General features: G+C 68.2%; 51 protein-coding genes (2 of these 51 only partly in view). 28 read left to right on the forward strand and 23 right to left on the reverse strand.

Annotated features, from left to right (window positions below; translation table 11 throughout):
- The 5 genes from QGN17_RS15445 to QGN17_RS15465 all read left to right on the forward strand — a co-directional run.
- A protein-coding gene (locus QGN17_RS15445) for an acyl-CoA synthetase (RefSeq protein ID WP_281045489.1) crosses the window boundary here: on the forward strand, window positions 1-273 show its 3' portion. The gene continues 1269 nt to the left of window position 1, outside the view; 273 of the gene's 1542 nt are visible here — the last part of the coding sequence; the start codon falls outside the window, past its left edge; its stop codon occupies window positions 271-273.
- An 88-nt stretch (window positions 274-361) separates the two neighbouring features.
- Window positions 362-1297, forward strand: a complete 936-nt coding sequence (cysD, locus tag QGN17_RS15450) for a sulfate adenylyltransferase subunit CysD (RefSeq protein WP_281045490.1) — start codon at window positions 362-364, stop codon at window positions 1295-1297.
- A complete protein-coding gene (cysN, locus tag QGN17_RS15455; RefSeq protein WP_281045491.1) occupies window positions 1297-3213 on the forward strand; it encodes a sulfate adenylyltransferase subunit CysN in 1917 nt (638 codons plus the stop codon). The genes cysD and cysN overlap by 1 nt, the downstream gene beginning before the upstream one ends.
- Window positions 3210-3944 carry a 3'(2'),5'-bisphosphate nucleotidase CysQ gene (locus QGN17_RS15460; protein ID WP_281045492.1) on the forward strand — a complete coding sequence of 245 codons (735 nt, stop codon included), beginning with the start codon at window positions 3210-3212 and terminating at the stop codon, window positions 3942-3944. Before cysN ends, QGN17_RS15460 begins: the two co-directional genes overlap by 4 nt.
- Window positions 3945-4017: 73 nt before the next feature.
- On the forward strand, window positions 4018-4800 hold the full coding sequence (locus QGN17_RS15465; protein WP_281045493.1) for an enoyl-CoA hydratase-related protein: 783 nt from the start codon (window positions 4018-4020) through the stop codon (window positions 4798-4800).
- Window positions 4801-4809: 9 nt separating this feature from the next.
- Here the strand turns inward: QGN17_RS15465 and QGN17_RS15470 are convergent, their stop codons facing one another.
- From QGN17_RS15470 to QGN17_RS15490, 5 genes are all read right to left on the reverse strand, one after another.
- Entirely contained in the window at window positions 4810-6411 is a 1602-nt protein-coding gene (locus tag QGN17_RS15470; protein WP_281045494.1) for an acyl-CoA dehydrogenase family protein, read from the reverse strand.
- A complete protein-coding gene (locus QGN17_RS15475) occupies window positions 6408-7616 on the reverse strand; it encodes a CoA transferase (protein ID WP_281045496.1) in 1209 nt (402 codons plus the stop codon). Before QGN17_RS15475 ends, QGN17_RS15470 begins: the two co-directional genes overlap by 4 nt.
- Window positions 7616-8794 (reverse strand): acyl-CoA dehydrogenase family protein, encoded by a 1179-nt coding sequence (locus QGN17_RS15480; RefSeq protein ID WP_281045497.1) that lies wholly within the window; start codon window positions 8792-8794, stop codon window positions 7616-7618. Before QGN17_RS15480 ends, QGN17_RS15475 begins: the two co-directional genes overlap by 1 nt.
- Window positions 8787-9995: an acetyl-CoA acetyltransferase gene (locus QGN17_RS15485; RefSeq protein ID WP_281045498.1), complete on the reverse strand. Its 1209-nt coding sequence runs from the start codon at window positions 9993-9995 to the stop codon at window positions 8787-8789. Before QGN17_RS15485 ends, QGN17_RS15480 begins: the two co-directional genes overlap by 8 nt.
- A gap of 65 nt (window positions 9996-10060) precedes the next feature.
- Entirely contained in the window at window positions 10061-11509 is a 1449-nt protein-coding gene (locus QGN17_RS15490; protein WP_281045499.1) for an OB-fold domain-containing protein, read from the reverse strand.
- 136 nt (window positions 11510-11645) lie between these two features.
- On the opposite strand from QGN17_RS15490, the gene QGN17_RS15495 reads away from it, so the two are divergent.
- Together QGN17_RS15495 and QGN17_RS15500 are read left to right on the forward strand one after the other, a co-directional pair.
- Complete coding sequence (locus tag QGN17_RS15495) at window positions 11646-13712, forward strand: 3-hydroxyacyl-CoA dehydrogenase NAD-binding domain-containing protein (RefSeq protein ID WP_281045500.1); 2067 nt, start codon at window positions 11646-11648, stop codon at window positions 13710-13712.
- Window positions 13709-14449 (forward strand): NUDIX hydrolase, encoded by a 741-nt coding sequence (locus QGN17_RS15500; protein WP_281045501.1) that lies wholly within the window; start codon window positions 13709-13711, stop codon window positions 14447-14449. The genes QGN17_RS15495 and QGN17_RS15500 overlap by 4 nt, the downstream gene beginning before the upstream one ends.
- Before the next feature lie 2 nt (window positions 14450-14451).
- Here the strand turns inward: QGN17_RS15500 and QGN17_RS15505 are convergent, their stop codons facing one another.
- Window positions 14452-15972: a 4-hydroxyphenylacetate 3-hydroxylase family protein gene (locus QGN17_RS15505; protein WP_281045502.1), complete on the reverse strand. Its 1521-nt coding sequence runs from the start codon at window positions 15970-15972 to the stop codon at window positions 14452-14454.
- Window positions 15973-16124: 152 nt separating this feature from the next.
- Between QGN17_RS15505 and QGN17_RS15510 the strand changes: the two genes are divergently transcribed.
- Window positions 16125-16496 (forward strand): VOC family protein, encoded by a 372-nt coding sequence (locus QGN17_RS15510; protein WP_281045504.1) that lies wholly within the window; start codon window positions 16125-16127, stop codon window positions 16494-16496.
- Between the two features lie 4 nt (window positions 16497-16500).
- Here QGN17_RS15510 and QGN17_RS15515 read toward each other — a convergent pair whose 3' ends face one another.
- Window positions 16501-17544 (reverse strand): phosphotransferase family protein, encoded by a 1044-nt coding sequence (locus QGN17_RS15515; protein ID WP_281045505.1) that lies wholly within the window; start codon window positions 17542-17544, stop codon window positions 16501-16503.
- A 107-nt stretch (window positions 17545-17651) separates the two neighbouring features.
- Here QGN17_RS15515 and QGN17_RS15520 point away from each other — a divergent pair, with 107 nt between their 5' ends.
- Complete coding sequence (locus tag QGN17_RS15520; RefSeq protein ID WP_281045506.1) at window positions 17652-18434, forward strand: SDR family oxidoreductase; 783 nt, start codon at window positions 17652-17654, stop codon at window positions 18432-18434.
- Window positions 18435-18441: 7 nt separating this feature from the next.
- Here the strand turns inward: QGN17_RS15520 and QGN17_RS15525 are convergent, their stop codons facing one another.
- The 4 genes from QGN17_RS15525 to QGN17_RS15540 all read right to left on the reverse strand — a co-directional run bounded on the left by QGN17_RS15525 (window position 18442) and on the right by QGN17_RS15540 (window position 23546).
- Window positions 18442-20169: an N-acyl-D-amino-acid deacylase family protein gene (locus QGN17_RS15525; protein ID WP_281045507.1), complete on the reverse strand. Its 1728-nt coding sequence runs from the start codon at window positions 20167-20169 to the stop codon at window positions 18442-18444.
- A gap of 49 nt (window positions 20170-20218) precedes the next feature.
- Window positions 20219-21499 carry an MFS transporter gene (locus tag QGN17_RS15530; protein ID WP_281045508.1) on the reverse strand — a complete coding sequence of 427 codons (1281 nt, stop codon included), beginning with the start codon at window positions 21497-21499 and terminating at the stop codon, window positions 20219-20221.
- 71 nt (window positions 21500-21570) lie between these two features.
- Window positions 21571-22713: an acyl-CoA dehydrogenase family protein gene (locus tag QGN17_RS15535; RefSeq protein WP_281045509.1), complete on the reverse strand. Its 1143-nt coding sequence runs from the start codon at window positions 22711-22713 to the stop codon at window positions 21571-21573.
- A gap of 23 nt (window positions 22714-22736) precedes the next feature.
- Entirely contained in the window at window positions 22737-23546 is an 810-nt protein-coding gene (locus QGN17_RS15540; RefSeq protein ID WP_281045510.1) for an enoyl-CoA hydratase/isomerase family protein, read from the reverse strand.
- A 128-nt stretch (window positions 23547-23674) separates the two neighbouring features.
- Between QGN17_RS15540 and QGN17_RS15545 the strand changes: the two genes are divergently transcribed.
- Window positions 23675-24556: an acyl-CoA thioesterase gene (locus QGN17_RS15545; RefSeq protein WP_281045511.1), complete on the forward strand. Its 882-nt coding sequence runs from the start codon at window positions 23675-23677 to the stop codon at window positions 24554-24556.
- Here QGN17_RS15545 and QGN17_RS15550 read toward each other — a convergent pair.
- Together QGN17_RS15550 and QGN17_RS15555 are read right to left on the reverse strand one after the other, a co-directional pair.
- The gene (locus tag QGN17_RS15550) at window positions 24553-26544 is read right to left on the reverse strand and encodes a response regulator (protein WP_281045512.1); all 1992 of its coding nucleotides are present in this window, start codon (window positions 26542-26544) and stop codon (window positions 24553-24555) included. The genes QGN17_RS15545 and QGN17_RS15550 overlap by 4 nt on opposite strands.
- Before the next feature lie 22 nt (window positions 26545-26566).
- Window positions 26567-27067: an outer membrane protein assembly factor BamE gene (locus tag QGN17_RS15555; RefSeq protein WP_390902703.1), complete on the reverse strand. Its 501-nt coding sequence runs from the start codon at window positions 27065-27067 to the stop codon at window positions 26567-26569.
- Window positions 27068-27193: 126 nt separating this feature from the next.
- Between QGN17_RS15555 and QGN17_RS15560 the strand changes: the two genes are divergently transcribed.
- Window positions 27194-27724 (forward strand): ubiquinol-cytochrome C chaperone family protein, encoded by a 531-nt coding sequence (locus QGN17_RS15560; RefSeq protein ID WP_281045514.1) that lies wholly within the window; start codon window positions 27194-27196, stop codon window positions 27722-27724.
- A complete protein-coding gene (locus tag QGN17_RS15565) occupies window positions 27721-28257 on the forward strand; it encodes a YceD family protein (RefSeq protein ID WP_281045515.1) in 537 nt (178 codons plus the stop codon). The genes QGN17_RS15560 and QGN17_RS15565 overlap by 4 nt, the downstream gene beginning before the upstream one ends.
- 10 nt (window positions 28258-28267) lie before the next feature.
- On the opposite strand, the gene QGN17_RS15570 is transcribed toward QGN17_RS15565, so the two are convergent.
- On the reverse strand, window positions 28268-28858 hold the full coding sequence (locus QGN17_RS15570) for a hypothetical protein (protein ID WP_281045516.1): 591 nt from the start codon (window positions 28856-28858) through the stop codon (window positions 28268-28270).
- A 169-nt stretch (window positions 28859-29027) separates the two neighbouring features.
- Between QGN17_RS15570 and QGN17_RS15575 the strand changes: the two genes are divergently transcribed.
- Genes QGN17_RS15575 through ssb form a run of 3 tightly spaced genes read left to right on the forward strand, consistent with a single transcriptional unit; the run spans window position 29028 to window position 31705 of the window.
- Window positions 29028-29282: a FeoA family protein gene (locus tag QGN17_RS15575; protein WP_281045517.1), complete on the forward strand. Its 255-nt coding sequence runs from the start codon at window positions 29028-29030 to the stop codon at window positions 29280-29282.
- Window positions 29279-31141, forward strand: coding sequence for a ferrous iron transporter B (gene feoB / locus QGN17_RS15580; protein WP_281045518.1), 1863 nt, complete (start codon window positions 29279-29281; stop codon window positions 31139-31141). The genes QGN17_RS15575 and feoB overlap by 4 nt, the downstream gene beginning before the upstream one ends.
- Before the next feature lie 18 nt (window positions 31142-31159).
- Window positions 31160-31705: a single-stranded DNA-binding protein gene (gene ssb, locus QGN17_RS15585; protein ID WP_281045519.1), complete on the forward strand. Its 546-nt coding sequence runs from the start codon at window positions 31160-31162 to the stop codon at window positions 31703-31705.
- Between the two features lie 13 nt (window positions 31706-31718).
- On the opposite strand, the gene QGN17_RS15590 is transcribed toward ssb, so the two are convergent.
- The 3 genes from QGN17_RS15590 to QGN17_RS15600 all read right to left on the reverse strand — a co-directional run bounded on the left by QGN17_RS15590 (window position 31719) and on the right by QGN17_RS15600 (window position 33568).
- Window positions 31719-31862 (reverse strand): hypothetical protein, encoded by a 144-nt coding sequence (locus QGN17_RS15590; RefSeq protein WP_281045520.1) that lies wholly within the window; start codon window positions 31860-31862, stop codon window positions 31719-31721.
- A gap of 98 nt (window positions 31863-31960) precedes the next feature.
- On the reverse strand, window positions 31961-32629 hold the full coding sequence (locus tag QGN17_RS15595) for a COQ9 family protein (protein ID WP_281045521.1): 669 nt from the start codon (window positions 32627-32629) through the stop codon (window positions 31961-31963).
- Window positions 32630-32638: 9 nt separating this feature from the next.
- Window positions 32639-33568 (reverse strand): DMT family transporter, encoded by a 930-nt coding sequence (locus tag QGN17_RS15600; RefSeq protein ID WP_281045522.1) that lies wholly within the window; start codon window positions 33566-33568, stop codon window positions 32639-32641.
- Between the two features lie 56 nt (window positions 33569-33624).
- On the opposite strand from QGN17_RS15600, the gene QGN17_RS15605 reads away from it, so the two are divergent.
- Window positions 33625-34713: an alkene reductase gene (locus QGN17_RS15605; protein WP_281045523.1), complete on the forward strand. Its 1089-nt coding sequence runs from the start codon at window positions 33625-33627 to the stop codon at window positions 34711-34713.
- A gap of 39 nt (window positions 34714-34752) precedes the next feature.
- Here QGN17_RS15605 and QGN17_RS15610 read toward each other — a convergent pair whose 3' ends face one another.
- Window positions 34753-37005 (reverse strand): NADP-dependent malic enzyme, encoded by a 2253-nt coding sequence (locus QGN17_RS15610; protein ID WP_281045524.1) that lies wholly within the window; start codon window positions 37003-37005, stop codon window positions 34753-34755.
- Window positions 37006-37128: 123 nt separating this feature from the next.
- Between QGN17_RS15610 and mutS the strand changes: the two genes are divergently transcribed.
- From mutS to QGN17_RS15630, 4 genes are read left to right on the forward strand one after another with little or no spacing between them, the layout of a single operon-like run.
- A complete protein-coding gene (gene mutS, locus QGN17_RS15615; RefSeq protein WP_281045769.1) occupies window positions 37129-39699 on the forward strand; it encodes a DNA mismatch repair protein MutS in 2571 nt (856 codons plus the stop codon).
- Window positions 39700-39723: 24 nt separating this feature from the next.
- Window positions 39724-42483 (forward strand): [protein-PII] uridylyltransferase, encoded by a 2760-nt coding sequence (locus tag QGN17_RS15620; protein ID WP_281045525.1) that lies wholly within the window; start codon window positions 39724-39726, stop codon window positions 42481-42483.
- Between the two features lie 28 nt (window positions 42484-42511).
- Window positions 42512-42865, forward strand: coding sequence for a VOC family protein (locus QGN17_RS15625; protein WP_281045526.1), 354 nt, complete (start codon window positions 42512-42514; stop codon window positions 42863-42865).
- On the forward strand, window positions 42862-43494 hold the full coding sequence (locus QGN17_RS15630) for a Pr6Pr family membrane protein (protein ID WP_281045527.1): 633 nt from the start codon (window positions 42862-42864) through the stop codon (window positions 43492-43494). The genes QGN17_RS15625 and QGN17_RS15630 overlap by 4 nt, the downstream gene beginning before the upstream one ends.
- A 4-nt stretch (window positions 43495-43498) precedes the next feature.
- Here the strand turns inward: QGN17_RS15630 and infC are convergent, their stop codons facing one another.
- From infC to QGN17_RS15645, 3 genes are all read right to left on the reverse strand, one after another.
- Window positions 43499-44008, reverse strand: coding sequence for a translation initiation factor IF-3 (infC, locus tag QGN17_RS15635; RefSeq protein ID WP_026095060.1), 510 nt, complete (start codon window positions 44006-44008; stop codon window positions 43499-43501).
- Window positions 44009-44158: 150 nt separating this feature from the next.
- A complete protein-coding gene (gene thrS, locus QGN17_RS15640; RefSeq protein WP_281045528.1) occupies window positions 44159-46168 on the reverse strand; it encodes a threonine--tRNA ligase in 2010 nt (669 codons plus the stop codon).
- 70 nt (window positions 46169-46238) lie between these two features.
- On the reverse strand, window positions 46239-47558 hold the full coding sequence (locus tag QGN17_RS15645) for a hypothetical protein (RefSeq protein WP_281045529.1): 1320 nt from the start codon (window positions 47556-47558) through the stop codon (window positions 46239-46241).
- A 130-nt stretch (window positions 47559-47688) separates the two neighbouring features.
- On the opposite strand from QGN17_RS15645, the gene QGN17_RS15650 reads away from it, so the two are divergent.
- Genes QGN17_RS15650 through QGN17_RS15680 form a run of 7 tightly spaced genes read left to right on the forward strand, consistent with a single transcriptional unit; the run spans window position 47689 to window position 52364 of the window.
- Window positions 47689-48933 (forward strand): dicarboxylate/amino acid:cation symporter, encoded by a 1245-nt coding sequence (locus QGN17_RS15650; protein WP_281045530.1) that lies wholly within the window; start codon window positions 47689-47691, stop codon window positions 48931-48933.
- A gap of 34 nt (window positions 48934-48967) precedes the next feature.
- Complete coding sequence (locus QGN17_RS15655) at window positions 48968-49222, forward strand: DUF6356 family protein (protein ID WP_281045531.1); 255 nt, start codon at window positions 48968-48970, stop codon at window positions 49220-49222.
- Window positions 49210-49962, forward strand: a complete 753-nt coding sequence (locus QGN17_RS15660) for an alpha/beta fold hydrolase (protein WP_281045532.1) — start codon at window positions 49210-49212, stop codon at window positions 49960-49962. The genes QGN17_RS15655 and QGN17_RS15660 overlap by 13 nt, the downstream gene beginning before the upstream one ends.
- On the forward strand, window positions 49959-50756 hold the full coding sequence (locus QGN17_RS15665) for a tetratricopeptide repeat protein (protein ID WP_281045533.1): 798 nt from the start codon (window positions 49959-49961) through the stop codon (window positions 50754-50756). Before QGN17_RS15660 ends, QGN17_RS15665 begins: the two co-directional genes overlap by 4 nt.
- Window positions 50757-50791: 35 nt before the next feature.
- Window positions 50792-51208, forward strand: coding sequence for a VOC family protein (locus QGN17_RS15670; protein WP_281045536.1), 417 nt, complete (start codon window positions 50792-50794; stop codon window positions 51206-51208).
- A 5-nt stretch (window positions 51209-51213) separates the two neighbouring features.
- Window positions 51214-51942, forward strand: a complete 729-nt coding sequence (gene gloB / locus QGN17_RS15675; RefSeq protein ID WP_281045537.1) for a hydroxyacylglutathione hydrolase — start codon at window positions 51214-51216, stop codon at window positions 51940-51942.
- 47 nt (window positions 51943-51989) lie between these two features.
- On the forward strand, window positions 51990-52364 hold the full coding sequence (locus QGN17_RS15680) for a hypothetical protein (RefSeq protein WP_281045538.1): 375 nt from the start codon (window positions 51990-51992) through the stop codon (window positions 52362-52364).
- Here the strand turns inward: QGN17_RS15680 and QGN17_RS15685 are convergent.
- A complete protein-coding gene (locus tag QGN17_RS15685) occupies window positions 52361-54127 on the reverse strand; it encodes an AMP-dependent synthetase/ligase (RefSeq protein ID WP_281045539.1) in 1767 nt (588 codons plus the stop codon). The genes QGN17_RS15680 and QGN17_RS15685 overlap by 4 nt on opposite strands.
- A 178-nt stretch (window positions 54128-54305) precedes the next feature.
- Here QGN17_RS15685 and QGN17_RS15690 point away from each other — a divergent pair, with 178 nt between their 5' ends.
- Window positions 54306-56060, forward strand: coding sequence for a gamma-glutamyltransferase family protein (locus QGN17_RS15690; RefSeq protein WP_281045540.1), 1755 nt, complete (start codon window positions 54306-54308; stop codon window positions 56058-56060).
- Here the strand turns inward: QGN17_RS15690 and QGN17_RS15695 are convergent.
- A protein-coding gene (locus QGN17_RS15695) for a quinone-dependent dihydroorotate dehydrogenase (protein ID WP_281045541.1) crosses the window boundary here: on the reverse strand, window positions 56057-56745 show its 3' portion. 334 nt of this gene lie beyond the right edge of the window; 689 of the gene's 1023 nt are visible here — the last part of the coding sequence; its start codon lies beyond the right edge, outside the window; it ends in the stop codon at window positions 56057-56059. The two genes, QGN17_RS15690 and QGN17_RS15695, sit on opposite strands and share 4 nt — an antisense overlap.

Genomic DNA, 56745 nt, shown 5'->3' on the forward strand with positions numbered 1-56745 from the left:
GTGGAGAATGTCGTCGCCACCCACCCTATCGTCGCGGCGGTGGCGGTGATCGCGCTGCCGGACGAACGCTGGGGCGAGCGCGTCCATGCCGTGATCGTGCCGCGCCCCGGATCGGCCGCCGACCCCGCCGCGATCGAGGCGCATTGCCGCGCGGGCCTCGCCGGATACAAGATCCCGCGATCGATCGAGTTCGTCGACGCGCTGCCGCTCTCCGGCGCCGGCAAGATCCTCAAGACCGAGCTGCGCCGCCAGCGCGTCCCGCCCGCCGCCTGATCCCCGCCCAAGAATTTCTTGTCCCGCCGCGACGGGGACAGGCCGGGGTCGCGTCGCTATATCCTCGCCGGTCATCGGACAGGATGAAGTGACGACAGTGTTGGACAAGACAGGCATCGACGTGCGCAGCCTCACCCATCTCGAACGTCTGGAGGCGGAGTCGATCCACATCCTGCGCGAGGTGGTGGCCGAATGCGAGCGCCCCGTGATGCTCTATTCGGTGGGCAAGGATTCGGCGGTGCTGCTGCACCTGGCGCGCAAGGCCTTCTACCCCTCGCCCCCGCCGTTCCCGCTGATGCATGTCGATACGACCTGGAAGTTTCGCGCCATGTACGAGCTGCGCGACCGGGCCGCGCGCGAGGCCGGCATGGAGCTGATCGTCCACCAGAATCCGGACGCCAAGGCGCGCGGCATCAACCCGTTCGATCACGGCGCGCTCCACACCGACATGTGGAAGACGGAAGGGCTGAAGCAGGCGCTCGACCTCCACGGCTTCGACGCGGCCTTCGGCGGCGCGCGGCGCGACGAGGAGAAGAGCCGCGCGAAGGAGCGCATCTTCTCCTTCCGATCCGCCTCGCACCGCTGGGATCCGAAGAACCAGCGGCCGGAGCTGTGGAACCTCTACAACGCCAAGAAAGCGAAGGGTGAGAGTATCCGCGTCTTCCCGATCTCCAACTGGACCGAGCTCGACATCTGGCAATATATCCAGCGCGAGAAGATCGAGATCGTGCCGCTCTATTTCGCGGCGCCGCGCCCCACCGTCGAGCGCGACGGGCTGCTGCTGATGGTCGACGACGAGCGCTTCCGGCTGGCACCGGGCGAGGTGCCGGTCGAACGATCGATCCGTTTCCGCACGCTCGGCTGCTACCCGCTGACCGGCGCGGTGGAGAGCGAGGCGGCGACGCTGAACGACGTGATCCAGGAAATGCTGCTGACCACCACGTCGGAACGGCAGGGCCGCATCATCGACAAGGACGGCGGCGACGCCAGCATGGAGAAGAAGAAGCAGGAGGGCTATTTCTGATGACCGAAGCCGCCCCCTCCTACCGCGCCGACGCGCTGATCGCCGAGGATATCGAGGCCTATCTCGCGCAGCATCAGCGCAAGAGCCTGCTGCGCTTCATCACCTGCGGATCGGTGGACGACGGCAAGTCCACGCTGATCGGCCGGCTTCTCTACGATTCGAAGATGATCTTCGAGGACCAACTCGCCGCACTGGAGGCGGATAGCAAGCGCGTCGGCACGCAGGGGCAGGCAATCGACTTCGCATTGCTGGTCGACGGCCTCGCCGCCGAGCGCGAGCAGGGCATCACGATCGACGTCGCCTATCGCTTCTTCGCGACCGAGAAGCGCAAGTTCATCGTCGCCGACACGCCCGGCCACGAACAATATACCCGCAACATGGTGACCGGCGCATCCACCGCCGATCTCGCCGTGATCCTGATCGATGCGCGCAAGGGCGTGCTCACCCAGACGCGGCGGCACAGCTACCTCGCCCACCTGATCGGCGTGCGCCATCTGGTGCTGGCGGTGAACAAGATGGACCTCGTCGGCTACGACCGCGCGACCTACGACGCGATCGTCGCCAACTATCGCGCCTTCGCCGACAGCATCGGCATCGCCGGCTTCACCGCCATCCCGATCTCGGGCCTTGCCGGCGACAACATCACCAGCCGCTCGGCCGAGACGCCCTGGTATGACGGCCCGACGCTGATCGAGCATCTGGAGACGGTCGAGGTCGATCAGGATGCCGCCACGGGCAAGCCCTTCCGGATGCCGGTGCAGTGGGTCAACCGCCCCAACCTCGATTTCCGGGGCTTCTCGGGCCTGATCGCCAGCGGCACGGTGAAGCCGGGCGACGCGGTGCGCGTGCTGCCGTCGGGCAAGACATCGACAGTATCGCGAGTCGTCACCTTCGGCGGCGATCTCGACGAAGCGGTCGCCGGCCAGTCGGTGACGCTGACGCTCGCCGACGAGATCGACTGCTCGCGCGGCGACGTGATCGCGCCCGCCGACAATCCGCCGCAGGCCGCCGACCAGTTCGAGGCGAGCATCGTGTGGATGGCCGAGGAGGCGATGCTGCCCGGCCGCCCTTATTGGCTGAAGCTCGGCACGCAGACCGTCACCGCGCAAGTGCAGTCGCCCAAATATCAGATCAACGTCAACACGATGGAACAGCTGGCAGCGCGCACGCTGGAGCTGAACGCGATCGGCGTGGCGAACCTCTCGACCGATCGGCCCCTGGTCTACGAGGCCTATGGCGAGAACCGCACGCTCGGCGGCTTCATCCTGATCGACAAGATCAGCAACGCCACGGTCGCCGCCGGCATGCTGCACTTCGCGCTGCGCCGCGCGGAGAATGTCCACTGGCAGGCGATCGACGTCAGCCGGGAACGGCGCGCGACGCTGAAGAACCAGAAGCCGGCGGTGGTGTGGCTCACCGGCCTGTCGGGCGCGGGCAAGTCGACCATCGCCAACCTGGTCGATCGCAAGCTCGCGCGGATGAACCGCCACAGCTTCCTGCTCGACGGCGATAACGTCCGCCACGGCCTCAACCGCGATCTCGGCTTCACCGATGCCGATCGCGTGGAGAATATCCGGCGCGTCGGCGAGGTGGCGAAGCTGATGACCGATGCGGGCCTGATCGTGCTCACCGCCTTCATCTCCCCCTTCCGCGCCGAGCGCGATATGGTGCGGCGGATGATGGCGGACGCGGAGTTCATCGAGGTGCATGTCGACACCCCGCTGGCCGAGGCCGAGCGGCGCGACGTGAAGGGCCTCTACAAGAAGGCGCGCAGCGGCCAGCTCAAGAACTTCACCGGCATCGACAGCCCCTACGAGCCGCCCGAGGCGCCCGAGATCCGCATCGACACGACCGCGATGTCGCCCGAGCAGGCGGCGGACCTGATTGTCGAGCGGCTGCTGGAGATGGAGCGATGAGCGGCGAGACCGACGCCGCCCTGGCGCGCCGCGTCGCCGAGACGGCGGGCGAGCTGCTGCTCGTTCTCCAGCTGTCCGGGCTGTTCGAGGGCAAGGCGCTGGGCAAGGCGGGCGATCGCACTGCCAACGCCTTCATCATGGAGGCGCTGCGTCACGCCCGGCCGGACGACGCGATCCTCTCCGAAGAGGAGAAGGACGGGGCCGAGCGGCTGGCCGCCAGCCGCGTCTGGATCGTCGATCCGCTCGACGGCACGCGCGAATATGGCGAGGGGCGCAGCGACTGGGCGGTGCATGTCGCGCTGGCGATCGACGGCGTGCCGGTGGCGGGCGCGGTCGCACTGCCCGGAGTCCCGATGACGCTCTGCACCGGCACCTGCCCGCAGGCACCTGAAGCGGCCGAGACATTGCGCATGCTGGTCAGCCGCACCCGCCCGGCCGCCGAGGCGGTATCGGTCGCCGATGCGCTCGGCGCCGAGCTGGTGCCGATGGGATCGGCCGGCGCCAAGGCGATGGCGGTGGTGCGCGGCGAGGCCGACATCTACCTCCACACCGGCGGACAATATGAGTGGGACAGCTGCGCCCCGGTCGCCGTCGCGGTCGCCGCCGGCCTCCATGTCAGCCGCGTCGACGGATCGCCGATGGCCTATAACGCCGCCGATCCCTATCTGCCCGACCTGCTGATCTGCCGCCCCGAACTCGCCGAACGGATATTGGGGCTGACACAGGTCTGACCGACGCTCTCCTTTTCACCGGCTTTCGCGTGAGGTCCACCGGGTCTAGCCAAGGGGCAAGGAGAGCGCCCGCATGACCTACACCAAGCTGCTGTACGAGCTGGCCGGCGACGTCGCGGTCATCCGGCTGAACGATCCCGCCGTACTCAACGCCATGTCGACGCCGCTCGGCCTCGAACTGCTCGATGCGCTGCGCCGCGCGGAGACCGAGGCGCGCGCGATCCTGATCGGGGCGGAGGGGCGCGCCTTCTGCTCGGGCGCCAATCTGGCCGAGGGCGGCTTCGACCTGACCGATCCCGATCGCGATGCGGGGGTACGGCTGGAGAGCATCTTCAACCCGATGATCCTCGGTATGCGCGCATCCCGCCTGCCGATCGTGACCGCCGTGAAGGGGGCTGCGGCCGGCGTCGGCTGCGGCATCGCGTGCGCCGGCGACATGATCGTGGCGGGCGAAAGCGCCTATTTCTACCAGGCCTTCCGCCATGTCGGGCTGACCCCGGACGGCGGATCGACCTACCTTCTCTCCAAGGCGATCGGGCGCGTGCGCGCGATGGAGATGATGCTGATGGGCACCAAGATCGGCGCGGCACAGGCGCTCGACTGGGGGCTGATCAACCGCGTGGTGCCCGACGATCAGCTCGACGAGGAGGCGCTGAAGATCGCCACCGAACTGGCGAAGGGGCCGCGCGCGCTGGGGCTCATCAAGGCATCGGCGTGGGCGGCGCTCGAATCCTCGCTGGAGGATCAGCTGGCCCGCGAGCGCAGCTTCCAGCGCGAGGCGGGGCAGACCGAGGATTTCGTCGAAGGCGTGGCGAGCTTCCGCGAGAAGCGGCCGGCGGCGTTCAAGGGGCGATAGCGGCGCCGGTCAGTTGCGTGCCGCCAGCAGGCCGCGCGCGATGACATGCGCCTGGATCTCGGCCGCGCCCTCGAAGATGTTGAGGATGCGCGCGTCGCACAGGATGCGGCTGATCTCGCTTTCCAGCGCATAGCCGTTGCCGCCGTGGATCTGCAGCGCATTGTCCGCATTGGTCCAGGCGACGCGCGCGGCGAGCAGCTTGGCCATCCCCGCCTCGACGTCGCAACGGCGTCCCTTGTCCTTCTCGCGCGCGGCGAAATAGGCGAGTTCGCGCGCGGCGACGGTCTCGACCAGCATCATAACCAGCTTGTCCGACACGCGGGGGAAATCGAACAGCGGCCTGCCGAACTGCCGGCGCTCCAGCGCGTAGGCGAGGCCCAGCTCGTAGGCGCGCCACGCGACGCCTACCGCACGCGCTGCCGTCTGGATGCGTGCGCCCTCGAAGGTGCGCATGAGCTGGCGGAAGCCCTGCCCCTCCTCGCCGCCGAGCAGTCCGTCGGCCGGCACCGCGAAGCCGTCGAACATCAGCTCATATTCGCGCATCCCACGATAGCCGAGTACGCCGATCTCGCCACCCGACATGCCGTCGGCGGGAAAGGGATCGGCCTCGCCGCCGCGCGGCTTGGGGGCGAGGAACATGGAAAGGCCGGCATTGCCCGACCCGCCAGTGCGCGCGAGCAGCGTCATCAGATCCGATCGCGCGGCGTGGGTGATCCAGGTCTTGGCGCCGGAGACGCGCCATTCCCCGTCCGCATCGCGCACCGCGCGGGTCTGGAGATGGGCGAGGTCGGAGCCGTTGGAGGGTTCGGTGAAGACGGCGGTGGGCAGAACCTCGCCGCTGGCGATGCGGGGCAGCCAGTGCGCCTTCTGCGCCTCGGTCCCGCCCGCCGAGATCAGCTCGCCCGCAATCTCCGAGCGGGTGCCGAGCGAACCCGTGCCGATCCAGCCGCGCGACAGCTCCTCGGTGACGACGCACATCTCCAGCTTGCCGAGGCCGAGGCCGCCATGTTCGGGCGCGATGCAGATGCCGAAGGTGCCGAGCGCGGCCAGTTCGGCGATCAGCGCGTCGGGGATCAGCGCGTCGGCGAGGTGCCAGCCATGCGCGTGGGGCGTGATCCGCTCGGCGGTGAAGCGGCGATACTGGTCGCGGATCGGATCAACGATGTCGTCGCCGAAATCCTCCGCGATGCTGCCGCCATCACGGATATGCGCGGCGAGCATGGCGCGGGTTTCCGCAGCGGTGCCCTCGGCGACGATCGTCGCCGTCTCGGCGATCAGGCGCGCCGGATCAAGGCCGAGTTGCTGCGGCCGGACCAGCTCGTTGGCGCTGATCGGCAGGCCGCTCGCCACTTGCGCGCAATATTCGCCGAACGCGATGAGCAGGAGCGTGTGTTCGGCCTCGCCCAGCCGGCCCCGCTTTTCCAGATCGCGCGCCCATGCCAGCAGCGCCTCCAGCGCCGCGACAATCGTCTCGATCCACGCGAGGCCATGCGCAACGCGCTGCTCGGCATCGAGCGAGGACATCTCGATCCGCGCCCGCACGCTTTCGCGCGCATCGCCGGCGAAGCAGCGGAGCGCTGCACAGGCTTCATCGAAACGATCCAGCGTCACGCCACCAGCCCCTGATCGTGCAACCTGCCGATCGCGCCGGACGACAGGCCGAGCACATCCGCCAGCACGGCGTCGCTATGCTCGCCCAGCCGTGGCGCGCGGACGGGCGCCTGCCGCGCCTGCTGCGGGATCGTCGCCATCGCGCCGGGCACCGGATAGGTCAGGCCGCTCGCCTGCTCGATCGTGCCGAACAGCGGGTTCTCTCCGACGAGCACGGGGTCGCGCGCCGCCTCGCCCATCGTGCGGTACGGCCCCCAGCAGCAGCCGAGCGAATCGAACAGGTCGGCCAGTTCGGCGGCGGGCCGGCGTGCGATGGCCGCCTCCACCAGCGGCACCAGCGCGTCGCGATGCTCGAAGCGCAGCCCTTCGTCCTTGGCGAACGAGACACCCCGCTCCGCCTCGATCGCCGCGACCGCCACGCCAATCTCCAGCGCCTTGACCAGCCCGGTCCACTGGCGCGGCGTGATCGCCATCACCATCAGCCGCTCGCCGTCCGCCGTCACATAGTCGCGGCCGAACGCGCCATAGACCTCGTTGCCGTAGCGCGGGCGATCGGCACCTGTGGTCATCACCTCGGCGAGCTGGCCGAGATTGGCGATCGTCGCGATGCCGACGTCGGAGAGCGGGATGCGCACCTCCTGCCCCTGGCCCTTCTCGCGCCGGTGCCGCTCGGCGGCGAGCAATGCGAAGGCGGCATAGGCGCCGGTCAGCAGATCCCACGCCGGCAGCACGTGATTGACCGGATCGGTGCGGTCCGCCGGACCGGTGATCTGCGGGATGCCGAGCGCGCAATTGACCGTGTAATCGAGCGCCGGCCCGCCATTGGCCTGCCCCATGATCCGGACCGTGATCAGGTCGGCCCGGCGCGCGGCGAGTCTGTCGTGCGCGAGGAAGCCGTCCACCGGATAGTTGGTGACGAACAGCCCGGCCGTCTCGCCCGGCGCGGTCGCCAGTTCGGCGAGCAATTCGCGCCCCTCCGGCCTGCCAAGATCGAGCGCGACCGATTTCTTGCCCTTGTTCAGCCCCTCCCAATAGAGGCTCGCGCCCGCATCGCTCTTCGGCCAGCGATTGAAATCGGGGCCGCCGCCGATCTGATCGACGCGGATCACCTCGGCGCCCATCTGCGCGAGATAGAGGCCGGCCGAAGGCGAGGCGACGAAGGACGAGGCCTCGACGATACGCAGCGGCTTCAGCAGATCGTACATCAGGCAGCGGCCGCGAAGTCGCGCAGCATCGCCTTGGCGATGACGAGTTGCTGGATCTGGGTGGTGCCTTCGTAGATGCGGTAGACGCGCACGTCGCGGTAGAAGCGCTCCACATCATATTCGGCCATGTAGCCTGCGCCGCCATGGATCTGCACCGCGCGATCGGCGATCCGCCCGCAGGCTTCGGTGGCGAACAGCTTCACGCAGCTCGCCTCGGTGGAGACGGGCAGCCCTTCCTCCGCGCGGCGCAGCGCGTCGGCCATCATGCTTTCGGCGGCGTAGAGCTCGACTTTCGAATCGGCCAGCATCGCTTGGATGAGCTGGAAGTTGGCGATCGTCTCGCCGAACGCCTTGCGCTCGGTCGCGTAGCGCAGCGCGCTGTCGAGGATGCGGCGGGCATAGCCGATCGCCGATCCGCCGACCGACAGCCGCCCCGCATCGAGCGCCATCATCGCGGTGCGGAAGCCGCGCCCCTCCTCGCCGCCGAGCAGGGCGGAAGTCGGCACGCGGACATCCTCCAGCACGATGTCGCCGGTCAGCGCGCCGGTCTGCCCCATCTTCCTGTCCTCCTTCGCGCGGGTAAGGCCCGGCGTGTCGGCGGGGACGAGGAAGGCCGAGACATGCGCGTTCTTCGGCAGATTCTCCGCCGAAGTGCGCGCCATCACCAGCACCAGATCGCTGATCGGGCCGTTGGTGATGTAGCGCTTGGTGCCGTTCAGCACGTAATCGTCGCCGTCACGCACCGCGCGGGTGCGCAGGCCCGCCGAATCCGATCCGCTGTCCGGCTCGGTGAGGCCGAAGGCGCCGATCGCGCCGGTCGCGAGCTTCGGAAACCATTCCGCCCGCTGCGCCTCGGTTCCGCCGACCTTGAGCGCGGTCGCGAGCATCCCGGTGTTAATCGACAGCACCGACCGGAAGGCGGGCGCCGCCCACGCCACCTCCATCATCGTCTCGATATATTCGCCGATCGAAAGGCCGAGGCCGCCATATTCGGCGGGGATGGTGAGGCCGAACAGGCCCATCCCGTTCATCTCGGCGCGGATGTCCGGCGTCACCTCGCCCGCCTCGAACACCCGCGGCTCCAGGCTGACCAGCCGCTCGCGCGCGAAGCGGCGGATCTGCGCGCGGAAGGCGGCGAAGGTCTCGGCATCCATCGACCGGGCGGCAGCCTCAGGCATCGGCCAGCCCCACGATCGCGACCGCCGAGACGTTCTGGCTCGGCATACCGCCCAGATTGTGGCTGAGCGCGAGGCTCGGTGGGGTCTGCCGCTGCCGCTCGCCTGCGCGGCCGAGCAATTGCAGGTAGTTCTCGTAGATCATGCGCAGGCCCGACGCGCCGATCGGGTGGCCGAAACATTTGAGGCCGCCGTCGATCTGGCACGGCACCTTGCCGTCGGCGTCGAAAATCCCGTCCAGCACGTCGCGCCAGCCCTCGCCCTCCTTCGAGAGGAACAGGTCTTCCATCGTGACGAGTTCGGTGATCGAGAAGCAGTCATGCACTTCGGTGAGGCTGATCTGCTCGCGCGGGTTGGTGACGCCCGCTTCCTCATAGGCCTTGGCGGCGGCGATGCGGGTCGTGTGAAAATAGCTGCCGTTCCAGCCGCCGCCCTGCTGCAGCTCCCAGCCGTTGGAGGTGGAGATCTGCAGCGCCTTCACCGTCACCAGATCGGTCTTGCCGAGTGCGCGCGCGATCTCCGGCGTGGTGACGATCGCGCAGGCCGCCCCGTCCGATACGCCGCAACAATCGAACAGGCCGAGCGGCTCGGCGATCATCGGCGCGTTCAGCACCGTGTCCATGTCGACCGCCTTGCGCAGATGCGCCTTGGGGTTCTTCGCACCATTCGCGTGGCTCTTGACCGAGACATGCGCCATCGCGCGCTTGAGATCGTCCCGGCCGACGCCGTGCGTCGCCCGATAGGCGGAAGCGAGCTGCGCGAAATTGCCCGGCGCCGATCCGGTGACGCCCACCATGTCGAAGGTGGTGCCGCGCGAGCGCACCGGCAGGCCGCCATAGCCGGTGTCCTTCAATTTCTCGACGCCGAGCGCCAGCGCGATGTCCGCCGCGCCCGAGGCCACCGCATAGACCGCGCCCCGAAAACTCTCGGTACCCGACGCGCAATAATTCTCGACCTTGGTGACGCCGACATTGGGGAGGCGCAGCGCCACCGACAGCGGGATGCCGGAAGGGCCGACATTCACCGCATCGAAGGCGACGCCCATCCACGCCGCGTCGATCTGCGAGGTGTCGATGCCGGCATCGGCCACCGCTTCCTCGAACGCCTCGACCATCAGCTGGTCGGCATCCCTGTCCCACCGCTCGCCGAACCTGGCGCATCCCATACCGAGGATCGCCACCTTGTCCTTGATGCCGCGTGCCATGTTCAGGCCTCCCTAAAGCGATTTCGAGGCAGGTGAACGCACCCGCCGGCTCGGAAATCGCGCAATCAAAGTTCGGCGACGGGTGCCGCCTTCCAGAAATATTTGGTGAAGTCGCGCTGCTCGTCGGTGCCCTTGATGCGGAACACCATCTCCATCGCGCGGCCGACCTCGACATCCTCGGGCGCGACGTCGGCGAACTCGGCCATCATCCGGCCGCCGCCCTCGAAGTCGATCATGCCGTAATAGGTCGGCGGCGACGGCGAATAAGTCAGCGCATCGGCGGTGTAGGTGACGACGCGCGCGCTTTTGTCCGCGAGCGGATAGTCCTCCTGCGTGTGGGCGGCATGATCGTTGGGGTTCACGCCAATGTCGCTCTTCGGGAACTGCACCGTGCCCGTCCGCGTGCAGCGCCCGCCGACGAGGCCGAGCACCGCCTTGCGGTTGCGCCACAGCGTCGTGCCGGGCTGCTTCTGGTCCATCTCGGCGCGCATCCCGCGCTCGAGATCGAGCAGGCCGCGATGGAACAGCCAGCGCAGATAGTTCTCGTCCTTGCGACCCCGCGCGATGTTGCCCTGCACGCCCCTGCGCGGGGCGAGCGTCGTCAGCGCCTCGGTCGTCTCCAGCAGGATCAGGTCGACGCCCTGGCCGAAGCCGATGAGCAGGATCGTCTCGCCCGGCTTCGCCGCCTCCAATGCCGCGACCAGCATCAGCAACGGGTGCGCCGCGCCGCTGTCTCCAACGGTCGCGGAAAGCGTATCGGCCACTGCCTCGGGCCGGATACCCGCCTTCTTCGCCAGCGCGTCCGGCACGCCGCGCACGGATATCGGCACGATGAAGCGGTCGATGGCATTTGCCTCGACGCCCAGCGCCTTCAGTCCGCTCTTGAGCGCCCCGCCGATCAGGCCGGTGAAGCCCTCGTCGCGGATCCAGCGGCTTTCCCAGCCATAATCGAAGTCCATGCCGGCGGAGCGGTAATGGTCGACGAAATCGATCGTTGTGCTGTGGCTCCCCCGGAAGACCGCGACCGGATCGGCGGTGCCGACCAGCAGCCCGGCCGCCGCATCACCCTGGACCATCTCGCCTTCGGACGCGGGCCGCGCCTTGCGCATCTCGGCGGCGAGGCAGAGCTGCGGCCGCTCGCCCGCCGCCTTGAGCGCCTGAATCAGCATCGAGGTCGCGGCGCGCTGGCTGCCGGTGACGTCCAACGCGCCAGTTTCGTCGGCCAGCGTCAGCGCCTCCTTGATCACGCCGCTATTCTGGCGATCGGCGAACGGCAGTGTGGTCGAGGCGAGCATCACGCCGCCCACCGTCGCGCGGTCCACGCCCGTCAGCGTGTCGCGCGCGGCCTCCACCGCCATGGTGATCGGATCCTCGTCCCAGTCGCCGATCGCACGCTCACCCCTGGCCAGCCCCTTGAGACCACCGGCGAACCACGCATTGGCGGCATGGATCGCGGCGCGCTGCAGGCGCTTCTTCGGAATGTACGCGCCGAAGGCGAGGATGCCGCTGCCCATCGATGATCCGCCCCGCTCTCTGTCTTTTCGGGGTTTCTATACCGCGTGTTCCCGCGCGACCGCGCTTGGCACTTGGGAGAGGTTTGCCCGGTGGCGCGATCGGCTACCGCAGCGCATGAACGGAGAGAGGCGGGATATGGGCAGCGTCGGCAGTTTCGCGATCGAGGACAGCATCGCGATCATCACCATCGATTCGCCGCCGGTGAACGCGCTGGGCTTCGCCGTCCGCCAGACTCTCGACGAGAGTTTCCGCCGCGCCGCGTCCGACGATGCGGTGAAGGCGATCGTGCTGATCTGCGCGGGCCGCACCTTCTTCGCCGGTGCCGACATCTCCGAATTCGGCAAGCCCAAGCAGGATCCGGATCTGCTCGCCGTGCTCGACACGATCGAGAGCGGCGCCAAGCCGGTGATCGCCGCGATCCACGGCACCGCGCTCGGCGGCGGATACGAACTGGCGCTGGTCTGCCATTACCGGATTGCGGTGCCGTCCGCGAAGGTCGGCCTGCCGGAAGTGCATCTCGGCCTGCTGCCGGGTGCCGGCGGGACGCAGCGCCTGCCCCGCATCGTCGGCGCGGCCGCCGCGCTCGACATCATGGTGAGTGGCACGCCGGTGCCAGCGAAGAAGGCGCTCGCGCTCGGCATGATCGACGCGCTCGCCGAGGAAGGGCGGCTGCGCGAGGACGCCATCGCCTTCGCGCGCAAGGTCCTCGCCGACGGCCAGCCGCTCAGCCGGGTGCGCGACCGGCAGGACAAGGTCGATCCGGACAAGGGCAATACCACCCTGTTCGACGATTTCCGCCGCAAGAATGCGCGCGTCATGCGCGGCTTCAGGGCGCCGGCGAGCATCGTCCAGGCGGTCGAGGCGGCGGTGGAGTTGCCGTTCCATCAGGGCATGGCGCGCGAGCGGGCGCTGTTCCACGAACTCCACGATTCGATCGAATCCGCCGCCCAGCGCAGCACTTTCTTCGCCGAGCGGCAGACCGTCCGCATCCCCGATGTGCCTGCCTCCACCGAAACCATCCCGATCCGCACGGTCGGCGTGATCGGCGCGGGTACGATGGGCGGCGGCATCGCGATGAACTTCCTCAACGCCGGCCTGCCGGTGACTCTGGTCGAGACGAGCCAGGAGGCGCTCGATCGCGGCATCGGCGTGATCCGGCGCAATTACGAGAATACCGCGAAGAAGGGCCGCATCACGCAGGAGCAGGTCGAGCAGCGGATGGCGCTGATCACGCCGGCGCTGGGGCTGGAGGCGCTGGCGCAGGTCGATCTCGTCATCGAGGCGGTGTTCGAGCAGATGGCGATCAAGAAGGAGGTGTTCGCCAAGCTCGATGGCATCGCCAAGCCCGGCGCGATCCTCGCGTCCAACACATCCTATCTCGATCTCGACCAGATCGCGGCGGCGACCAGCCGGCCCGAATGGGTGATCGGGATGCACTTCTTCTCGCCCGCCAACGTGATGCGGCTGCTGGAGGTGGTGCGGGGCCAAAAGACCTCGAACGAGGTGATCGCCACCGCGATGGGCCTCGCCAAAAAGATCGCCAAGGTGCCGGTGCTGAGCCGCGTCTGCCACGGCTTCATCGCCAACCGGGTGATGACGCGGCGGGGCGAACAGGCCAACGCGATCGTCCTCGAAGGGCCGACCCCGCAGGAGATCGACAAGGCGATCACCGATTACGGCTTCGCGATGGGACCGTTCCAGATGATGGACCTGGTCGGCCTCGACGTGATCGGGCGCGACGATACCGAGCGCAGCGTGCGCGGCGATCTGGTGAAGCTGGACCGGCTCGGCCAGAAGAAGAATGGCGGCTATTACGATTATGACGAGGCGCGAAAGGCCACGCCCTCGCCGGTCGCCGCCTCGATCATCGCCGATTTCGCGCAATCGAAGGGAATCGCCGATACCGGCCCGCAATCCGCCGAGGAGATCGTCGCGCGCCTGCTCTACCCGGTGGTGAACGAGGGCGCGAAGGTGCTGGAGGAAGGCATCGCGATCCGCGCGTCGGACATCGATGTCGCCTGCATCCTGGGCTATAACTGGCCGGTCTATACCGGCGGCCCGATGTTCTGGGCGGACACGGTGGGCCTGCCGAAGATCGTCGCCAAGCTGGAAGAGCTGGCGGCGCACCACGGCGAGGCCTTCCGCCCCGCGAAGCTGCTGAAGGAAAGGGCCGCTTCTGGCGGGAGCTTCACCCGCGCATGAGCGAGGGCGTCGCCCCGCCGCCGGTGCCGCGGCTCGCTGCCACCCTGCTGGTCGTGCGCGACGATCCGTTCGAGGTGCTGATGGTCCGTCGCAACGATCGCGGGCAGTTCGCCTCCGCCCTGGTCTTCCCCGGTGGCGTGGTCGAACCGCAGGATCGGGACGAGGCGTGGCTTGATCATGTCGATGGCGCTGAGGGACTGGACGCAGATGAGCGCGCGCTGCGCATCGCCGCGATCCGCGAGACGTTCGAGGAGACGGCGGTATTGGTCGCGGAGGATTGCCCCCCGCTCGGCGACGTTTCCGGCCTGCCCTTCATCGAGATCGTGCGCGCGCATGAGCTGCGCCTGAAACTCGACGGCATCGTGCCCTTCGCGCACTGGGTGACGCCCGAACGGGCGCCCAAGCGCTTCGATACCCATTTCTATGTAGCGCGCGCCGTGAGCGGCGGCGTGGCGGTCTGCGACGGGGCGGAGACGGTGGCGCTGGAATGGGCCGCGCCGGCCGCGATCATCGAGCGTGCGCAGGCCGGCGAACGATCGATCCTCTTCCCGACTCTCTCCAACCTGCGCCGGCTGGCGGAGAGCGACGACACCGCCGCCGCGCTGAAGGCCGCCCGCCGCCGCCCGCACTTCACCGTCCATCCGAAACCCGAGCCGGCCGAAGGCGGCACACTGATCCGCATCCCCGCCGAGGCGGGGTACGCCGAAACCGAGCATTTCTACCCGCGCGCGGGCTGATCTCAGCCGGCACGCTCCTCGTTGCGGCCGACGCCGGCAAGCTCCTCGGCATATCCCTTCTTCCGCTCCACCTCCATCTGACGGAGGATCTGGATACGCTGCGCCTGCGGGCTGCCCGCGCCGTGGAGGGATTCGGTGAGGTAGCCGACCGCGTTGCGCCCGAGCGTCATGTTCTCGATCAGCCGCAGCATCCGCTGGCGATGCTCGACCGGCACATTGGCGCGGCCCTGGAAATATTTGCGCAGGATCGGGCCTGCGACATCATGCTCGAAATCCGCCTCGCTCGGTAGCGTCACCATCAGGCCGCCGGCGAGATCCTGCGCCAGTCGGCTGATCTCGTAGGGGAAGCGGGTGACGTTGTGCTTGCACACGTTCGCCAGCATCCCGTCGTTCATGTAGATGCCCGATTCCAATGGCTTGGCCTCGTGCGCGGAGGCGATCGCCGAGGAGAAGATCGTCTCGTTGAGGTGCGTCATCTCGACGAGCTTGTCCTTCACATGGCTCGCCTGGTCCGCGCCATTATACTCCGCGATCGCCGCCGCCGCGCCGACCATCACGTCGCCAAGCCCGGTTTTGCAGACGTAGCTGGCACGGTGATAGCTGGTGAAGCGCGCCACCATCTCCTGTGCGAACGCGTACTCGCCATTCATCAGGACATGCTCCCAGGGGATGAACACGTCGTCGAACACGACGAGCGTCTCCTGCCCGCCGAAGCGCGCATTGCCCTTGTCGATCTCGCCTTTCTCCAGCGCGCGCGTGTCGCAGGACTGGCGGCCGTAAATGTAGGTCAGCCCCTCGGCATCGCCCGGCACCATGCCGACCACGGCATAGTCGCTGTCGGCGGGGCCGAGATTCATGGTCGGCATCACGCAGATCCAGTGCGAGTTCAGCCCGCCCGTCATGTGCGCCTTGGCGCCGCGCACATAGAGGCCCCTCTCGGTGCGCCTGCTGACATGCATGAACAGGTCGGGATCGGCCTGCTCGCTCGGCCGCTTCGAGCGGTCGCCCTTGGGATCGGTCATGCCGGCGCCGACGATGATGTTGTTGGCCTGCGCCTGCTTCATGAAGTCGAGGTAGCGCTGGTGGTAGGTCGTGCCGTGCTTCCGGTCGATATCGTAGGTGATCGAGTGAAGCACGCTGATCGTGTCCAGCCCGGCGCAGCGCTGGAAGCAGGTGCCGGTGCGCTGGCCCATGCGGCGCTGCATCCGGTTCTTCATCACCAGATCCTGCGGGCTGCCGACGATGTGGAGGAAGCGGTTGACCGGCGCGCCGATCAGTTCGGAGTGCGCGGTGGCCAGTTCCGGATCCTCGACCGCGAGATCGTAAGTATCGGCGAGCGCGTTGATCGACGGGCGGATGATCGGGTGATCGACCGGCTCCTCCACCTTCTCCCCGAACAGATAGACGGTGACGGCGCGCCCGCGCAGCGACTCGATATAGCTCTTGCCGTCAGTGATGGGCCGGAAGCGTGCCCAGCGTTCGGCGGCGAATTCCTCGCGACGATCCGGGGTGGTGGCGTTCACGCGGCTTCCCTCCAGCAGGCCATGGAGAGGGCAAAGCATATCCGGCCGCCGCCGCTCTACTATGGCTTGGGGGAGGTTCGGCGATCGCGGCTGGACAGGAGGGGCGCAGCGCTGGCAGCCTTTCTCACGACACACCAACGAGAGGACGCGCCATGGGAAAGCTCAGCTACAGCACGGTCGGATCGAACAAGCTGGAGGAAGCCAAGGCCTTCTACGATGCGCTGCTTGAACTGGTCGGCATGACGCCGCGCTACGAGCATCCGTCGGGCGGCCGCTTCTATGCCGGCAACAAGAGCTATTTCGCGGTGCTCGGCCCCTATGACAAGAAGGACGCCTGCATCGGCAACGGCACGATGGCAGGCTTCGGCTTCGACACGCGAGAGGAGGTCGATGCCTTCCATGCCAAGGCGCTGGAACTCGGCGGCACCGACGAGGGCGCACCGGGCGAGCGCGGGCCGGGCGCCTATTTCGCTTACTTCCGCGATCTCGACGGCAACAAATTGTGCGGCTTCAAATGGGGTTGAGCCTCTAGCCGCCCGGCTGCGCGTCGATCACCGCCAGCGCGCGGCCGAGATAGATGCGATCGAGCTTGCCCTTCTCCTCGGCATTGCCGGCATTGGCGCTGCCCGCCAGCGCGCGCTGGGCGATGCCGTGGAAGATGCCGGCGTTGCGGAACAGCGCCAGCACGAGGTGGAAGGGCGTGAGCCGTCGATCGTCGCCAACGTGCTCGTAATAGAAACCGAAGAACTCCTCAGCGGTCGGAATGCCCTCGGCGTCGAGGTCGATCCCCATGATCCCACCATATTCGTCGAGCGTCGTCATCCACAGGAAGGCCCAGACATGGGCGAGATCGACCAGCGGATCGCCGACCGTGCACAGCTCCCAATCGAACACGCCGGCCAGCGCCGGCCGATCGGCGGCGAAGATCACGTTGGTGAATTTGTAGTCGCCGTGGACGATGGTGCTGAGCTCGTCCTCCGGCAGATGCGCGCGCAGCCAGCCGACCACGCGCGCGACATCCGGGTCGCTCTCGGCAAGGTCGCCCCACTGCCGCGCCCACAGGTTGATCTGGCGGACGAGGAAGCGCTCGGGCCGGCGGAAGCCGCCGAGGCCGACGGCATCGACATCCACGGCATGGAGCGCCGCCAGCACCCGCGCCAGCTCGCGGTAGTAAGCCCGGCGCCCCTCCTTCGGCACCTCGGGCAGCGCTGCGTCCTGAAAGACATGCCCGTCGAGCCGGCCCATCAGGTAAAAGGGCGTGCCGACCACATCGGGCGCCTCGTGATAGAGGATCGGTTCGGGCACCGGCACCGGCGTCGGGTGCAGCGCCTCGATGATGCGATATTCGCGGCCGACATCGTGCGCGCCGCGCGGATGCTCGCCGGGCGGGCGCTTGCGCAGGACCATGCGCCGATCCCCCAGATCGACGAAATAGGTGGGGTTGGACTGGCCGCCGCCGATCCGCTCGATCGCCGGCTCTCCGCCGCCATCGGGCAGAGCGGAGGCGAGGAAGGTACGGAGCGTCGCGGGATCGAAGTCGATCTCGGCGCGGGCGGGGGCATTGGTCGTCATGATCCCATGCTCGGGCGAAGGCGGACAGGCATCAAGCTGTCCTTTTCGCCCGGCGCGTCGTGCCATCGCCAATCGCATAAGGAGGCAACGTAGGAGGGGATGGCCGAATGACTGGTTCGCACGGGCGTGTCGCCGGCAAGACGGCGCTGATCACCGGCGGCGCGCAGGGACTCGGCGCGGCGACGGCGCACATGCTGGCGCGGCACGGCGCGAAGGTGGCGATCGCCGACATCAATCGCGCCGGCGCCGAGGCGGTGGCGGCGGAGATCGATGCGGCCTGCGGCGCCGGCACCGCTTTCGCCTTCACGCTCGACGTCACCATGCCCGATCAGTGGCGCACGGTGGTCGCCGATGCGGCGCGGGCGATGGGTGGCCTCTCGGTGCTGGTCAACAATGCCGGCGTCGCGCCGATCGGCACGGTGGAGGATATCGACCTCGCGGTGTGGCAGCGCACGATGGCGATCAACGTCGACGGCACGCTCCACGGCACCCGCGCGGCGCTCGGGCTGATGCGCGAGAGCCAGCCCGGATCGATCGTCAACATCTCCTCGATCGCCGGGCTGATCGCGAGCCATGCCTTCTCCGCCTACAACACGTCCAAGGCGGCAGTGTGGATGCTCACCAAGTCGATCGCGCTCTACTGCGCGAAGCAGGGGTGGGACATTCGCTGCAACTCCGTCCATCCGACCTTCGCCGACACGCCACTGCTCGAAGGGCTGACCGGCGGCACCAAGGCGGAGCGCGACGCCAAGCTCACCCGACAGGTACCCCTCGGCCGAATCGCGACGCCCGACGACATCGCCTATGCCGTCCTCTACCTCGCGTCGGACGAGAGCCGGATGATGACCGGATCGGAACTCAAGCTGGACGGCGGCATCTCGGCGATGTGAGCGAGCCTCAGGCGGCGATGCCCCGCGCGCCACGCACGAGGCGGCCGGGCAGCGCGCCGGACGGTTCGCCGCCGCGATAGGTGACCGCACCCGATACGATCGTGACGTCGTATCCGTCCGCCCCCTGCCGCAGCCGCTTGCCGCCCGCCGGCAGATCGCGCGCCACGCTCGGGCGGTGGAGGTGCAGCCGGGCGAGATCGATCACGTTGAGATCGGCCTTGGCGCCGACGACGATGCGCCCGCGATCGCCCAGCCCCACGGCATCGGCCGGCTGGCTGGTCAGCGCCGCGATCGCATCGGGCAGCGCGATCCGCTGCGCCTCGTCGGCATCGCGCGCCCAGCGTTCGAGGAAGAAGGTCGGGAAGCTCGCGTCGCAGATGATGCCGTAATGCGCACCGCCGTCCGCCAGCCCGACGATCGTATCCGGATGGCCCAGCATGGTGCGCACCGCGTCGAGATTGCCGTCGCGATAATTGGCGCCCGGCTGGTAGAGGATCGCGCGGCCCTCATCCTCCAGCAGCAGATCGTAGGCGACATCCTCCGGCGTGCGGCCGAGCGCCCTGGCACGGTTGTCGATGCGGTCGGCGAGATCCGGCTCGTAATCGGGATCGCGCGCCATCGGATAGGCGAAGCGGAAGGCGGTGACCGTCTTCACCAGCACCGGATTGCTGTGCTCGGGCTGCTCCGACAGCAACGTCGCGCGCAGCGCCGGGTCGCGCATCGCCGCGACCTTTTCCGCCAGCGGCATGTCGGCAAGCGGCTGGAAGCTCGGGTGGAAGACGAAGGGATGGAAGCTCAGGTCCAGCCCGTAGAGCATCCCGACCGGACGCGGCGCGACCTGCGCGCGGATCGTCAGGCCCTCGGCATTGGCGGCAGTCAGCGAGTCCAGATAGCTGCGCCACTGGCCGGGATCGCCGGTCGGCATCTGGAGCAGCGAGTAGGACAGCGGCCGGCGCGATTCTTCCGCCACGCGGCGCATCAGCCGGAACTCCTCCCCGGCGGGCGCGGTGATGTGCGGGATGAGCTGGAACACGCCGGCACCGGCATCGCGCAGACCGTGCGCCAGCGCGACCAGTTCGTCCTCCTCCGAATGGAGGCTGGGCGCGAGATTGCCGGCACGCGTGCAGTGCATCAGGTTGCGCGAGGTGGTGACGCCGAGCGCGCCGGCGCGGATCGCCTCGGCGGTGAGCCGCCGCATCTCGGCGAGATCGGCGGCATCGGGCGGCTCATGCCCGGCGGCGCGCTCGCCCATCACGTAGACGCGCAGCGCCGAATGGGGGAGCTGTGCTGCGATGTCGACGTCGAGCGCGCGCTTGTCGAGCGCGTCGAGATAGTCGGGAAAGGTCTCCCAGTCCCAGGGCAACCCTTCCGTCATCACCAGTTCGGGCACGTCCTCGACGCCTTCCATCACCGCCACCAGCATCGCGCGTTCGGCGGGGCGGCAGGGCGCGAAGCCGACGCCGCAATTGCCCATCACCACCGTCGTCACGCCGTGGTTGGAGGACGGCGCGAGCCGGTTCTCCCAGGTCGCCTGCCCGTCATAATGGGTGTGCACGTCGACGAAGCCCGGCGTGACCAACCTGCCGGATGCGTCGATCTCCTCGTCGGCGCTGCCCTCGATCGCCCCGATCGCCGCGATGCGGCCATCCTTGATCGCGACGTCGGCGATCCGGCCGGGGCTGCCCAGCCCGTCATGAACCTCGCCGCCGCGCAGGATCAGATCATAGTCGGCCATGGCATCCTCCTGCTTTGGCATACCGCATTTATATCACGATGTGCAAAATCTATCGGAGCCGCAAACAGAAAGGGAAGATCAGGGCCATCGCCGCAGCGCTCACCAGATAGGGGAGCGGGTGCCACCAGTCGTACATCAGGATGCCCAGCGACGGGCCGAGCACGAAGGTGTAGCCGTTCACCGCCGTCACGTGCCCGGCGACGACGCCCTGTTCCGATTCGTCCACCGCAAGCGAGGCGCCGGCGGTGAAGCCCGGCCGCAGGAAGCCGAAGCCCAACGAGGCGATCGCGAAGGTGACCGTGATGGCGTGGAGATCGTGCGCCAATGCGACGCCCGCGCAGCCGATCGCCGCCAGCGCCGATCCCCACAACAGCATCGCGCGCGGCTGGAGATCGAGGCGCGGGATCACACCCCATTGCGCGAGCAGGGCGGCGAGCGCGCCCGCCATCAGGATCATGCCGATCAGCGGCTGGGCGAGCGCCGGCGGCTGGCCGAGTCGATCGATCACGAGGAAGGCCAGCGTCTGCCCCGCGATCGCCTGCGCATGGCCGGCGACAAGACCCGCGAGGATCCACGGCCAGATGCGCGGATCGGTGAAGCGGACCTGCCGGCCGGTCGATGGCGCGGAGGCGGCGATCGCGGCGGCGTCGCTCGGCTCGCCACCGATGGTCGGCTCGGCGGCGGGGACGGCGGGGACGGCCTCGTCGAGCGACACGTTGCGCAGCAAGACGACGATCGCCGCCGCCATCGCGACTCCCATCACCGCGAACACATAGGCCGGCCCGGCGAGGCCGACGACGGGAAGCACGAAGAAGGGCGCCAGCGCCGGCCCGATGATCGTCCCCAGCCCGAAGGCGGAGGCGAGCAGGCTCAGCGCCTTCACCCATTCCCCGCGCGGCAACACCGCCACCACCATCGCCTGTGCGGCGGGCGGCGAGGCGGCGCCGAACAGGCCGTAGACCGCACGGCCGAGGATGAACGCCACGAAGGCGACGGTCGCGGCAAGCGTGCCTGTGAGGCCGAGCGTCAGCGCGATCCCGCACAGGATCATCGAGGCGACGAAGCCCCAGATGCCGACTAGGACCATCCGCTTGCCGCCGCTCCGCCCCAGCCGCCGCGCCCAGACGGGTGCGGCCAGCGCATAGGCCAGAGCGGAGAGCGAAAAGCCGAGCGCGATCAGCGGATCGGGCAGCTTCAAGCTGCGCCCGATCGCCGGCACCACCGACTGCATGCCGGTGCTGCCGATCGCGGTCATCAGCATCACGAGGAAGAGGAGGAGCTGGTTGCGGTCCGCCTGCGGCAGGATGCGGCGCGTCCCCCTTCCGATCATCGCGCGCCGCCTCCCCGTCGGCCCCGTCTAGCGGCGGATGGCGGGGGGCTGGCCTAGCAGGATGGAGAGGCTCAGATCGATCGGCTGACGACTTCCTTCATGATCTCGTTGGTGCCGCCGAAGATGCGCGTCACGCGCGCGTCCCTCCACAGCCGCGCGACCATATATTCGTTCATGTAGCCCGCGCCGCCATGGAGCTGCAGCGCCATGTCGATCACGCGGCCCTGCATGTCGGTATGCCATTGCTTGGCGGCGGATGCCTCGGCGGTGGTCAGTTCGCCGCGGACATGGCGCGCGATCGCCCAGTCGAGATGCGCCCAGCCGACCTGCAACTGGCTCTTCATGTCGGCCAGCGTGAAGCGGGTGTTCTGGAACTCGAACACCGTCTTGCCGAACGCCTTGCGATCCTTGGTGAAGGCCACCGCCTCGTCGAACGCGCGCTGCGCGGCGCCCTGCGCGGAGACGGCGATCGACAGCCGTTCCTGCGGCAGCTGGCTCATCAGATAGGCGAAGCCCTGCCCTTCCTGCCCAAGACAATGGGTGATCGGCACGCGCACGTCCTCAAAAAACAGTTCGGACGTGTCGGCGGAATGCATGCCGACCTTGTCGAGATTGCGCCCGCGCTGGAAACCGGGCGTATCGGCATCGACGAGGATCAGCGAGATGCCCTTGGCGCCGAGCGCCGGATCGGTCTTGGCGACGACCACGACCAGATCGGCATTCTGGCCGTTGGTGATGTAGGTCTTGGATCCGTTGACGACATAATGGTTGCCGTCGCGGATCGCGGTGGTGCGCACGCCCTGCAGATCCGATCCCGCACCCGGCTCGGTCATCGCGATGGCGGTGATCACTTCGCCCGTCACCATGCCGGGCAGGTATGTCCGCTTCTGCTCCTCCGATCCGTAGCGCTCGATATATTCGGCGACGATGTCGGACTGGAGGGTGATGCCGGCGGCCGACCCCGCATAGGCCAGCTCCTCTGCGACCACCACATTGTAGGCGAAATCGAGGCCCAGCCCGCCATATTCGGGCTTCACCGTCGGGCAGAGCAGCCCCGCTTCGCCACAGGCCAGCCAGAACGGCCGGTCGACGATGCCCTCACGCTCGTAGCGATCGAGATGGGGGAGCAGCGCCTTGTCGAACACCCGCCGCACGGTGTCGCGGAACATCGCATGGTCTTCGTCGAAGGCGGTGCGGGACGCGGTGTCGAGCAAGGGGCCTCTCCGGATCTTGTGGTTCAGCGACCGTGATAGACGGGCGGCCGCTTCTCGACAAAGGCGGTCATCGCCTCGTGATGGTCGTCGGTGGCCTGCAGCATCACCTGCTGGCGGTCCTCCAGCGCCAGCGCGGCCTCGAGCGAGGGCGCATCGATGGCGAGATTGAGCGCCTGCTTGGTGAGCGACAGGCCGTAGGGCGCATTGGCCACCATTTCGTCGGCGAGCGCCAGCCCGGTTTCGAGCAGCCGCTCTTCCGGCACCACGTCGCTCAGCAGGCCGAGGCGAAGCGCGCGATCGCCATCGAGGAAGCGGCCGGTGAGCAGAAGCTCGGCGGCGAGGCTGGCGCCGACGAGGCGGGGCAGGAAGTAGCTGGAGCCGATATCCGCACCGCCCAGCCCGATCCGGATATAGGCCGCGTTCATCCGGAGCGACGGCGCGCCGAAGCGCACGTCGGACGCCAGCATCAGCGAGAAGCCGCCGCCGCAGGCTGCGCCGTGGCCGAGCGCGATGAACGGCTGCGGCGCCACGCGCATCGCCTTCAGCAAGTCGCTGAGCGCGATCTGCACGCGCCAGGCGCGTTGCAGCGGCGTCTCGTTGGTCGCCGCTCTATGCTCCTTGATGTCGAGACCGGCGCAGAAGGCCCGGCCATTACCGCGCAGGATGACGACGCGACATTCGGGCCGCTGCCGCAGGCCCTGCACGTAATCGAGCAGTTCGCCGACCAGCTCGTTGGACAGCGCGTTCAGCGCTGCCGGCCGATCGAGCGTCACGACCTCGATCGCGCCATGCGCCTCCACCGTGATCGTCGCGTAGCTTTTCGTGCCACCCATGTCGCCGTCCGTCCTCCATCCTGCCGGCGGCGGGATAGCGGAAGTGCTGCGGGCGGGGCGGCTATGACTTAGGTGAGGCCGCCGCCGGAAAGTGTTGCGCGCTGCAGGATGCGCGTTACCGCACGGACATGACCGAGGCGAACGACCCGCCGGAAACCCTGATCGCCAGGCTCGTCGCGCTGATGGACCTCGAGGAGATCGAGGTCGATCTGTTCCGTGGCGGGCGCACCGACGAACCATGGACGCGCGTGTTCGGCGGGCAGGTGGTCGGCCAGGCGCTGATTGCCGCCTGCCGCACGGTGGAACGCCCCCGCCTCCCCCACTCGCTCCACGCCTATTTCATGCGGCCGGGCGATCCGAACCTTCCCATCGTCTACGAAGTGAGCCGCGATCGCGACGGCCGCAGCTTCTCCTCGCGGCGGGTGGTGGCGATCCAGCATGGCCGCCCGATCCTCAATCTCGCCTGCTCCTTCCAGATCCCCGAACAGGGGCTGGAGCATCAGTTCGACATGCCCGACGTGCCGCCACCGGAAGGGCTGGAGGACGATCGCGACATCGCGCTGCGCTTTCGCGAGGAGATCCCGCTCAGCCGGCGCGCGGTGATGCTGCGCCAGCGGCCGATGACGTTCCGGCCGATCCTGCCGTTGGCGCGCTACGAGGACGAAGCGCTACCGCCCTTCCATTCCTACTGGTTCAAGGCGGTGGCGCCGCTGCCCGCCGACCAGATCCTGCATCGCGGCCTGCTCGCCTACGCCTCCGACATGATGCTGCTCTCCACCAGCATCTTGCCGCATGGCCTCAGCTGGCTGCGCGACGACGTGCAGGAGGCGAGCCTCGACCATGCTTTGTGGGTGCATGGCGACATCGATCTCAACGACTGGCTGCTTTACGCGATGGACAGCCCGCGATCGAGCGAAGCGCGCGGCTTCACGCGCGGCCAGATCTTCACCCGCGACGGCCGCCTCGTCGCCTCGGTCGCGCAGGAGGGATTGATCCGGGTGCGGCGCTAGGCCGTTGCGGCCAGCAAGGCGTGGACCCGTTCGAGCAGCGCGTCGGGCGTGAAGGGCTTGAACAGCAGCGGCTCCCGCCCGGCGCGTGCGGAGGCATCGGCCCCGGCATAGCCGCTCATCAGCAGCACTCGGGTCTGGGGCGATCGCAGGGCCAGTTCCTCGGACAGCGCGAAACCGTCGAGGCGGGGCATCATGATGTCCGAGACGACGAGTTCGGGCGGCTGCGCCTGGCGTGCGAACAGGGTCAGCGCCGAACGGCCGTCATGCGCCTCGATCACCCGGTAACCGGCATCGCGCAGCGTCTCGACGACCAGTTCGCGCAGCGCGTCATTGTCCTCCACCACCATCACGCAGGCTGCGCGCGCCACCGCCTCGATCGCCGGTGTCCGGAACAGGCCGCCGCCCTCCGGCCGGGACAGGGTGCGCGGCAGCCAGAGGTGCACGCCGGTGCCTTCGCCCGGCCGGGTGTCGATCGTCACGAATCCGCCCGACTGGCGGACGAAGCCGTGAACCTGGCTCAGCCCCAGGCCCGTGCCGCGCCCCACCCCCTTGGTGGTGAAGAACGGCTCGAACGCGCGGGAGCGCACCTCCTCGCTCATGCCCGTGCCGGTGTCCGCCACGGTCAGGCGCACATAGTCGCCGGGCGCGGCGTCATACCGGGCGGCCTCCACCGCATCGACCCGCGCATTGCCGAGACTGATCAGCAAGGTGGTGCCGCCACCCGCCGCCTGCATCGCATCGCGCGCGTTGACCGCGAGGTTAAGGATCGCGTTCTCCAGCTGGTTGACGTCGATCTCGACCGGCCAGACACCTCTTTCGCTGACGATCTCCACCTCGATCGCCTCGCTTGCCGCCCGCTCGACCAGCGGGCGGATGTCGGCGAGCAGCCCGACCGGATCGACCGCGCGGGGCGCCAGCCGCTGACGGCGCGCGAAGGCGAGGAGACGCTGGGTCAGCGTGGCCGCGCGGTTGGCACCCTCGCCCGCCTCGGCCAGCGCGCGCTCCACCCGCGCCGTGTCGCCCGTCCGCAGCCGGCGTGTGGCGATGTCGAGATTGCCGACGATGACGGTCAGCAGATTGTTGAAATCGTGCGCGATGCCGCCAGTAAGCTGGCCCAGCGACTCCATCTTCTGCGCCTGCATCAGTTCCGTCTGCGCAGCGCGCAGCGCCGTGTCGTCGCGACCGATGGCGTAGATCAGCCCGCCCTCGCGGCGCAGGGTCCAGCTGATCGTACGCACCGCGCCATCTGCACCGTAATAATCGGTCGAAAAAGGGATTGCGGCCCCGTCCGCAATCTCGCGGAGGCGCGGCCGTGCGCTGGTATCGACCAGAAAGCTGCGCATCACCACCGTGCCGGGCGCTTCCAGCGCTCCGAACACCGATTGCCATGCCGGGTTCGCCGCCATCACCAACCCGTCGAGGTCGCAGACGAGGATGAGATCGTGGGTGAGCGTCCACAGCCGCTCGCGATCGCGCATCGCATCGGCGCGGAGGGCGGCGTCGATCCGGGCCATGCGGCGAAGCTCGATCAGCGCGGCCGCCTGCCGGGCGAGTGCTGCGAGCGCAGGGGCGTGATCGAACCGTTCGCGCGGCGCCCCGTCGATCACGCAGACGGTACCGATCGCATGGCCCTCCGGCGTGCGGATCGGCGCGCCGGCGTAGAAGCGGATGAACGGTTCGCCGGTGACCAGCGGATTGTCGGCGAACCGGGAATCGCGCGCGGCGTCGAGCGTGACGAGCACGTCCTGGCCGCGGATCGCATGATCGCAGAAGGCCATCGATCGCGGCGTTTCGGTTACGTCCAGTCCGACCCGCGCCTTGAACCATTGCCGCTCGGCATCGATCAGGCTGACGAGCGCGATCGGCGTGCCGGCCAGCTCTCGCGCCAGCGCGACGAGGTCGTCGAAGCCGGCCTCCGGATCGGTATCGAGCAGATCCAGGTCGCGGAGAGCGGCCAGCCGGGCCGTTTCGGTCTCCGCGCCGGGCATGATCACGCCATCGGCCCGCGCGTCAGACGCCGCTGCCGCCGCCCGTCGGGTTGTCGGACGTCGGCGCGTTCATGCCGGCACCGCCGACCGCACCGATATTGCCGAACAGCTCCTGAAACAGGCTGCGCTTACGGCCGAGCGTGGGCGTCTTGTCGGCGACCGGGTGGATCCTGACCACCTGCTCCAGCCCGCTGCGATCGACGCTGGTGACGGTGCCGTCCTTGGCGAAATGCACCGCGAGGGTCAGCTGGTTGACGGGCTTCGGCGTGCCGAACGAGAATTGCTTGGTCGAGCGCGACACATAATACCAGGTGCCGTCGTCGAACTGGCTGGCGAAGCTCGGATCGCCCAGCGTCGCCTGCACCGAATCGCGATTGTCGACACCCGGCTCGACCGAGGCGACCAGCGCGCGATCGACGACATAGCCCTGATGCTCGCGCACCTCGGTGCAGCCCGAAAGTCCGGCCACGAGCGCCAGACCCGCAACCCCGGCCATCCCGGCGCGCATCCTGCTGGCCGTCATTCGCATCTCCTCACGCCGCCGGCGCCCAATCCGGCTCGAACCCAAGACCAAGCGCCATTGCATCGGCCGTCCAGCCGCTCAATATGCCGTGGACACGCGCCGCACAAGGCGGCTTGGCGCAAAGGGATGCAAGGGTTGGCCACGCTTTTCAAACGGCTTCTGGGCGGGCGGCGCGATGCGCGCGCGCTGGTGCCGCTCTACAACGCCATCGTGGGAGCCGCCCGGCTGCCCCACTGGTATCTCGAAGGCGGGGTGCCCGATACGATCGACGGGCGCTTCGACATGGTTTCCACCATCCTGTCGCTGGTGCTGCTGCGCATGGAGGCGCAGGGTGAACCGGCGCGCGAACCGTCTGCGCGACTCACCGAGCTGTTCGTCACCGACATGGACGGGCAGCTCCGCCAGCGCGGCATTGGCGATCTTGTGGTCGGCAAGCATGTCGGGCGGATGATGAGCCAGCTCGGCGGACGCCTCACCGCCTATCGCGAAGGCCTGGCCGAAGGCGGCGATCTTGCCGGTGCGATCGATCGCAACGTGCATCGCGGTGCCGACGTGCCCGAGGCGGCGAAGCGCCATGTCGAGGCGCGGTTGCGCGGGTTGGCCGTTGCCCTCGACGCGCGCGACCTCGACATCCTGCTGGCGGGAGACATCGCATGAACAAGGCCCCCGAATTCAGCCGCCCGTTCCGGCTCGATGCGATCGGCGGCGAGCCGCGCGCCGTGCATGTCGAAGCCGACGAGGCCGAACGCGCGGCGCTCGCCGAACGGTTCGGCCTGGTCTCGATCGAGACCCTGGCGGCCGACGCCACGATTCGCCGCGAGGGTCAGCGCGTCTGGGCCGAAGGCCGGCTGAAGGGCCGCGCGGTGCAGAGCTGCGTGGCCACCGGCGATCCGATCCCGGCGCGGATCGAGGAACCGTTCGCGCTCCGCTTCGATCCCGAGGGCGAGATCAGCGAGGACGAGCTGGAACTGGAGGAATCGGATCTCGACCTGCTCAGCTACGAGGGCGGATCGATCGATCTCGGCGAAGCGGTGGCGCAGGGTTTCAGCCTCGCGCTCGATCCCTTCCCGCGCGTCGCCGACGCGGAGGATCGCCTGCGCGCCGCGGGCGTGAAGAGCGAGGAGGAAGCCGAGGAGGCGCGGATCGAGGCCAGCCCCTTCGCCGCGCTCAAGGCCTTGAAGGGGGAGTGACCCCCCGCCGTCAGTCGGACCCGGTCTCGCTCGCCAGCCGTGCGGCGGCGCCTGCATGGCGGCCCGCCATATAGGGATCGAGGCCGGCCGCGCCGCGCGACGGGTCGGTGGAGAATTGCGCCGGCAGCGCGACGCCGGTGGCACCGGCATAGTGCATCGTCGCCCTGGCGACCGCCTGATCGCCCTTGATCTGGCTGGCCGCCGCGATGCCGCCGATCACCCAGGCGACGATCGTGCCGGCGGTGTCGCCCTTGCCCTCGACACGGTAATGGCCGGAAACCGGCACCGGGCTGCCATCGATCACGAGATCGACGAGGTCGAACTCCATCTTGCCGGACTTGCCGAAACCGCCATTGCCGGTGCGCCACGTCACCCGACCATGGCCCGGCGTGCCGCGCGGGATGACGACATAGCCGTCCTTCACCACGTCCTTGGCGACGACGAGATCGAAGCTGTCGCCCTTGCGCAGGTCCGCCGTGCTGACGTCATGGCGCGGACTGACCTCGACCGCGGCCCCGCTTTCCAGCGGCGCAACCGTGAGCGCCTGGGCAGACGCCGCCCCGAACAACGCGACGCCGAGCAACATCGTCTTCGCAACCATGACCCGATTCCCCAATTCCCTGTACCCCAAGGTTCCGCCTGCCACGGCCGGGGTGAAGGGCGCCTCAAGGGGTTTGGTTAAAGCCTGTACGGAATGTAACTGGCGCTGGACGATGCTTATTGATAATCACTTGCATCGCTGAAGGATTGTCCCGACTGGATTCGTGCCCGTGCGTCTCGATCAACTTCCCCTGAAATGCCCCGCCAAGGTCGCCGCCGTCGCCTGGGACGAACTGGCCGAGACCGCCGCGCGGCGATTGCGCGAGCTGGGGCTGGACGAGGGCGTGACGGTGGAGGCGCTGCACGTCGCCCCCTTCGGCAAGGATCCGATCGCCTGCCGCGTCGGCCGCATGACGGTAGCGCTGCGCCGGGCGCAGGCACATTGCATAACGGTGGAAACCACGGTGGAGCCGGTCGCCGCATGAACCCGGCGCCGATGGTGGCGCTGGTCGGCAATCCCAATGCCGGCAAGAGCGCCCTGTTCAACGCACTGACCGGCGCCCGCCAGAAGGTCGGCAATTATCCGGGCGTCACGGTGGAGCGGAAGGCGGGGCGGATGAGCCTGGCCGATGGCCGCCCGATCGAGCTGATCGACCTGCCCGGCACCTATTCGCTCGAACCGGCCAGCCCCGACGAGCAGGTCACCCGCGACGTCCTGTTCGGCAAGCAGGAGGGCGAGCGCCTGCCACAGGCGATCCTGTGCGTGGTCGATGCCACCAATCTCGACAACCATCTGCGCTTCACGCTGCAGCTGATCGCGCTCGGCCTGCCCGTCGTGGTCGCGCTCAACATGGTCGACATGGCCGAGCGCGACGGCCTGAAGATCGACGCCGCAAGGCTGTCGAAGGAACTCGGCGTGCCGGTGATCCCGACGGTGGCGGTACGCAAGCGCGGCATCGACGCGCTGCGCGAGGCGATGGCCGAACTTGTCGGCGACGGTACGGTGCACAGGATCGCCGCCGGCCCCGGCTTCCATCACGAGGATCTCGTCGTCCTCCAGCGCCGCGCCCGTGCCATCGCGATCGCCGCGACAAAAGAGGAGCATGGCGCACGCAAGGTCAGCCACACGATCGACTCGGTCACGCTGCACCCGATCATGGGGCCGGTACTGCTGTTCGCGCTGATGTTCGTGGTGTTCCAGGCGGTGTTCGCCTGGGCGCAAGCGCCGATGGATGCGATCACCGCCGGGTTCGACGGACTGGGCCATTGGGTGGAGGCGACCTTCCCCAACGGCTTCGTCCGCAACCTGCTGGCCGAGGGCGTCATCAAGGGCACCGGCGCGGTCGTCACCTTCCTGCCGCAGATCCTGATCCTGTTCTTCTTCATCCTGCTGCTGGAGGCGACCGGCTACATGGTCCGCGCCGCCTTCATCATGGATCGGCTGATGGCGCGCGTCGGGCTTTCGGGCCGCGCCTTCATCCCCCTGCTTTCCAGCTTCGCCTGCGCGGTGCCCGGCATCATGGCGACGCGCACGATCGACGATCCGAAGGACCGGCTCACCACCATCCTGATCGCGCCGCTGACCACCTGCTCGGCCCGCCTGCCGGTCTATACGCTGATCATCGGCAGCTGCATCCCGAACCGCCAGATGCTGCCCTTCATCGGCCTGCAGGGCGTCGTCCTGTTCGGTCTGTTCGTGATGGGCATCGTCTGCGCGCTGCTCGCCGCCCTGGTGCTGCGCAAGACCGTCACCAAGGGGCCGAGCCAGGGCTTCATGATGGAGATGCCCAAATATCAGGCACCCAGCGTCCGCGACGTGGCGCTCGGCCTGTGGACACGCGCGCTGATCTTCCTGAAGCGCGCCGGCACCATCATCCTCGCGTCCAACGTGATCCTGTGGGTGCTCGCCTCCTATCCGGTGGCGCCGGCGGGCCGGCTGCAGACCGAATATTCGATCGCGGGCCGCATCGCGTCGGCCATCGAGGTCGTGGTCAAGCCGATCGGATTCAACCACCACATCGCCCTTGCCCTGCCACCCGCCATGGCGGCGCGCGAGGTCGCGGTCTCGGCGCTCGCCACCACCTATGCGATCGACGCCGGCGACGACACCGACAAGGCGAGCGAGGAGGTCGGCCCCAAGCTCGCGAAGGACTGGTCGCTGCCGACCGCGCTCGCCTTCCTGATGTGGTTTGTCTTCGCGCCGCAATGCTTATCCACAATCGCAGTGACCCGACGGGAAACGAACGGGTGGAAATGGCCGGCGTTCATGGTTAGCTACCTCTTCGTGCTGGCCTACGTCGCGGCAGGAGCAACCTTCTGGATCGCGACCTGGGCCGGCCTCTAGATTCATCGGAGAGATCACATGGCCGGCGTCAACAAAGTCATCCTCGTCGGCAATCTGGGGCAGGATCCGCAGTCGCGCAGCTTCCAGAACGGCGGCAAGGTGGTGAACCTGCGCATCGCCACCAGCGAGACCTGGAAGGACCGCAACACCGGCGAACGCAAGGAGCGCACCGAATGGCATTCGGTGGCGATCTTCAACGAGGGCCTCGCCAATACGGCCGAGCGCTATCTGAAGAAGGGCTCGAAGGTCTATATCGAAGGCGCGCTGCAGACCCGGAAGTGGCAGGACCAGAACGGGCAGGAGCGCTACACCACCGAGATCGTGCTGCAGGGCTTCAACGGATCGATGGTGATGCTGGACGGGCCCGGCGGTGGCCAGGGCGGCGGCGGCGGCGGTCGCTCGGGCGGCGACGAATGGGGCCAGGGCGGCGGTGACTTCGGCGGCGGGTCCAGCTTCGGCGGTGGCTCGCGCTCGGGCGGCGGCGGTTTCGGGGGCGGCAGCGGCGGCGGTGCGCGCCCCGGATCGGCCTTCGACAGCGATCTGGACGACGACGTGCCGTTCTGATCGGCCGTTCCGATCAGGCCGCCTTGCGCTGCGCGATCGCGAGGTCGACGCGGCGCAGAACCTCCGCGATCGACGGCATCTCCTCGCTGGCCGGAAGCGGCGCGCCTTTCCGCATACGGCGGCCGATGAGGGTGAAGCTGTCGGTGCGGGCGGCCATCTGCGTCTCCATGATGCGATAGCCGAATCGCTAGAGTCACATGGTTAACGGATTCCTGCGACACCCCACAAAGCTGTGGATAGTTTACCCCGCGCGAATCAGGTCGCCGGGTAGCGGAGCCGCCCGAGGAAGCGCGACACGCTGAACCGCCGGTCCGGATGCGGGGTGAGCTGGGCCTTCACCTTCTCGAAGCGCATCACGTCGCCGATGCGGCGATCGAGGAAGGCCTTGGTCTCCGCCTCGCCCTCGCTCTCGTCGTCGAGCCACGCCAGCAGCGTCGAGGCGTAGAGCGCCGAGAGCGTCAGCCGCTTGGTATAATGATTGAAGTCGGTCGCGGTATCGCCCGCGATGCGCCACAGCGCGTCGGCCGTCCGCCAGCCGAGCTTGGCGGCGGTCGGCAGGTTGCGCGGCAAAGCGAGGATGGCGAGCGCGCTGCGCACCGCCTGCTTGTGCGGCCGCACCAGATCGATCCGCGCCAGCACCAGTTCCCCGATGCGCGCACGGATCTTCATCGCGGCGATCCGCTCCGGCGGGAAGGCGGCGGCCAACCGCGTGTCGAGGCTGGCATACCAGGCATCGATCATGCCCACCGCACCGTCCGGAAACGCCAGCTTGGCGTGCGCCGGGTCGAGCTTCAACGCCTCCGCCGCCATGGCGAGCGCCGCATCGCTCCACCCATCGAACACGGCATGCGCGGGGATCTCGGCGCCGAGCGCGAGGCGCATCTCGTCGAGGGTGGGATCGGCGGGGAGAGCGATGGCGGCCATGGTTCCCCCTTAGTCCCGCCCGCGGATCAGCACCAGCGCGGCGGCGAGCGCCAGCGCTCCGATGATGTCCGGCCCGGTCATCCGCTCGCCATAGGCGATGAAACCGATCACGGCCGTGATGATCGGCTGGGTGAGCAGCACCACCCCCACCACCACGGGGGACAGGCGCCCGATCGCATAGACCAGCAGCCCCTGCCCGATTACCTGGCTGCCGATCGCGAGGCACAGCAGCGGCGTCCAGTCATGCGGCACGACTGTGCCCTCCAGCCCCTGCGCGACGGGCAGCAGGCAGGCGGCGCCCACCACCGTCGCCAGCGCCAGTGTCGGCCACGTCTCCAGCCGAAGCCGCGCCCGCTCGATCGCGATCATGTAGACGACGTAGGCGAGACCCGCACCGATCGAGAGCAGGTCGCCCACGAGATGCTCGCGCGACAGTTCGTAGGATCGACCGAGCAGAAGGGTGATCCCCGCTGCCGCGAGCAGCAGCGCCGCCGCCTGCTTCCCGCTCGGCAGGCGCCGCGCGACGATGAAGCCGTAGGCGGCGAAGAAGAAGCTGGAGACGTTTCCGAACAGGGTCGAGTTGGCGAGCTTGGTGCGCAGGATACCTTCGTGCCACAGCGCGAGATTGAGCGCGAAGAAGAAGCCGGCGATCGCGATCAGTGCCCACAGCACCGCCCCCGGCCGCCCGACCCGCTGCTTCGACAGCCGCGCGATCAGGAAGAGGAAGGGAATGGCCAGCGCCATCCGCCAGAAGCCCGACGCGATCGGCCCGACATCCGCCTCCCGCACGAACCACGGCCCGATCGCCAGCGCGGTGCTGCCGGTGAGCAGAGCGGCGAAAGCCAGCATGCCCGGCCGCGCCGGGGCAAGCTCCGGTGCGCCGGGAGGAAGAATCTCTTCCTCGAAGATCGGCGGCGGGGTGGCTGGACGGTCGGACATCGCGCCCCATATACCCGGCCTCCACGGCTTGTCCCGTCACAAAGGGAGACGCATTGATGCCGACACTCTTCGATCCCCTCCAGCTTGGCGCGATCACCGCGCCCAACCGCATCTTCATGGCGCCGCTGACGCGCGCCCGCGCGACGCGGGATCACGTCCCGACCGCGCTGCAGGCGGACTATTACGCGCAGCGCGCCGGCGCCGGCCTGATCATCTCGGAAGCGACCGGCATCAGCCGCGAAGGCCTCGGCTGGCCGTTTGCGCCCGGCTTGTGGACGCCCGAGCAGACCGAGGCGTGGAAGCCCGTAACCGAAGCCGTGCACAAGGCCGGCGGGCGGATCGTCGCCCAGCTCTGGCATATGGGCCGCATCGTCCATTCGAGCTTTCTCGGCGGCGCGCAGCCCGTCTCCGCCTCGGCGACCACCGCGCCGGGGCAAGCGCACACCTATGACGGCAAGCAGCCGTATGACGAGGCGCGCCCGCTGGCGCTGGCCGAAATCCCGCGGCTGCTCGACGATTACCGCACCGCCGCCGCCAACGCGATCGAGGCAGCGTTCGACGGCGTACAGCTCCATGCCGCCAATGGCTATCTGATCGACCAGTTCCTGCGCGACAATTCCAACTTCCGCAGCGATGCCTATGGCGGATCGATCGAGAACCGCATCCGCCTGCTCGACGAGGTGACGCGCGCGATCGTCGATGTCGTCGGCGCGGATCGTACCGGCGTGCGCCTCTCCCCCAACGGCGACGTGCAGGGCGCAAACGACAGCAACCCCCAGGCACTGTTCACCGCCGCCGCCGCCGCGCTCTCCGAGATCGGCATCGCCTTCCTCGAGATGCGCGAGCCGCAGGGCGACAGCAGCTTCCGCCCCAACGAGGTGCCGCCGATCGCGCCCGCCATCCGCGAGGTGTTCGACGGCGTGCTGGTGCTCAATTCGGATTTCACGCCCGAAAGCGCCGCCCAAACGGTGGAAAGCGGGTTGGCCGACGCCATCGCCTTCGGCCGCCCCTTCATCGCCAATCCGGACCTGCCGGCGCGCATCGCCCACGACCTACCGCTGGCGAAGCCGGAAGTCGCCACCTTCTACTCGCAGGGGCCTGAGGGCTACACCGACTATCCGGTGGCCGAGACCGAGGCCGCCTGACCTTACGGCCTTCTCCCGCCCATGCGGGAGAAGGCCGGATTACCGCGCGATGCCCGCCGCCGCCAGCACCGCCAGCGTCATCAGGTCGCCGGCGGTCGAGGTCATCGACGCGATCTGCACCGAGTGCGCCATGTTGATGAGCATCGGGCCAATCATCCGCTCACCGCCCAGCTCGCGCAGCAGCTTGGCGGAGATGTTGGCGGATTGCAGGCCCGGCATCACCAGCACGTTGGCCGGGCCGGACAGGCGGCTGAACGGGTAATGCTTCTTGAGCGCGGGGTTGAGCGCCACGTCGGGCGCCATCTCGCCCTCATATTCGAACTCGACACCGCGCTTGTCCAGTTCGGCCACCGCGCCCCGGATATTGTCCAGCCACTTGCCCGGCGGATTGCCGAAGGTGGAGTAGGACAGGAAGGCCACGCGCGGCTCCTGCCCCATGCGCTTGGCGACGGCGGCGGTCTGCTCGGCGATGTCGGCGAGCTGCTCGGCGGTCGGGCGCTCGTTGACCGTGGTGTCGGCCAGGAACACCGAATGGTTGCGGCCGACCAGCAGGTGGATGCCGAACGGCGTATGGCCCGGCGCCGGCTCGATCACGCGCATCACCTCGACCAGCGAGGAGCGGAACGGGCGCGTCACGCCGGTCACCATCATGTCCGCCTCGCCCAGCGCGACCATCAGCGCGCCGAAGATGTTGCGGTCGCGGTTGACCATGCGCTCGACGTCGCGACGCATGAAACCCTTGCGCTTGAGCTTCTCGTACAACGTCTCGACCATCTTGGGGACGAGCGGCGAGTGGCGGGCGTTGTGCAGCTCGAACCCCGCCGGATCGGCGCCCAGCTTCGCCAGCATGTCGCGCGTCTCGTCCACGCCGACCAGCACGGGAATGCCGTAGCCACCATCCTTGAAGGCGATAGCGGCACGCAGCACCACCTCCTCCTCGGCTTCGGCGAACAGCACGCGCTTAGGATGTGCGCGGGCCTGTTCGTAGGCGGAGGTCAGCACCGAGTCGGTCGGGTTGAGCCGCGCGCGCAGCGTCTCGCGATAGCAGGCCATGTCCTCGATCGGCTTGCGCGCGACGCCGGTGTCCATCGCCGCCTGCGCCACTGCCGGCGGGATCGTCTCGATCAGGCGCGGATCGAACGGCGCCGGGATGATATATTCCGGGCCGAACTTGTGCGCGACGCCATAGGCCGCAGCGACATCCTCGTGCACCTGCTGGCGCGCCAGCGCGGCGAGCGCATGGGCGGCGGCGACCTTCATCTCCTCGTTGATGGTCGTCGCCCGCACATCGAGCGCGCCACGGAAGATGAAGGGGAAGCCGAGCACGTTGTTGACCTGGTTCGGATAGTCCGACCGGCCGGTGGCGATGATCGCGTCGGGCGCCGCCTCCAGCGCATCTTCGGGCAGGATTTCCGGATCGGGATTGGCCATGGCGAAGATGATCGGCTTCGGCGCCATCGACTTCACCATCTCCTTGGTCAGCGCGCCCGCGACCGACAGGCCGTAGAAGACGTCGGCGCCCTTGATCGCCTCGGCCAGCGTGCGCGCGTCCGTCCTGGCGGCATGGGCGGACTTCCACTGGTTCATGCCCTCGGTGCGGCCCTGGTAGATCACGCCCTTGGAATCGCAGAGGATGACGTTGTCGGGTTTCACGCCGAGCGCTTTCGCCAGCTCGGTGCAGCTGATCGAGGCCGCACCCGCGCCGTTCACGACGATCCGTATGTCCTTGAGATCGCGACCGGTGATGTGGCAGGCGTTGATCAGGCCGGCCGCTGAGATGATCGCGGTGCCGTGCTGGTCATCATGGAAGACCGGGATGTTCATGCGTTCGCGCAGGGTCTGCTCGATCACGAAGCATTCGGGCGCCTTGATGTCTTCCAGGTTGATGCCGCCGAAGCTCGGCTCCATCAGCTCGACCGCGTCGATGAAGCGGTCGACATCCTCGGTCGCCAGTTCGAGGTCGATCGAATCGACATCGGCGAAGCGTTTGAACAGCACCGCCTTGCCTTCCATCACCGGCTTCGACGCCAGCGCGCCGAGATTGCCAAGGCCAAGGATCGCGGTGCCGTTGGAGATGACCGCAACCAGGTTGCCCTTGGCGGTATAGTCGTAGGCGGTGTCCGGCTCGGCCGCGATGGCCTTCACCGGCACCGCGACGCCCGGCGAGTAAGCGAGCGCGAGGTCGCGCTGCGTCGCCATCGGCTTGGACGCGATGATCTCGATCTTGCCGGGGCGGCCCTGGGTGTGGAAATCCAGCGCTTCGCGTTCGGAAAATTGCAGACGCTCGGCCATTTCCACCTTCTCCACAGCTTTTGCCCAGCCCTTGGGGCATGATGCTGGCGAGGGCAAGCCAAAGCCGGTAGCAGCAGGCCAATGAGCGGAACGAGCGGGCCGGCAGCCGGCGCCCAGACCCCGATGATGGCGCAATATCACGGCCTCAAGGCCGAGGCGCCCGATTGTCTGCTTTTCTACCGCATGGGCGACTTCTTCGAACTGTTCTTCGAGGATGCGCATATCGCCGCCGCGACGCTCGACATCGCGCTGACCTCGCGCGGGGACGGGGCGCCGATGTGCGGTGTACCGGTCCATGCCGCTGACGCCTATCTGGCGCGCCTGATCAAGGCGGGCCACCGCGTCGCGGTCGCCGAACAGGTCGAGACGCCCGAGCAGGCCAAGAAGGCGCGGGGATCCAAGGCGCTGGTGGCGCGCAAGATCATCAGGCTGGTCACCGCAGGGACGCTGACCGAGGAGTCGTTGCTCGATTCCCGCAGCGCCAACTGGCTGGTGGCACTGGCCGAGCAGGGCGCGCGCGTGGGCCTCGCGGCGGCGGACATCTCGACCGGGCGCTTCGAACTGGCCTCGGTGCCGACGGCCAGCCTCGATGCCGAACTGGCGCGGCTGGGGCCGTCCGAGGTGGTGATCGCCGAAGGTGCGCAAGGCCCAGTCGATGCCGCCATCGCGTCGCGCGGCTCCTTCCAGAGCGGTGAGGGTGAACGGCTGCTCAAGAGCCGGTTCGGGGTGGCGACGCTCGACGGCTTCGGCAGCTTCGACAAGGCGGCGCTGGCGGCGGCGGGCGGCCTGCTCGCCTATCTCGACCGCACGTCGCAGGGCGGAAGCCTGTTCCTCCAACCGCCGACGCCGCGCACTGCCGAGGATCACATGGCGATCGACGCGGCGACGCGCGAGAGCCTCGAACTCACCCGCACCCAGTCCGGCGAGCGCAAGGGCAGTCTGCTCGACGCTGTGGACCGCACCGTGACGGGCGCCGGCGCACGACTGCTGGCGGCGGACATCTCGGCGCCCCTCAACGAGGCCGATGCAATCGAGGCGCGGCTCAACCTCGTCAGCCGCTTCGCCGAGGACGGGACGTGCCGCGACCGGCTGCGCGGACGTCTGCGCGCATTGCCGGACATCGGCCGCGCGCTGGGTCGGCTGGTCGCGGGGCGCGGCTCGCCCCGCGATCTCGGCCAGCTGCGCGATGGTTTGTCGGGTGCGCGCGACCTGCATGAGCTGCTCGACGCACTGGAAGGACCGCCCGCCCTGCTGACCCGGCTGATGCCGCAGCTGCGCGGCCACGGTGCGCTGGTCGACAAGCTCAGCCGCGCCCTCGTCCAGACGCCGCCGATCGATGCGTCCGACGGCGGCTTCATCGCGGAGGGCTTCGACGCCGCGCTCGACGAGCTGCGCGGCCTCGCGGGCGACGGCCGTCGCGCCATCGCCGCGCTGGAGGCGCGCTTCCGCGAACAGACCGGCATTTCCGGCCTCAAGATCCGCCACAATGGCGTGCTCGGTTATCATATCGAGGTCGGCGCGAAGGTCGCCGATCCGCTGATGAAACCCGACAGCGGCTTCACCCATCGCCAGACATTGGCCGGCGTCGTCCGCTTCAATGCGCCGGAGCTGCACGAGCTGGCGATGAAGGTGGCGCAGGCCGGCAACCATGCGCTCGCCGCCGAGCAGGCGCATCTGGAGGATCTGATCGACCTGGCGCTTGAGGCACGCGATCCGATCGCTGCCACGGCCGACGCGCTCGCCCGCCTCGACGTCGCCTCGGCCCTTGCCGCGCGCGCCATCGAGGGCGGCTGGTGCCGGCCGGAAGTCGTCCCGCACGCCTGTTTCGAGATCGAGGGCGGGCGTCATCCGGTCGTCGAGGCCGCCGTCGCCGCTTCCGGAGAGCGCTTCGTCGCCAACGATTGCGGCCTATCGGAGGACTCCCGCCTGTGGCTCGTCACCGGCCCGAACATGGGCGGCAAGTCCACCTTCCTGCGCCAGAACGCGCTGATCGCGGTACTGGCGCAAGCCGGGAGCTTCGTGCCGGCCGCCTCCGCCACGCTCGGCCTCGTCGATCGGCTGTTCAGCCGCGTCGGCGCGTCGGACAATCTGGCGCGCGGCCGCTCCACCTTCATGGTCGAGATGATCGAGACCGCAGCGATCCTCTCCCAGGCGAGCGAGCGCAGCTTCGTCATCCTCGACGAGGTGGGCCGCGGCACCTCCACTTATGACGGCCTCGCCATCGCCTGGGCGGTGCTGGAGGCGATTCACGAGACCAATCGCTGCCGCTGCCTGTTCGCCACCCATTATCACGAGCTGACGCGCCTCGCCGGCCGGCTCGATGCGCTCAGCCTCCACCATGTCCGCGCCAAGGAGTATAAAGGCGATCTCGTCCTGCTCCACGAGATGGCGGGCGGTGCCGCCGACAAGAGCTACGGCCTCGCCGTCGCCCGCCTCGCCGGCCTGCCGAAGCCGGTGCTGGGGCGCGCCAAGGATGTGCTGGCCCGGCTGGAGAAGGGTCGCGAAAAGACCGGCGGCATCGCGGCCGGTCTCGACGACCTGCCGCTCTTCGCCGCCGCCACCGAACGCGAGGCAGAGGCGACCGATCCGCTGCGCGAAGCGCTGACCGCGATCGACGCCGACGCGCTCAGCCCGCGCGACGCGCTGGAAGCGCTCTATCGGCTGAAGCAGTTGCTGGGCGACACTGGCGCTTAATCGCCGCTGCGCTACATGGAGGCCATGCCCGCCTCCCGCTTCGACAGCCTGCCCAGCCGGCGCGCCATCATCGATCGGCGCAAGCTCGCCGACATGCTCGCCGAGCTGCCCGAAGATCCCGCCGCGCTCAAGCGCGAGGCGACCGTACTGCTCAAGCAGGCGCTGGATGCCGGGCGCGCCGAGATCGGGCGACGGCTGGCCGAACATCCCGCACGCGGCCACGAGATCGCGGCGAGCTACGCCTTCCTGACCGATCAGATCCTGCGCCTCGTCTTCGATCTCGCCACCGAGCGGCTGATCGCGCGCACCAACCGCACGGCGGGCGAACGGCTCACACTGATGGCGGTGGGCGGCTACGGCCGGGCCGAGATGGCGCTATATTCGGATGTCGACATCGGCTTCCTGACGCCATGGAAGCAGACCGCCTGGGCCGAGCGGGTGATCGAGACGATCCTCTACATGCTGTGGGATCTCGGCCTGAAGGTCGGCCATTCCAGCCGCTCGCTGGACGAGATGGTCCGCATGGCGAAGAGCGACCTGACGGTACGCACCGCGTTGCTGGAAGGCCGATTCATCTGGGGCGACGAGGCGCTCTACGACGAAGCCGCGCGTCGCTTCGATGCGGAGGTGCGCCACGGCACCGACCGCGCCTTCGTCACCGAAAAGCTCGCCGAGCGGGATGACCGGCACCGCCGGATGGGCGACAGCCGCTACGTCGTCGAGCCGAACGTCAAGGAGGGTAAGGGCGGTCTGCGCGACCTGCACACCCTGTTCTGGATCGGCAAGTACGTGCTCAACGTGCGCTCGGTGCCGGAACTGGTCGGCGCCGGCTTGCTGACCGGGGAGGAACTGCGCCAGTTCCAGCGCGCCGAGAACTTCCTGTGGGCGGTGCGCTGCCACATGCACGTCATCGCCAATCGCGCCGAGGACAGGCTGACCTTCGACCTGCAGCGCGAGGTCGCCGAACGGATGCGCTACAACGAGCGCCCCGGTCGATCGCCGGTCGAACGCTTCATGCAGCATTATTTCCTCACCGCGAAGATGGTGGGGACGCTGACCGGGGTGTTCCTCGCCCACCTCGACGAGACGTTCGCGCAGAAGGGACGTCGCTTCGGCATGGCGGCGATCACCGGGCGCCGGAAGCCCCGCAAGCTCGATGGTTTCGTGATCGATCGCGGCCGGCTCTCGACCCCCGAGGACGGATTCTTCGCGGCCGATCCGGTGCGGCTGATCGAGATCTTCACCTTGGCGGACCGGCACGGGCTGGAGATCCACCCGGTCGCGATGCGCCAGGCCTCGCGCGACGCCAAGATGGTCGATGCGGTGCGCATCGCCCCCCGCGCCAACAGCCTTTTCCTGGAAGTGCTGACCAGTCCGCGCACGCCCGGCATGGTACTGCGCTGGATGAACGAGGCCGGCGTGTTCGGCCGCTTCATGCCGGACTTCGGCCGCGTAGTCGCGCAGATGCAGTTCGACATGTACCACCATTTCACGGTGGACGAGCATACCATCCACGCGATCGACCTGCTCAGCCGGATCGAGAAGGGCGATCTCACCACCGATCATCCGCTGGTCCACAAATTGATGGGCCAGATCGTGATGCGGCGCGCGCTCTACGTGTCGGTGCTGCTCCATGACATCGCCAAGGGGCGCGGCGGCGATCATTCCGAACTGGGCGCGGAGGTGGCGCACAAGCTCTGTCCGCGCCTGGGCCTCACGCCCGCCGAGACCGAGATGGTGGCGTGGCTGGTGCGCCATCACCTGCTGATGTCGCACACCGCCTTCAAGCGCGACCTCGCCGACTTCAAGACGATCCTCGATTTCGCCGAGAAGGTGCAGTCGCCGGAACGTCTGCGCCTGCTGCTGTCGCTCACCGTGGTGGACATCCGCGCGGTCGGCCCCGGCGTGTGGAACGGCTGGAAGCGCCAGCTGCTCAGCGACCTCTATCATGCCGCCGAGGAAGTGCTTCGGCGCGGCCACAAGCAGAAGGGCCGGATGGAGCGGATCGAGGAGAAGCAGGAAAAACTGGCTGCCACGCTCGGCTGGGCGCCGGATCAATTCGCCGCCTACGCGAAGCGGATGCCGGACAGCTACTGGGTCGGCGAGGGATCGGAGACGCTGGCGGCGAACGCGCACGCCATTGCGCAGGCCGATGCCGACGGCCGCTCGCTGTCCATCGCCACCAGCCCCGACGAGGATCGCGAGGCGACATTGGTGACGGTCTACGCCTCCGATCATCCTGGCCTGTTCTACCGCATCGCCGGCGCCATCCATGTCGCGGGCGGCAACATCATCGACGCGCGCATCCACACCACGCGCGACGGCATGGGCATCGACAATTTCCTGGTGCAGGATCCGTTCGGCCGCCCGTTCGACGATCCGGACCGGCTGGTCCGGCTGCGCATCGCGATCGAGGACGCGCTCGCCAACCGCAACAAGCTGGCCGACCGCCTTGCCGCCAAGCCGGCGCCCCGGATGCGTGCCGATGCCTTCGACATCGAGCCCAACGTGCTGATCGACAACAAGGCGTCCAACCGCTTCACCGTGATCGAGGTGAACGCGCGCGACCGGCCCGCCCTGCTCCATGCGCTGGCGCACGCGCTGTTCCAGTCCAAGGTGACGATCCACTCCTCGCACGTCGCCACCTATGGCGAGCGGGCCGTCGACACCTTCTACCTCACCGACCTGACCGGTGATAAGCTGCACGCCACCCAGCGGCTCAGGACGCTGGAGCGACGGCTGCTCGCGGCGGCGGCCGGCGAGGAGATCGAGGAAGCCGCCTGAGACATCGGTCTTTCGGAGAGGACTTGCGATGACGGTGACGGGAATCGGTGGGCTCTTCTTCCGCAGCCGCGATCCGGACGCGAGGGCGGCATGGTACAAGCAGCATCTCGGCGTCGATGCCGGCCACAGCGCGATCTGGAACCAGCAGGCGGGCATGACCGTCTTCGCGCCCTTCAAGGCGGACAGCGACTATTTCGCGGCCGACCAGGCCTTCATGCTCAACCTGCGGGTCGAGGACATCGAGGCACTGGCGGCGAAGCTGGAGGCGGCGGGCATCGCGGTCGAGCGGCGCGACGAGTGGACCGGCACCGAATATGGCACCTTCGCGCGCATCCACGATCCCGAAGGCCTACCGATAGAATTGTGGGAGCCGCCGGCTTGAGCGCGGCGCGCGCCTGGCACGCATCGGTCGCTCTGCTTGCGCTGATCGGCCTCGCCATCGAATATCGGGTGACGGTTTCGGGCCATCCCGGCCAGATCGTCGGGCGGACGGTCGTCTTCCTGAGCTTCTTCACCATCCTCACCAACACGCTGGTGATGCTGGCGAGCCTCGGCGCGGCGTTCGGCGAGGGGCGGCTGCACCGATGGACCTCCAGCGCAGGCGTCTCGACCGCGATCTCGGTGCACATCACGGTGGTGGCGGTGATCTTCCAGCTGCTGCTGGCGAGCCTGCTCCACCTGACACCGCTCGGCTGGTGGGGCAACATGCTGGTGCATCGACTGGTGCCGGCGCTGTGGCTGATCGGCTGGATCGCCTTCGCCCCGCATGGCGGAATCGACCGCTGGGCACCGCTGCGCTGGCTGATCTACCCGCTGGTCTACACCGTCTGGGTGCTGATCCACGGCGCGGTGACGGGCTGGTATCCGTATCCGTTCATGGACGTCGGCAAGTACGGGACTGGCCCGACCGTCGCGAAGATGGCGGTGATCGCCCTGTTCTTCGCCGGTCTCGGCTACGCCTATCGCTGGATCGACGGGCGCCTCGCCATCTGGCGGAAGGCGCCCGCCTGAACGCTCACTTCGGCGCGATCACCATCAGCATCTGACGGCCTTCCATACGCGGAAACTGCTCGACCTTGGCGATCTCCGCCACGTCGGCCTGCACCCGCTGAAGCACCTGCATACCAAGCTGGCCGTGCGCCAGCTCGCGGCCACGGAAGCGCAGGGTGCACTTCACCTTGTCGCCCTCTTCGATGAACTCGAAGATCTTCTTCATCTTGGTCTGATAATCGTGGTCGTCGATGTTGGGACGCATCTTGATCTCCTTGATCTCCTGCGTCTTCTGCGACTTCCGGGCGAGATTGGCCTTTTTCTGCGCCTCGTACTTGAACTTGCCGACATCGAGGAACTTGCAGACGGGCGGATCGGCGTTGGGCGACACCTCGACGAGATTCAGCCCCAGCTCATGCGCCTCCTCGATCGCCTCGCGCGTGTACATCACGCCGCGATTCTCACCATCCTCGTCGATCACGCGGACCTTGGGGACGTTGATGAACTCGTCGAAACGCGGGCCGTTAAGGGGCATCGGGGGCGCGCCAAGCGGGCGGCGCATCATCGGGGGTCGTATAGCGGCTTCTCCTGTTGTCGCCTGAATTGGGCGCATATAGGGGTTTGATGAACAAAACGGAAGATGCGGGGCCGCCACAGCTGCCCCGCATTCCGTAAAGTCAAACGCTCAACCGCGCAGATCGGGCGCGAGCGCTTCCGTCTTCAGCCGCTCGACCAGCGTATCCAGCGCAATCACTTCCTGCCGCGCGTCGGTGCCGAGCGGGCGGACGGCGACGGTGCGCTCGTCCGCCTCGCGCTTGCCGAGGACGAGAAGGTACGGGACTTTCGCGAGACTGTGCTCGCGCACCTTGTAGTTGATCTTCTCGTTGCGCAGATCGGTCTCGACGCGGATGCCCGCCGCCGCCAGCGTCGCCGCGACCTCCTCCGCATAGCCGTCGGCATCCGACACGATCGTCGCCACCACCGCCTGCACCGGCGCCAGCCAGAGCGGGAACTTGCCGGCATGATGCTCGATCAGGATGCCGAGAAAGCGCTCGAACGTGCCGAGGATCGCGCGGTGGAGCATGATCGGGCGATGGCGGTTGCCGTCCTCGCCGACGTAGCTCGCATCGAGCCGCTCGGGCAGCACCGTGTCGGTCTGCAGCGTGCCGCACTGCCACGTCCGGCCGATCGCGTCGGTCAGGTGGAATTCGAGCTTGGGCGCATAGAAGGCGCCCTCGCCCTCCAGTTCTTCCCAGCCGAATTCCGGCGTGTCGCGGCCGGTCGCCGCCACCGCGTCGCGCAGCGACTGTTCGGACCAGTCCCACATCTCGTCCGAACCGAAGCGCTTTTCCGGCCGCAACGCCAGCTTGATCGCGTAACTGTCGAAGCCGAGATCCTTGTAGATCACGTCGAGCAGGTCGCAGAAGCGCTTTACCTCGTCGACCAGTTGATCGGCGCGCACGAACAGATGCGCATCGTCCTGCGTGAACTGGCGGACCCGCATGATGCCGTGAAGCGCGCCGTGCGGCTCGTTCCTGTGGCAGCAGCCGAATTCGGCCATGCGGATCGGCAGATCGCGATACGATTTGATGCCCTGGCGGAAGATCAGCACGTGCGCCGGGCAGTTCATCGGCTTCAGCGCCATCAGATCGCCCTCGCCGGAGAGGACGGGGCCGTCCTCTTCGGTATTGGGGATCTCGTCGGGCACGACGAACATGTTCTCGCGATACTTGCCCCAGTGGCCGGACTGCTCCCACTGGCGCGCGTCCATCAGCTGCGGCGTCTTGACCTCGACATAGCCCGACGCATCGAGCCGGCGGCGCATATAGGCCTCCAGCTGGCGCCACAGCATATAGCCCTTGGGGTGCCAGAAGACGGACCCTTGCGCCTCGGGCTGGAGGTGGAACAGGTCCATCTCCTGCCCGATCTTGCGATGGTCGCGCTTGGCCGCCTCTTCCAGCCGCGTGAGATGCTGGTCGAGCTGCTTCTTGTTGAGCCAGCCGGTGCCGTAGATGCGCGAGAGCATCGCGTTCTTCTGGTCACCGCGCCAATAGGCGCCCGAGACGCGCGTCAGCTTGAACGCGCTCGGGTCCAGCTTGCCCGTCGAGGCGAGGTGCGGGCCGCGGCACATGTCGAGCCACGCATCCTCGCCGTTGCCGGCGCGATACACCGTCAGCTCCTCGCCTTCTGGCAGTTCGGCGGCCCATTCGGCCTTGAACGTCTCGCCGTCGCGCTGCCAGCGCGCGATCAGGTCGGCGCGGCTCCACACTTCGCGGATCAGCGGCGCGTCTTTGGCGATGATCTTCCGCATCGCCTCCTCGATCGCGGGCAGGTCCTCCTCGGTGAAGGGGCGGTCCTTCGGCGCGAAATCGTAATAGAAGCCGTCGTCCGTCGACGGGCCGAAGGTGATCTGCGTGCCCGGAAACAGCTGCTGCACCGCCTCGGCCAGCACATGGGCGTAGTCGTGCCGGACGAGTTCGAGCGCGTCGGCCTCGTCCTTCGCCGTCACCAGCGCGAGGTTCGTGTCCGCCTCCAGCGGGCGCATGATGTCGCGCAGCTCGCCGTCCACCTTCGCCGCGATCGCCGCCTTGGCCAGCCCAGGCCCGATCGCCGCCGCGATGTCCGCCGGGGTAGTCCCCGGTGCTACCTCACGGACGGAACCGTCGGGCAGCGTGATCTTGAGCATCGCGGACATGGAACGGGCGTATCCTGTAGGGTTGGAATGCCCGCCTATGTACGGTTCCCGTGCCGTCACGCAACCCGACTCAGGCGACGGCGACGACTCCGGCGAACAGGAAATGTCCCGCCGCATCGAAATCATAGCCGATCACGATCGATGCGCCCGGCGCGCAGGCGTGGCAGGTCGCGGTCGGCGTCGTCACCAGCACGCGCAGATTGCCGGCGGGCGTCTTGTCGAAAGAGATCGTGCCGGGCGGCACCGGGAAGGCATCCGGATTGTCGGCCATCGCCGCCTTGTAGTCGGCACGCAGCTTGTCGCCGGCGGTCAGCTGATAGGCATCGACGTCGATCGGGTCGCCCGCCACCGGCACCAGCCAGGTGCCGCTGTTGGTATTGGCGCGGAACGGATAGGTGACGGTGGCGATGCCGACCGGCCCCATCTGCTTCCAGCCCGAAACATAACCCGGACTGTCCGCCGCGATCAGTTTTTGGGTGAAAGCGATCGAGGCGGCCGAGGCGCCGCCTTTCCTCATCAGGTCGATCAGGCAGGCGTCGACCACCTTGGCGTCGCCCTTGCGGCAGGCATCGATCCCCTGCCCCGACCACACCGCATCGGCCCCGAGCGCCGCCGTCAGCTTTTCGGGCGCGCGGCCGATCGGCGGCGCATAGGTGAAGCCGACATATTTCTCGGCGCCGATCAGGCTGCCGTTGCGCGTGATCGTCAGCCCCGCCGCCTCGCCGCCACGCGGGCGCTGGACATAATAGACGTAGCCGCCATTGGCGAAGCGGAAGCCGGGCCGGTCGCCGACGACCTCCGATCCGCCCAGCAGTCGGAGCGTCGGCTTGCTGGTCTGCTGCACGCCGTCCGGATTGATCACCGGGCCGCGTTTCGCGAATCCGAAGGCCTGATAGACCAGCCCCTGCGGCGTCTCCGTCACCACCACGGTGCGACGCGAATCGATACCGATGAAGCGCGTGTGCGCCAGCCATCGGCAATCGAGCTGCTTGTCGTCGATCTTCACGCTGGTGACGGTCGGGACTGTCGCGCCGCCCTCGTCGATCATGCCGGGATTGACCGCGTGGACGTTGCCGACCTCCTTGCCGGCCCGCGACAGCGACCAGAATATCTGACCCGCGCCGGGATCCGCCGGCCCGACCTGATAGGCCTGCGTATCGAACCGTCCGTTGCGGCGATCAAGCAACGTGATCAGGCTTGCGCCCTTGTCCACCTTGCCGGCGAACAGCGCGTAGGGGCTGCTCAGCGCGTCGCAGACGAACCAGCCGTCGCGTACCGGCGCCGCGTTGATCCGCGTGACGCTATCGTCGGGCGATGCTTCCGCGATCGCAGGAGCGGCGGACGATGCGGCGATCAGGGCGGCGAGCAAGGCGAAGGCGGCGCGATTCATGGGCATCCTTGTGCGGTGCGACGGTTCGACACGCAATGCGACGCGCGCGCTTCGGTTCCGTGGCCGGCCCATGGGTTGACCGCAAGCGCTCCCTCCCGTCTTGTGCGCGTCCATCCTTAACGGAGTGTGTGTGGCAAAGCGGCTGACCCTGTTCATCCTGATCGGCATGGTGCTGGGCTTCGGGGCCGGCCTGATCCTGCACGCCATGCTGGCGGGGCCTGAGCTCGATCAGTGGGCCGGCTACCTCACCATCTTCACCGATCTGTTCCTGCGCCTGATCAAGATGATCATCGCGCCGTTGGTCTTCTCCACTCTGGTGGTGGGCGTCGCGCATATGGGCGACACATCGGCATTGGGGCGGATCGGTGGGCGGACGCTCGGTTGGTTCATCGGCGCCACGATCGTATCGCTGACACTGGGCCTGATCCTGGTCAACCTGCTGCAGCCGGGTGCCGACAGCGGGCTGACCCTGCCGGCGAGCGCGGAAAGCCTCAATCTCGATACCAAGGCGTTCAACCTCCACGATTTCTTCGTCCACATCGTGCCGGCCTCGATGATCGAGGCGATGGCCAACAACGACATTCTGCCGATCGTCGTCTTCTCGGTCTTCTTCGGCGTGGCGATCGTCGCGGTGGGCGATGTCGCCAAGCCATTGGTAACGGGCATCGAGGCGCTGGTCGCAGTGATGCTGAAGATCACCGATTACGTGATGCGCGTCGCCCCGATCGCGGTGTTCGCCGCCATCGCGCACGCCGTGGCGATCAACGGCGCGGGCATCGTCCTCACCTTCGGGCGCTTCGTCGGCAGCTTCTACCTGGCGCTGTTCATGCTGTGGGCGGTTCTGATCGGCGCGGGCTTCGTGATGCTGGGCGGCCGCGCCGGGCGGCTGGTGCGGCTGATCCGCGAGCCGGCCCTGCTCGCTTTCTCCACCGCCTCGTCCGAAGCCGCCTATCCGCGGCTGCTCGAAGCGCTGGAGGAATTCGGCATACCGCGCCGCATCGCCAGCTTCGTGCTGCCGCTCGGCTACAGCTTCAACCTCGACGGCTCGATGATCTACATGACCTTCGCGACATTGTTCATCGCGCAGGTCTACGGCATCGACATTCCTATCGGTCAGCAGATCGTCATGGTTCTGATCCTGATGATCACCTCCAAGGGCATGGCAGGGGTGCCCCGCGCGAGCCTCGTCGTGATCGCGGCGGTGATGGGGCATTTCGCGATTCCGGAAGCCGGGCTGGTGCTGATCCTCGCCGTCGATCACTTCCTCGACATGGGTCGATCCGCCACCAACGTGGTCGGCAACGCGGTCGCCGCCGCCGTGGTGGCGAAATGGGAGGATGGGCGAGAGACGCTGGACGAACCCATGCCCGCATAGGATAAGGGTCCATCCTCCGGCGGAAGGCCTGCGCATGTTCTCCAAGCTGTTCCTCGATCACCCCGCCGATGTCGGCGAGACCTATACGGAACATGCCCGTGAGGCGTCGTCCTACGGCTTCACGATGATCGCGGCCGGCATGGCCTGCCTCGTCCACGCGGCGGTGCCGGCGCTGTTCAAATCGACCGGCAGCGAGACGATCAAGACGCTCAACGACCGCCTCGTCCGTAAGCGCGGCGCCAAGCGCGACGCCACCATCGAAACGCGCCACGGCGGATGGGTGATCTGAACCCGGCGGAGCCGCCGCACTTCCTCGAACGCGACGGCCTTCCCCGCCTCGCCTTCCGCTTCCGGCCCGGCCTGGGGCCGGCGATCCTGTTCCTGCCGGGCTATGCATCCGACATGACGGGCAGCAAGGCGGAGGCGATCGACAGCTGGGCGGCCGAGACCGGCCGCGCGATGCTGCGCTTCGACTATGCCGGCTGCGGCGAGAGCGAGGGCCGCTTCGATTCCGGCACGCTGGCGAGCTGGCGCGACGATGCGCTGGCGATGGTGGATGCGAGCGAGGGCGATCTCGTGCTGGTCGGCTCCTCGATGGGCGGGTGGCTGATGCTGCTCGTCGCGATCGCCCGGCCGGACCGGGTGCGCGCGCTGATCGGCATCGCCTCGGCACCCGATTTCTCGGACTGGGGCTACGACCAGGACGAGAAGATGCGCATCCTCCAAGAAGGCCGGATCGAGCAGCCGTCCGCTTACGGCCCGCCGATGGTGACGACGCGCGCCTTCTGGCAATCGGCCGAATCGCAGCGCCTGCTCCACGCGCCGATCCCGTTCGACGGGCCGGTCCGCCTGCTCCACGGCGAGGCCGACCCCGAGGTGCCGACCTGGGTGTCGCAGCGCGTCGCGGCGCTCGTCCGTTCAGCCGACGTGCAGACCATCCTCGTCAAGGACGGCGATCATCGCCTGTCGCGCCCGCAGGACATCGCGCTCCTGCTGCGCACCCTCGACACGTTGCTGGAGAGCCTGTGATCCTTCCCCTGCTGTTCGCCGTCGCGGCCGCCACGACTCCCGGCCCTGTCGACGGTCGCGGTACGCAGGCGCGCTTCGATGCCTGCGCCCGGTTGTCCGACACCGACCCGGCCGCCGCGCAGAAGGAAGCGATCGCCTGGGCCAAGACCGGCGGCGGCGTGGCGGCGGCCCAATGCCTCGGCATCGCGCGATCGGCCAGCGGCGACTGGAAGGGCGCGCTCGACGCCTTCACCACCGGCGCGACGCTCGCCGACCAGACTCATGACGGCCTGGCGTCGGCGAACCTCTGGGTGTCGGCGGGCAATGCCGCGCTGGCCGGCGGGGAGTTCGAGACGGCGCGCACGGATCTCTCGACCGCGATCGCCTCGCCGCTGCTGCCCGATCCGCTGAAGGGCGAGGCCTATGTCGATCGCGCCCGCGCGGCGGTGGGCGCCGGCGACACCGGCGCGGCGCGCGCCGATCTGGATCAGGCGGTGAAGCTGGTGCCGGCCGATCCGATGGCCTGGCTGCTCTCCGCCACGCTCGCCCGTCGAATGGGCGATACCACCCGCGCCAAGGCGGACATCAACGAGGCTATGCTGCGCGCGCCCAACCAGTCCGACATTCTCTACGAGGCCGGCAACATCGCCGCCACCGCCGGCGACATGGACGATGCCCGCGCGCAGTGGACCCGCGCCTCGACGGTCGAGCCGGACAGCGATGCGGCCAAGCGCGCCAAGGCGGAGCTGGCGGCATCGGGCGGCCCCGCGGCGAAACCGGCCGCCGCATCCAAAGCGAAGCCGCAGGGGCGCTAGCCATCGCCGCGCCGCGAACCTATCTTCGCGGCACCATGAAATATCTCCACACCATGATCCGCGTCTCCGACCCCGCCGAGACGATCCGCTTCTTCGAGCTTCTGGGCCTGAAGGAAACCCGCCGTTTCGACAGCGAGCAGGGCCGCTTCACCCTGATCTATCTCGCCGCCCCCGGCGACGAGGCGGCCGAGGTGGAGCTGACCCACAATTGGGGCGAGACAGGCTATGACGGCGGCCGCAATTTCGGCCACCTCGCCTATCGCGTCGAGAATATCTACGATCTGTGCCAGAGGCTGATGGACGCCGGCATCACCATCAACCGCCCGCCGCGCGACGGCCACATGGCGTTTATCCGCACACCCGACAACATCTCGATCGAACTGCTGCAGGCCGGCGATCGCCTCGCGCCCGCCGAACCCTGGGCGTCGATGCCCAATACCGGCAGCTGGTAAGCCCGATGGCGGTCTCGCTCGTCCCCGTCCCCGCGCTCAGCGACAATTACGTCTGGCTGCTCCACGACGATGCGAGCGGCGAGACGGTCGCGGTCGATCCGGGCGAGGCCGCGCCGGTGCTGAAGGCTGCGGACGAGCGCGGCTGGACCATCACGCAGGTGTGGAACACCCACTGGCATCCCGATCATGTCGGCGGCAACGCCGATGTGAAGGCGGCGACCGGCGCCACCATCACCGGCCCGCATGAGGAAGGCCGCATCCCGACGCTCGATCGCACGATCGGCGACGGTGATACGGTGACGATCGGCGAACATGAGGGCGTGGCGATCGCGGTGGGCGCGCACACCTCCGGCCATATCGCCATCCACGTGCCGTCGCTCGACGTCGTGTTCACCGGCGACACGCTGTTCGCGATGGGCTGCGGCCGGCTGTTCGAGGGAACCGCCGCCGACATGTTCGCCGCGATGCGCAAGCTGGAGGCGCTGCCCGCCGAAACCCGCGTCGCCTGCGGCCACGAATATACCGTGTCCAACGGCCGCTATGCCGTCACGGCAGAGCCGGGCAACGACGCGACGCGGCAGGCGCTCGCCGATGCGGAGGCGCTGCGTTCCGAGGGCAAGCCAACGCTTCCTTCCACCATCGCCGCCGAGCGCGCGACCAATCCCTTCATGCGCGCCGCGACCGTGGAGGAACTGGCCGAGCGACGCGCCGCCAAGGACGGTTTCAAGGGCTAGGCACCGCCGCACCGTCCTTGCGTTGTAGCATCGGAAAGGACTTCGCCATGCGCATCCTGACGCTCACCACCCTGCTCTCGCTGGCGGCGACCCCGCTCGCGGCCCGCGCGCCGTCGCAGGACCAGGCGCTCGCCGGTCGCACGCCCGGCGCGCCGACCAGCTGCATCACCCAGTCGCGGATCGACGACACGACGATCTTCGATTCGGGCGCGATCCTCTACCGGATGAAGGCCGGCCCCGATTATCTCAACACGCCGGGCTGCCCCAACCTGCGGCACGACCGCACGATCATCAGCCACACCTATTCCGGGCAGCTGTGCCGCGGCGACGTGCTGACCGTGGTCGACCCGCCGAGCGGTATGGGTTTCGGCGCCTGCCCGCTTGGCGACTTCATACCCTACGAACGGGTGAAGCAGCCCTAATAGGCGGACGCCTTGTAGAGCGCATCGAGCCGCGCGCCGTAGCGCGCGCGGATCACGTGGCGGCGGATCTTCATCGAGGGCGTAAGCTCGCTATTCTCGATGGTGAAGGCCTCATCCGCCACCAGCACGCGGCGTACCTTCTCGGTGGTGGATAGATCGGCGTTCACCCGGTCCACCGCGGCCTGCAACGCGCGCTGAAGCGCCTCCGGCCCGGCATCGGGCACCGTCTTCGCCCAATCCGCCTGCCATTCGGGATCGGGCACGACGAGGCCGACCAGATAGGGCCGCCGGTCGCCAGACACCATCGCCTGCAGGATTTCGGGCTGGAGCGTCAGCATTCCCTCGACCCGCTGGGGCGCGACATTGTCGCCCTTGTCGTTGACGATGATGTCCTTCTTGCGATCGGTGATGACCAGCCGCCCCTTGTCGTCGATGTGCCCGATGTCGCCGGTCGAAAGCCAGCCGTCGGGGGACAGAACCCGCGCCGTCTCTGCCGGATTCTGCCAATATCCCTTCATCACCAGTTCGCCGCGCACCTGGATCTCGCCATCCTCGGCGATGCGGATCTCGGTATCGGGGAGCGGCGGGCCGACCGTGTCGAGCTTGATCCCCGCCTTCGGGCGGTTGCAACTGATCACCGGCGCGGCTTCGGTCTGGCCATAGCCCTGCAGCAGCATCAGCCCCAAGGAGGCGAAGAAGCGCCCGACCTCCGGATTGAGCGGCGCGCCGCCCGAGACCAGCGCCTTCATCCGCCCGCCGAAACGCGCGCGCACCTTCTTGCGGATGGTGGCGGAGAGCAGCAGGTCCATCGGCCGCTGCCAGAGCTTCGGCCTGTCCGGCATCGCCTCGGCTCGCTGGAGCAGCCATGTCGGCAGCTGCCCCTGCTTCTCGATCGCCTTGGCGATGCGGGTGCGCAGCACCTCGAACAGGCGCGGCACCACCACCATCAGGGTCGGGCGCACCTCCTCGATATTGGCGGCGAGCTTATCCAGGCCTTCCGCATAATAGATCTGCCCGCCCAGCCCGACCGGCAGGTGCTGGCCGCCGGTATGCTCGTAGGCGTGGGAGAGCGGCAGGAAAGACAGGAACACCTCGTCCCCCCAGCCGAAATCCTCCGAGACGACATGCGATGCGCCCGCGACATTGTGGAGGATGGCGCCATGATGCTGCATGACGCCACGCGGCGCGCCGCCGGTGCCGGACGTGTAGATGATGCAGGCGAGATCGTCGCGTCGGAAGGCCTTCGCGCCTTCCGCACAGGCGCCGACATCCGAAGGGGCATTGGCGAGAGCCTCCCAGCTGCAGAATTCGAACGCGCCCTGCTGCCCGATCTTCATCGCCTCCATGCCGATGACGAGGTTGACCTGCCCGGCACGCAACACCGCCGGGATCAGTGTCGCGGCGAGCTTCGCCGTCGATACGATCACCGCTCTGGCGCCGCTGTTCTCGATCACATGCGCGTGATCGCGGGTGGTGTTGCTGGTGTAGGCCGGCACCGTGACGCAGCCCGCCGCCATGATCGCATAATCGGCGATGCACCATTCCGGCCGGTTCTCGGCGACAAGCAGCACCCGGTCGCCGGGTTGCAGCCCCTTGTCCCGCAGCGCCTGCGCCAGCGCCGCGACCTGGCGGCCCGCCTCCCGCCAGCTCGTCGGGGTCCAGGCGCCGTCCTGCTTGCGCCAGAGAAACGGCGCATCGCCCTTCTCCGCGACGCGCACGAAGAACATGGTGACGAGATTGGGGAAATGTTCGAGCAGACGCATGACCTCTCCTCCGCCGATCCGGGTGCCGGCGGTTTCATGACGCTACGGTTTCCGTCGCCTGACCGTGAAGCGCAACCCCTTGCCACCGCGATAATCGGTTGCCGCGTGCCACTGGCATGGACGATCCCGACCCGCGCGGTTATCGATCCGTGCGGCGTAACGATGAGGAGTTCGAGCGATGATCCCAACCGGCCGTAAGGTCAGCCGGCTTCTGGCAGGCCTCCTCGCCGTCTCGCTCGCTTCCTGCACGACGACGGCGCCGCAGCAGAGTGCCGTCGCGCCGACGACGCCCCCGGCGCCGACAGAACAGCCGCGCATCTTCGTCGCCGCCGCCAATCCGCTGGCCGTCGAGACCGGCCTCGCCACGATGCGCCGGGGCGGCAGCGCCATCGACGCCGCGATTGCGATGCAGGCGATGCTGGCGCTGGTCGAGCCGCAAAGCTCCAGCGTCGCCGGCGGTTCGTTCATGACGTATCTCGACGCCGCGAGCGGCAGGATCACCGTCTATGACGGCCGCGAGGAAGCGCCGGCCGGGGCCGATCCCGGCATGTTCCTCGGCCCCGACGGCAAGCCGATGCCTTTCTCCCAGGCGGTACTGAGCGGTCGCGCCACAGGCGTGCCGGGCGTACTCAAGATGCTGGCGCTCGCCCATGACGAGCATGGCAAGCTGCCGTGGAAGGACCTGTTCGGCGACGCGGTGAAGACCGCGACAGAAGGCTTCATCGTCTCGCCCCGCCTCGCCCGCATGATCCACGGCGATTATACGGAGAACAGCGCGCCGGACGTGAAGCGCTATTTCTCCAAGCCCGATGGCACGCTGCTCAACGCGGGCGACCGTCTCGCCAACCTGCCTTACGCGGACTTCCTCCGCCGTCTCGCGGCCCAGGGCACCGACGCGCTCTATACCGGGCCGACCGCCGCGAAGTTGGTTGCGCGGACCCATGACGGCCCGCTGCCCGGCACGATGACGCTCGCCGACCTCGCCGCCTACCATCCGGTCGAGCGCGAGGCGATCTGCCGGCCGTACCGGGCCTACAAGGTCTGCGTGCCGCCGCCGCCGTCCAGCGGCGCGGCTCTGCTCGAGTTGCTCGGCATCCTGTCGCATACCGACATCGACAAGCGCGGCCCCAACGATCCGCAGGCCTGGTTCGAGTTCGCCGAGGCGAGCCGCCTGATGTACGCCGACCGCAACCGCTATTTCGGCGACCCCAAGTTCGTCTCCGTTCCGATCCAGGGTCTGCTCGATCCCGCCTACATCGCCGAGCGCGCCAAGCTGATCGGTCCCGATGCCGCCGTGCCGCCGCCCGAGGCAGGGCATCCGGCGGGCGCGCAGGTGGCGGGCATCGACCATACGATCGACCCGACCGGCACCTCGCACATCATCATCCGCGACGCCGCCGGCAACGTCGTGTCGATGACGACGACGGTGGAATCGATCTTCGGCACCGGCCGGATGGTCGATGGCTTCTTCCTCAACAACCAGCTCACCGACTTCGACTTCGCGCCGAAGGATGCGACGGGGCGGCCGGTCGCCAACGCGGTGGCTCCCCGCAAGCGCCCGCGTTCGTCGATGACGCCGCTGATCATGCTCGACAAGGGCGGGCACTTCGCGGGCGCGCTGGGATCGGCGGGTGGCAGCGCGATCCTCGCTTATGTCGGCAAGTCGATGGTCGGCGCAGTCGACTGGCACATGCCGATGCAGGACGCCATCGCACTCCCCAACCTGATCGCGACCGGCCCGAATTTCTGGGGCGAGGTGGACAAGTTCCCGCCGGACGTCGTGAACGCGCTCGCCGCGCGCGGCGTGACGCTGCGCCCCGGACAGGGTGAGGATTCGGGCATCCAGGGCGTAATCGTGCGCGACGGCAAGTTCGACGGCGGCTACGATCCGAGGCGCGAGGGCCGCGCGATCACGGATTCGGTGGCGCCCTAACCCACCGCCTCCGCCAGCGTCTTGAAGCCATCCCGTTCCAGCAGCGGGACCAGCCCCCTGGCGATCCGCTTCGCCAGACCCGGCCCTTCGTAGACCAGCGCCGAATAGAGCTGGACGAGGCTGGCACCGGCACGGATGCGCGCATAGGCGTCCGCCGCCGATCCGATCCCGCCGGCGGCAATCAGCGGTACTTGGCCGCCCGTCGCGTGGCGGAACTCGCGCAGCTTGGCGAGCGCCAGCGGGCGCAGCGGCTCGCCCGAAAGGCCGCCCTGCTCCTCCGCGAATCTGGAAGAGAGCGGCGGGCGGGAGATCGTCGTATTGGAGACGATCAGTGCGTCCACCTTGCGATCGATCACCACGCGGGAGATCGCATCGATATCCACCGCCTCCAGATCGGGTGCGACCTTGAGGAATACCGGCGGCCCCGCTTCGCCCTTCGCTTCCATGACGCCGGCCAGCAGTTCGTCCAACGCCGCCGCCTCCTGCAGCGCGCGCAGGCCAGGCGTGTTTGGGGATGAGATGTTGATCGTCAGATAGTCGGCCACCGGTGCCATCATCCGCACGCCCGCCGCATAATCGGCGATGCGATCGGCGGCATCCTTGTTGGCGCCGACGTTGACGCCGACGATCCCCTGCCGCCTGCGCCCGGCCAGCCGCGCGAAGGCCTCCGCCTGCCCGCCGTTGT

The sequence above is a fragment of the Sphingomonas oryzagri genome (genome assembly GCF_029906645.1).
GTDB classification, from domain to species: Bacteria; Pseudomonadota; Alphaproteobacteria; order Sphingomonadales; family Sphingomonadaceae; genus Solisphingomonas; species Solisphingomonas oryzagri.

Excerpts from the sequence above, each read along its gene's own strand:
- cysN (WP_281045491.1), top strand. The coding sequence starts at position 1,297 with ATGACCGAAGCCGCCCCCTCCTACCGCGCCGACGCGCTGATCGCCGAG.
- QGN17_RS15460 (WP_281045492.1), top strand. The coding sequence starts at position 3,210 with ATGAGCGGCGAGACCGACGCCGCCCTGGCGCGCCGCGTCGCCGAGACG.
- QGN17_RS15465 (WP_281045493.1), top strand. The coding sequence starts at position 4,018 with ATGACCTACACCAAGCTGCTGTACGAGCTGGCCGGCGACGTCGCGGTC.
- QGN17_RS15475 (WP_281045496.1), bottom strand. The coding sequence starts at position 7,616 with ATGTACGATCTGCTGAAGCCGCTGCGTATCGTCGAGGCCTCGTCCTTC.
- QGN17_RS15480 (WP_281045497.1), bottom strand. The coding sequence starts at position 8,794 with ATGCCTGAGGCTGCCGCCCGGTCGATGGATGCCGAGACCTTCGCCGCC.
- QGN17_RS15485 (WP_281045498.1), bottom strand. The coding sequence starts at position 9,995 with ATGGCACGCGGCATCAAGGACAAGGTGGCGATCCTCGGTATGGGATGC.
- QGN17_RS15490 (WP_281045499.1), bottom strand. The coding sequence starts at position 11,509 with ATGGGCAGCGGCATCCTCGCCTTCGGCGCGTACATTCCGAAGAAGCGC.
- QGN17_RS15495 (WP_281045500.1), top strand. The coding sequence starts at position 11,646 with ATGGGCAGCGTCGGCAGTTTCGCGATCGAGGACAGCATCGCGATCATC.
- QGN17_RS15500 (WP_281045501.1), top strand. The coding sequence starts at position 13,709 with ATGAGCGAGGGCGTCGCCCCGCCGCCGGTGCCGCGGCTCGCTGCCACC.
- QGN17_RS15510 (WP_281045504.1), top strand. The coding sequence starts at position 16,125 with ATGGGAAAGCTCAGCTACAGCACGGTCGGATCGAACAAGCTGGAGGAA.
- QGN17_RS15515 (WP_281045505.1), bottom strand. The coding sequence starts at position 17,544 with ATGACGACCAATGCCCCCGCCCGCGCCGAGATCGACTTCGATCCCGCG.
- QGN17_RS15520 (WP_281045506.1), top strand. The coding sequence starts at position 17,652 with ATGACTGGTTCGCACGGGCGTGTCGCCGGCAAGACGGCGCTGATCACC.
- QGN17_RS15525 (WP_281045507.1), bottom strand. The coding sequence starts at position 20,169 with ATGGCCGACTATGATCTGATCCTGCGCGGCGGCGAGGTTCATGACGGG.
- QGN17_RS15530 (WP_281045508.1), bottom strand. The coding sequence starts at position 21,499 with ATGATCGGAAGGGGGACGCGCCGCATCCTGCCGCAGGCGGACCGCAAC.
- QGN17_RS15540 (WP_281045510.1), bottom strand. The coding sequence starts at position 23,546 with ATGGGTGGCACGAAAAGCTACGCGACGATCACGGTGGAGGCGCATGGC.
- QGN17_RS15545 (WP_281045511.1), top strand. The coding sequence starts at position 23,675 with ATGACCGAGGCGAACGACCCGCCGGAAACCCTGATCGCCAGGCTCGTC.
- QGN17_RS15550 (WP_281045512.1), bottom strand. The coding sequence starts at position 26,544 with ATGCCCGGCGCGGAGACCGAAACGGCCCGGCTGGCCGCTCTCCGCGAC.
- QGN17_RS15555 (WP_390902703.1), bottom strand. The coding sequence starts at position 27,067 with ATGACGGCCAGCAGGATGCGCGCCGGGATGGCCGGGGTTGCGGGTCTG.
- QGN17_RS15560 (WP_281045514.1), top strand. The coding sequence starts at position 27,194 with ATGCAAGGGTTGGCCACGCTTTTCAAACGGCTTCTGGGCGGGCGGCGC.
- QGN17_RS15565 (WP_281045515.1), top strand. The coding sequence starts at position 27,721 with ATGAACAAGGCCCCCGAATTCAGCCGCCCGTTCCGGCTCGATGCGATC.
- QGN17_RS15570 (WP_281045516.1), bottom strand. The coding sequence starts at position 28,858 with ATGGTTGCGAAGACGATGTTGCTCGGCGTCGCGTTGTTCGGGGCGGCG.
- feoB (WP_281045518.1), top strand. The coding sequence starts at position 29,279 with ATGAACCCGGCGCCGATGGTGGCGCTGGTCGGCAATCCCAATGCCGGC.
- ssb (WP_281045519.1), top strand. The coding sequence starts at position 31,160 with ATGGCCGGCGTCAACAAAGTCATCCTCGTCGGCAATCTGGGGCAGGAT.
- QGN17_RS15590 (WP_281045520.1), bottom strand. The coding sequence starts at position 31,862 with ATGGCCGCCCGCACCGACAGCTTCACCCTCATCGGCCGCCGTATGCGG.
- QGN17_RS15595 (WP_281045521.1), bottom strand. The coding sequence starts at position 32,629 with ATGGCCGCCATCGCTCTCCCCGCCGATCCCACCCTCGACGAGATGCGC.
- QGN17_RS15600 (WP_281045522.1), bottom strand. The coding sequence starts at position 33,568 with ATGTCCGACCGTCCAGCCACCCCGCCGCCGATCTTCGAGGAAGAGATT.
- QGN17_RS15605 (WP_281045523.1), top strand. The coding sequence starts at position 33,625 with ATGCCGACACTCTTCGATCCCCTCCAGCTTGGCGCGATCACCGCGCCC.
- QGN17_RS15610 (WP_281045524.1), bottom strand. The coding sequence starts at position 37,005 with ATGGCCGAGCGTCTGCAATTTTCCGAACGCGAAGCGCTGGATTTCCAC.
- mutS (WP_281045769.1), top strand. The coding sequence starts at position 37,129 with ATGATGGCGCAATATCACGGCCTCAAGGCCGAGGCGCCCGATTGTCTG.
- QGN17_RS15620 (WP_281045525.1), top strand. The coding sequence starts at position 39,724 with ATGCCCGCCTCCCGCTTCGACAGCCTGCCCAGCCGGCGCGCCATCATC.
- QGN17_RS15625 (WP_281045526.1), top strand. The coding sequence starts at position 42,512 with ATGACGGTGACGGGAATCGGTGGGCTCTTCTTCCGCAGCCGCGATCCG.
- infC (WP_026095060.1), bottom strand. The coding sequence starts at position 44,008 with ATGCCCCTTAACGGCCCGCGTTTCGACGAGTTCATCAACGTCCCCAAG.
- thrS (WP_281045528.1), bottom strand. The coding sequence starts at position 46,168 with ATGTCCGCGATGCTCAAGATCACGCTGCCCGACGGTTCCGTCCGTGAG.
- QGN17_RS15645 (WP_281045529.1), bottom strand. The coding sequence starts at position 47,558 with ATGAATCGCGCCGCCTTCGCCTTGCTCGCCGCCCTGATCGCCGCATCG.
- QGN17_RS15655 (WP_281045531.1), top strand. The coding sequence starts at position 48,968 with ATGTTCTCCAAGCTGTTCCTCGATCACCCCGCCGATGTCGGCGAGACC.
- QGN17_RS15660 (WP_281045532.1), top strand. The coding sequence starts at position 49,210 with ATGGGTGATCTGAACCCGGCGGAGCCGCCGCACTTCCTCGAACGCGAC.
- QGN17_RS15670 (WP_281045536.1), top strand. The coding sequence starts at position 50,792 with ATGAAATATCTCCACACCATGATCCGCGTCTCCGACCCCGCCGAGACG.
- gloB (WP_281045537.1), top strand. The coding sequence starts at position 51,214 with ATGGCGGTCTCGCTCGTCCCCGTCCCCGCGCTCAGCGACAATTACGTC.
- QGN17_RS15680 (WP_281045538.1), top strand. The coding sequence starts at position 51,990 with ATGCGCATCCTGACGCTCACCACCCTGCTCTCGCTGGCGGCGACCCCG.
- QGN17_RS15685 (WP_281045539.1), bottom strand. The coding sequence starts at position 54,127 with ATGCGTCTGCTCGAACATTTCCCCAATCTCGTCACCATGTTCTTCGTG.
- QGN17_RS15690 (WP_281045540.1), top strand. The coding sequence starts at position 54,306 with ATGATCCCAACCGGCCGTAAGGTCAGCCGGCTTCTGGCAGGCCTCCTC.